The organism is Rhodovulum sp. YNF3179, from assembly GCF_050586465.1.
GTDB lineage: Bacteria > Pseudomonadota > Alphaproteobacteria > Rhodobacterales > Rhodobacteraceae > CAJXYS01.
This window is the reverse complement of record NZ_JBOCEG010000003.1, coordinates 264,264-319,304: the sequence shown is the minus strand read 5'-3', so window position 1 is coordinate 319,304 and position 55,041 is coordinate 264,264. Positions and strand designations below refer to the sequence as shown.

General features: G+C 67.6%; 52 protein-coding genes (1 of these 52 cut by a window edge). 27 read left to right on the top strand and 25 right to left on the bottom strand.

All coding sequences use genetic code 11. The features are described 5' to 3' along the window. The 5 genes from gyrA to gluQRS all read left to right on the top strand — a co-directional run. Positions 1-2,450, top strand: partial view of a DNA gyrase subunit A gene (gene gyrA / locus ACQ5SP_RS06915; protein ID WP_430937617.1) — the 3' portion only. 292 nt of this gene lie to the left of the window's left edge; the window shows 2,450 of its 2,742 coding nt (coding positions 293-2,742); its start codon lies off the left edge, out of view; it ends in the stop codon at positions 2,448-2,450. 214 nt (positions 2,451-2,664) lie between these two features. After that, entirely contained in the window at positions 2,665-3,180 is a 516-nt protein-coding gene (locus ACQ5SP_RS06910; protein ID WP_430937616.1) for a DoxX family protein, read from the top strand. A 45-nt stretch (positions 3,181-3,225) separates the two neighbouring features. Next, positions 3,226-4,587 (top strand): methylenetetrahydrofolate--tRNA-(uracil(54)-C(5))-methyltransferase (FADH(2)-oxidizing) TrmFO, encoded by a 1,362-nt coding sequence (gene trmFO, locus ACQ5SP_RS06905; RefSeq protein WP_430937615.1) that lies wholly within the window; start codon positions 3,226-3,228, stop codon positions 4,585-4,587. A 37-nt stretch (positions 4,588-4,624) separates the two neighbouring features. Next, positions 4,625-5,245 carry a class I SAM-dependent DNA methyltransferase gene (locus tag ACQ5SP_RS06900; protein ID WP_430937614.1) on the top strand — a complete coding sequence of 207 codons (621 nt, stop codon included), beginning with the start codon at positions 4,625-4,627 and terminating at the stop codon, positions 5,243-5,245. Positions 5,246-5,250: 5 nt separating this feature from the next. Then, on the top strand, positions 5,251-6,108 hold the full coding sequence (gene gluQRS, locus ACQ5SP_RS06895; RefSeq protein ID WP_430937613.1) for a tRNA glutamyl-Q(34) synthetase GluQRS: 858 nt from the start codon (positions 5,251-5,253) through the stop codon (positions 6,106-6,108). A 3-nt stretch (positions 6,109-6,111) separates the two neighbouring features. On the opposite strand, the gene hisI is transcribed toward gluQRS, so the two are convergent. Next, on the bottom strand, positions 6,112-6,474 hold the full coding sequence (hisI, locus tag ACQ5SP_RS06890; protein ID WP_430937612.1) for a phosphoribosyl-AMP cyclohydrolase: 363 nt from the start codon (positions 6,472-6,474) through the stop codon (positions 6,112-6,114). Positions 6,475-6,545: 71 nt separating this feature from the next. Here hisI and ACQ5SP_RS06885 point away from each other — a divergent pair, with 71 nt between their 5' ends. Continuing rightward, complete coding sequence (locus ACQ5SP_RS06885) at positions 6,546-6,998, top strand: iron-sulfur cluster assembly scaffold protein (protein WP_430937611.1); 453 nt, start codon at positions 6,546-6,548, stop codon at positions 6,996-6,998. 218 nt (positions 6,999-7,216) lie between these two features. On the opposite strand, the gene ACQ5SP_RS06880 is transcribed toward ACQ5SP_RS06885, so the two are convergent. From ACQ5SP_RS06880 to ACQ5SP_RS06860, 5 genes are all read right to left on the bottom strand, one after another. Beyond that, positions 7,217-7,339, bottom strand: coding sequence for a hypothetical protein (locus ACQ5SP_RS06880; protein WP_430937610.1), 123 nt, complete (start codon positions 7,337-7,339; stop codon positions 7,217-7,219). A 108-nt stretch (positions 7,340-7,447) separates the two neighbouring features. Further along, on the bottom strand, positions 7,448-9,538 hold the full coding sequence (gene recG / locus ACQ5SP_RS06875; protein ID WP_430937609.1) for an ATP-dependent DNA helicase RecG: 2,091 nt from the start codon (positions 9,536-9,538) through the stop codon (positions 7,448-7,450). A 2-nt stretch (positions 9,539-9,540) separates the two neighbouring features. After that, a complete protein-coding gene (gene ligA / locus ACQ5SP_RS06870) occupies positions 9,541-11,664 on the bottom strand; it encodes an NAD-dependent DNA ligase LigA (RefSeq protein WP_430937608.1) in 2,124 nt (707 codons plus the stop codon). A 99-nt stretch (positions 11,665-11,763) separates the two neighbouring features. Next, a complete protein-coding gene (ctrA, locus tag ACQ5SP_RS06865) occupies positions 11,764-12,477 on the bottom strand; it encodes a response regulator transcription factor CtrA (RefSeq protein ID WP_430937607.1) in 714 nt (237 codons plus the stop codon). A gap of 69 nt (positions 12,478-12,546) precedes the next feature. After that, the gene (locus ACQ5SP_RS06860) at positions 12,547-12,846 is read right to left on the bottom strand and encodes a DUF1153 domain-containing protein (protein WP_430937606.1); all 300 of its coding nucleotides are present in this window, start codon (positions 12,844-12,846) and stop codon (positions 12,547-12,549) included. A gap of 118 nt (positions 12,847-12,964) precedes the next feature. Between ACQ5SP_RS06860 and mnmA the strand changes: the two genes are divergently transcribed. Then, positions 12,965-14,113: a tRNA 2-thiouridine(34) synthase MnmA gene (gene mnmA / locus ACQ5SP_RS06855; protein WP_430937605.1), complete on the top strand. Its 1,149-nt coding sequence runs from the start codon at positions 12,965-12,967 to the stop codon at positions 14,111-14,113. A gap of 95 nt (positions 14,114-14,208) precedes the next feature. After that, positions 14,209-15,585: a dipeptidase gene (locus ACQ5SP_RS06850; protein WP_430937604.1), complete on the top strand. Its 1,377-nt coding sequence runs from the start codon at positions 14,209-14,211 to the stop codon at positions 15,583-15,585. Positions 15,586-15,588: 3 nt separating this feature from the next. Here the strand turns inward: ACQ5SP_RS06850 and ACQ5SP_RS06845 are convergent, their stop codons facing one another. The 3 genes from ACQ5SP_RS06845 to ppk2 form a co-directional block, all read right to left on the bottom strand. Continuing rightward, positions 15,589-16,986: an MATE family efflux transporter gene (locus ACQ5SP_RS06845; RefSeq protein ID WP_430937603.1), complete on the bottom strand. Its 1,398-nt coding sequence runs from the start codon at positions 16,984-16,986 to the stop codon at positions 15,589-15,591. A gap of 60 nt (positions 16,987-17,046) precedes the next feature. Further along, positions 17,047-17,646 carry an SAM-dependent methyltransferase gene (locus tag ACQ5SP_RS06840; protein WP_430937602.1) on the bottom strand — a complete coding sequence of 200 codons (600 nt, stop codon included), beginning with the start codon at positions 17,644-17,646 and terminating at the stop codon, positions 17,047-17,049. A gap of 64 nt (positions 17,647-17,710) precedes the next feature. Beyond that, positions 17,711-18,598, bottom strand: a complete 888-nt coding sequence (gene ppk2 / locus ACQ5SP_RS06835) for a polyphosphate kinase 2 (protein ID WP_430937776.1) — start codon at positions 18,596-18,598, stop codon at positions 17,711-17,713. Positions 18,599-18,828: 230 nt separating this feature from the next. On the opposite strand from ppk2, the gene parE reads away from it, so the two are divergent. Next, positions 18,829-20,793, top strand: a complete 1,965-nt coding sequence (parE, locus tag ACQ5SP_RS06830; RefSeq protein ID WP_430937601.1) for a DNA topoisomerase IV subunit B — start codon at positions 18,829-18,831, stop codon at positions 20,791-20,793. 115 nt (positions 20,794-20,908) lie between these two features. Here the strand turns inward: parE and ACQ5SP_RS06825 are convergent, their stop codons facing one another. From ACQ5SP_RS06825 to ACQ5SP_RS06800, 6 genes are all read right to left on the bottom strand, one after another. Continuing rightward, positions 20,909-21,307: a c-type cytochrome gene (locus tag ACQ5SP_RS06825; protein ID WP_430937600.1), complete on the bottom strand. Its 399-nt coding sequence runs from the start codon at positions 21,305-21,307 to the stop codon at positions 20,909-20,911. An 11-nt stretch (positions 21,308-21,318) separates the two neighbouring features. Further along, positions 21,319-21,720, bottom strand: a complete 402-nt coding sequence (locus ACQ5SP_RS06820; RefSeq protein WP_430937599.1) for a c-type cytochrome — start codon at positions 21,718-21,720, stop codon at positions 21,319-21,321. Between the two features lie 97 nt (positions 21,721-21,817). After that, entirely contained in the window at positions 21,818-22,261 is a 444-nt protein-coding gene (locus tag ACQ5SP_RS06815) for a L,D-transpeptidase (protein WP_430937598.1), read from the bottom strand. After that, positions 22,258-22,668, bottom strand: a complete 411-nt coding sequence (locus ACQ5SP_RS06810; RefSeq protein ID WP_430937597.1) for a c-type cytochrome — start codon at positions 22,666-22,668, stop codon at positions 22,258-22,260. Before ACQ5SP_RS06810 ends, ACQ5SP_RS06815 begins: the two co-directional genes overlap by 4 nt. 69 nt (positions 22,669-22,737) lie before the next feature. Further along, on the bottom strand, positions 22,738-24,576 hold the full coding sequence (locus ACQ5SP_RS06805; RefSeq protein WP_430937596.1) for an ABC-F family ATP-binding cassette domain-containing protein: 1,839 nt from the start codon (positions 24,574-24,576) through the stop codon (positions 22,738-22,740). Positions 24,577-24,607: 31 nt separating this feature from the next. Then, the gene (locus ACQ5SP_RS06800) at positions 24,608-25,774 is read right to left on the bottom strand and encodes a M20 aminoacylase family protein (RefSeq protein ID WP_430937595.1); all 1,167 of its coding nucleotides are present in this window, start codon (positions 25,772-25,774) and stop codon (positions 24,608-24,610) included. 325 nt (positions 25,775-26,099) lie between these two features. Between ACQ5SP_RS06800 and ACQ5SP_RS06795 the strand changes: the two genes are divergently transcribed. Next, a complete protein-coding gene (locus tag ACQ5SP_RS06795) occupies positions 26,100-27,155 on the top strand; it encodes a YeeE/YedE family protein (protein ID WP_430937594.1) in 1,056 nt (351 codons plus the stop codon). A gap of 25 nt (positions 27,156-27,180) precedes the next feature. On the opposite strand, the gene ACQ5SP_RS06790 is transcribed toward ACQ5SP_RS06795, so the two are convergent. From ACQ5SP_RS06790 to ACQ5SP_RS06770, 5 genes are all read right to left on the bottom strand, one after another. Beyond that, positions 27,181-28,467 (bottom strand): DUF3422 family protein, encoded by a 1,287-nt coding sequence (locus ACQ5SP_RS06790; protein WP_430937593.1) that lies wholly within the window; start codon positions 28,465-28,467, stop codon positions 27,181-27,183. A 330-nt stretch (positions 28,468-28,797) separates the two neighbouring features. Then, positions 28,798-30,231 (bottom strand): NAD(P)(+) transhydrogenase (Re/Si-specific) subunit beta, encoded by a 1,434-nt coding sequence (locus tag ACQ5SP_RS06785; protein ID WP_430937592.1) that lies wholly within the window; start codon positions 30,229-30,231, stop codon positions 28,798-28,800. A gap of 18 nt (positions 30,232-30,249) precedes the next feature. Next, on the bottom strand, positions 30,250-31,815 hold the full coding sequence (locus ACQ5SP_RS06780) for a Re/Si-specific NAD(P)(+) transhydrogenase subunit alpha (protein WP_430937591.1): 1,566 nt from the start codon (positions 31,813-31,815) through the stop codon (positions 30,250-30,252). 116 nt (positions 31,816-31,931) lie between these two features. Continuing rightward, positions 31,932-32,384 carry a methyltransferase family protein gene (locus ACQ5SP_RS06775; RefSeq protein ID WP_430937590.1) on the bottom strand — a complete coding sequence of 151 codons (453 nt, stop codon included), beginning with the start codon at positions 32,382-32,384 and terminating at the stop codon, positions 31,932-31,934. Between the two features lie 7 nt (positions 32,385-32,391). After that, positions 32,392-33,351, bottom strand: coding sequence for an MBL fold metallo-hydrolase (locus ACQ5SP_RS06770; protein WP_430937589.1), 960 nt, complete (start codon positions 33,349-33,351; stop codon positions 32,392-32,394). Positions 33,352-33,481: 130 nt separating this feature from the next. On the opposite strand from ACQ5SP_RS06770, the gene ACQ5SP_RS06765 reads away from it, so the two are divergent. The 4 genes from ACQ5SP_RS06765 to ACQ5SP_RS06750 all read left to right on the top strand — a co-directional run bounded on the left by ACQ5SP_RS06765 (position 33,482) and on the right by ACQ5SP_RS06750 (position 37,445). Further along, a complete protein-coding gene (locus ACQ5SP_RS06765; RefSeq protein ID WP_430937588.1) occupies positions 33,482-34,246 on the top strand; it encodes an SDR family NAD(P)-dependent oxidoreductase in 765 nt (254 codons plus the stop codon). A gap of 3 nt (positions 34,247-34,249) precedes the next feature. After that, on the top strand, positions 34,250-34,729 hold the full coding sequence (locus ACQ5SP_RS06760) for a GNAT family N-acetyltransferase (protein WP_430937587.1): 480 nt from the start codon (positions 34,250-34,252) through the stop codon (positions 34,727-34,729). A 76-nt stretch (positions 34,730-34,805) separates the two neighbouring features. Next, positions 34,806-35,270: a (2Fe-2S)-binding protein gene (locus tag ACQ5SP_RS06755; protein WP_430937586.1), complete on the top strand. Its 465-nt coding sequence runs from the start codon at positions 34,806-34,808 to the stop codon at positions 35,268-35,270. Between the two features lie 3 nt (positions 35,271-35,273). After that, complete coding sequence (locus tag ACQ5SP_RS06750) at positions 35,274-37,445, top strand: molybdopterin cofactor-binding domain-containing protein (RefSeq protein ID WP_430937585.1); 2,172 nt, start codon at positions 35,274-35,276, stop codon at positions 37,443-37,445. Here ACQ5SP_RS06750 and ACQ5SP_RS06745 read toward each other — a convergent pair. Beyond that, on the bottom strand, positions 37,442-38,134 hold the full coding sequence (locus ACQ5SP_RS06745; protein ID WP_430937584.1) for a D-lyxose/D-mannose family sugar isomerase: 693 nt from the start codon (positions 38,132-38,134) through the stop codon (positions 37,442-37,444). The two genes, ACQ5SP_RS06750 and ACQ5SP_RS06745, sit on opposite strands and share 4 nt — an antisense overlap. Positions 38,135-38,561: 427 nt before the next feature. Between ACQ5SP_RS06745 and ACQ5SP_RS06740 the strand changes: the two genes are divergently transcribed. After that, positions 38,562-39,071, top strand: a complete 510-nt coding sequence (locus tag ACQ5SP_RS06740; protein WP_430937583.1) for a Hint domain-containing protein — start codon at positions 38,562-38,564, stop codon at positions 39,069-39,071. 159 nt (positions 39,072-39,230) lie between these two features. Beyond that, on the top strand, positions 39,231-40,088 hold the full coding sequence (locus ACQ5SP_RS06735) for a polysaccharide deacetylase family protein (RefSeq protein ID WP_430937582.1): 858 nt from the start codon (positions 39,231-39,233) through the stop codon (positions 40,086-40,088). 63 nt (positions 40,089-40,151) lie between these two features. Here the strand turns inward: ACQ5SP_RS06735 and ACQ5SP_RS06730 are convergent, their stop codons facing one another. Then, positions 40,152-40,628 carry a hypothetical protein gene (locus ACQ5SP_RS06730; protein WP_430937581.1) on the bottom strand — a complete coding sequence of 159 codons (477 nt, stop codon included), beginning with the start codon at positions 40,626-40,628 and terminating at the stop codon, positions 40,152-40,154. Between the two features lie 675 nt (positions 40,629-41,303). On the opposite strand from ACQ5SP_RS06730, the gene ACQ5SP_RS06725 reads away from it, so the two are divergent. The 7 genes from ACQ5SP_RS06725 (at position 41,304) to ACQ5SP_RS06695 (ending at position 47,917) form a co-directional block, all read left to right on the top strand. After that, complete coding sequence (locus ACQ5SP_RS06725) at positions 41,304-42,602, top strand: tyrosine-type recombinase/integrase (protein WP_430937580.1); 1,299 nt, start codon at positions 41,304-41,306, stop codon at positions 42,600-42,602. Beyond that, positions 42,599-43,939, top strand: coding sequence for a hypothetical protein (locus ACQ5SP_RS06720; RefSeq protein WP_430937579.1), 1,341 nt, complete (start codon positions 42,599-42,601; stop codon positions 43,937-43,939). Before ACQ5SP_RS06725 ends, ACQ5SP_RS06720 begins: the two co-directional genes overlap by 4 nt. Positions 43,940-44,017: 78 nt before the next feature. Further along, complete coding sequence (locus ACQ5SP_RS06715; protein ID WP_430937578.1) at positions 44,018-44,716, top strand: hypothetical protein; 699 nt, start codon at positions 44,018-44,020, stop codon at positions 44,714-44,716. Next, on the top strand, positions 44,713-44,928 hold the full coding sequence (locus ACQ5SP_RS06710) for a helix-turn-helix transcriptional regulator (protein ID WP_430937577.1): 216 nt from the start codon (positions 44,713-44,715) through the stop codon (positions 44,926-44,928). The genes ACQ5SP_RS06715 and ACQ5SP_RS06710 overlap by 4 nt, the downstream gene beginning before the upstream one ends. Positions 44,929-45,194: 266 nt before the next feature. After that, positions 45,195-45,635 carry a hypothetical protein gene (locus tag ACQ5SP_RS06705; RefSeq protein WP_430937576.1) on the top strand — a complete coding sequence of 147 codons (441 nt, stop codon included), beginning with the start codon at positions 45,195-45,197 and terminating at the stop codon, positions 45,633-45,635. Between the two features lie 522 nt (positions 45,636-46,157). Continuing rightward, positions 46,158-47,273 (top strand): DUF262 domain-containing protein, encoded by a 1,116-nt coding sequence (locus ACQ5SP_RS06700; RefSeq protein WP_430937575.1) that lies wholly within the window; start codon positions 46,158-46,160, stop codon positions 47,271-47,273. Then, complete coding sequence (locus tag ACQ5SP_RS06695; protein ID WP_430937574.1) at positions 47,270-47,917, top strand: MAE_28990/MAE_18760 family HEPN-like nuclease; 648 nt, start codon at positions 47,270-47,272, stop codon at positions 47,915-47,917. Before ACQ5SP_RS06700 ends, ACQ5SP_RS06695 begins: the two co-directional genes overlap by 4 nt. Before the next feature lie 87 nt (positions 47,918-48,004). On the opposite strand, the gene ACQ5SP_RS06690 is transcribed toward ACQ5SP_RS06695, so the two are convergent. Then, positions 48,005-48,682, bottom strand: a complete 678-nt coding sequence (locus tag ACQ5SP_RS06690) for a LexA family transcriptional regulator (protein ID WP_430937573.1) — start codon at positions 48,680-48,682, stop codon at positions 48,005-48,007. Positions 48,683-50,678: 1,996 nt separating this feature from the next. Between ACQ5SP_RS06690 and ACQ5SP_RS06685 the strand changes: the two genes are divergently transcribed. Genes ACQ5SP_RS06685 through ACQ5SP_RS06670 form a run of 4 tightly spaced genes read left to right on the top strand, consistent with a single transcriptional unit; the run spans position 50,679 to position 53,949 of the window. Beyond that, positions 50,679-50,936, top strand: a complete 258-nt coding sequence (locus ACQ5SP_RS06685) for a helix-turn-helix transcriptional regulator (RefSeq protein WP_430937572.1) — start codon at positions 50,679-50,681, stop codon at positions 50,934-50,936. Beyond that, positions 50,933-51,166, top strand: a complete 234-nt coding sequence (locus tag ACQ5SP_RS06680; RefSeq protein WP_430937571.1) for a hypothetical protein — start codon at positions 50,933-50,935, stop codon at positions 51,164-51,166. The genes ACQ5SP_RS06685 and ACQ5SP_RS06680 overlap by 4 nt, the downstream gene beginning before the upstream one ends. Before the next feature lie 6 nt (positions 51,167-51,172). Continuing rightward, on the top strand, positions 51,173-52,066 hold the full coding sequence (locus ACQ5SP_RS06675) for a DUF7146 domain-containing protein (RefSeq protein WP_430937570.1): 894 nt from the start codon (positions 51,173-51,175) through the stop codon (positions 52,064-52,066). Then, positions 52,063-53,949 carry a DUF927 domain-containing protein gene (locus ACQ5SP_RS06670; protein WP_430937569.1) on the top strand — a complete coding sequence of 629 codons (1,887 nt, stop codon included), beginning with the start codon at positions 52,063-52,065 and terminating at the stop codon, positions 53,947-53,949. The genes ACQ5SP_RS06675 and ACQ5SP_RS06670 overlap by 4 nt, the downstream gene beginning before the upstream one ends. Here the strand turns inward: ACQ5SP_RS06670 and ACQ5SP_RS06665 are convergent. Together ACQ5SP_RS06665 and ACQ5SP_RS06660 are read right to left on the bottom strand one after the other, a co-directional pair. After that, complete coding sequence (locus ACQ5SP_RS06665) at positions 53,946-54,128, bottom strand: hypothetical protein (protein ID WP_430937568.1); 183 nt, start codon at positions 54,126-54,128, stop codon at positions 53,946-53,948. The two genes, ACQ5SP_RS06670 and ACQ5SP_RS06665, sit on opposite strands and share 4 nt — an antisense overlap. A gap of 93 nt (positions 54,129-54,221) precedes the next feature. Continuing rightward, positions 54,222-54,350 (bottom strand): hypothetical protein, encoded by a 129-nt coding sequence (locus tag ACQ5SP_RS06660; protein ID WP_430937567.1) that lies wholly within the window; start codon positions 54,348-54,350, stop codon positions 54,222-54,224. Between the last annotated feature and the right edge of the window lie 691 nt (positions 54,351-55,041).

Below are 55,041 nucleotides of genomic sequence, written 5' to 3'. Positions count from 1 at the left end.
CGGCGATCTACGACGCGCTGGTGCGCATGGCGCAGGATTTCTCGATGTCGCTGCCGCTGCTGGACGGCCAGGGCAATTTCGGCTCGATGGACGGCGATAACCCGGCGGCCATGCGCTATACCGAGGTTCGCATGGACAAGGCCGCGCAGTCGCTGCTGGCCGACATCGAGAAGGAGACCGTCGACTGGCAGGACAATTACGACGGCAAGGACCTGGAGCCCACCGTCCTGCCCGCGCGGTTCCCGAACATGCTGGTCAACGGCGCCGGCGGCATCGCCGTCGGCATGGCCACCAACATCCCGCCCCATAACCTGGGCGAGGTGGTGGACGCCACGCTGGCGCTGATAGAGAGCCCCGATCTCTCCTCGGAACAGCTGATCGACTTTATCCCGGCCCCCGATTTCCCGACCGGCGGCCTGATCCTCGGCCGGTCCGGGGCACGCAAGGCCTATCTCGAGGGCCGCGGCAGCGTCATCATCCGCGCCAAGAGCCGGATCGAGGAGATCCGCAAGGATCGCTACGCCATCGTGCTCGACGAGATCCCCTACCAGGTGAACAAGGCGGCGATGATCGAGCGCATCGCCGAGATGGTCCGCGACAAGAAGATCGAGGGCATCGCCCATGTCCAGGACGAGTCCGACCGCGTCGGCATCCGGGTCGTGATCGAGCTCAAGCGCGACGCCACGCCCGAGGTGGTTCTGAACCAGCTCTACCGCTTCACCCCGATGCAGACGAGTTTCGGCTGCAACATGCTGGCGCTGAACGGCGGCAAGCCCGAACAGCTGGACCTGCGCAAGTTCCTCACCGCCTTCGTGTCGTTCCGCGAAGAGGTCGTCGCGCGGCGCACCGCCTTCGAATTGCGCAAGGCTCGCGAACGCAGCCACGTGCTCTGCGGGCTGGCGGTGGCGGTCACCAATGTGGACGAGGTGGTCGCGACCATCCGCGCCTCGGCCGACGCCGCGGAAGCCCGCGAGAAGCTGATGACCCGGCGCTGGCCCGCGGCCGACATCGCCGACTACATCCGCCTGATCGACGATCCGACCCACACCATGAACGAGGACGGCACCTACAACCTGTCCGAGGCGCAGGCGCGCGCGATCCTGGAGCTTCGGCTTCAGCGCCTGACCCAGCTCGGCGTCAAGGAGGTGACCGACGAGCTCGAGGCGCTGGCCGCGAAGATCAAGGATTACCTCGACATCCTCCGCTCGCGCGAGCGGATCATGGCGATCATCTCCGACGAGCTGCGCGAGGTGAAGGAACAGTTCGCCGTCCCGCGCCGGACCGAGATCGTCGAGCATGTCGCGGACATGGACGACGAGGACCTGATCGAGCGCGAGGACATGGTCGTCACCGTCACCCAGTCCGGCTACATCAAGCGCACGCCGCTGATGGACTACCGCGCCCAGAAACGCGGCGGCAAGGGGCTCTCGGGGATGGCCACCAAGGAAGACGACGTCGTCACGACGCTCTTCGTGGCCAATACCCACACGCCGCTGTTGTTCTTCACCACCGACGGGATGGTCTACAAGCTCAAGACCTGGCGCCTGCCGCCAGGCGGGCGCAACGCCCGCGGCAAGGCGATCGTGAACATCCTGCCCATCTCGCAGGAGGTCTCGATCGCGGCGATCATGCCGGTCGAAGCCGCCGAAGAGGACTGGGACGACCTGCAGATCGTCTTCGCCACCTCGGAAGGCACGGTCCGGCGCAACGCGCTTTCGGATTTCACCAACGTGAAATCCAACGGCAAGATCGCGATGAAGCTGCCCGAGGGGGTCAGCCTCGTGAACGCGCGCATCTGCACCCAGACCGATGACATGCTGCTGACGACGGAACTCGGCAAGGCGATCCGCTTCCCCGTGACCGATGTGCGGGTCTTCAAGGGCCGCGACTCGACCGGGGTGCGCGGCATCCGCCTGGCCACGGGCGACAGCGTTGTGTCGATGGCGGTGATCCGTCACGTCGAGGTCAGCCCCGAGGAACGGGCCGCCTATTTCAAGATGCGGCGCGCGGTCACCGGCGACGAGGCCGGCAGCGAGGAAGAGAGCGCCGCAGACGTCGCGCTCTCGCCCGAGCGATACGCCGAGCTTTCGGCGCTGGAACAATGGATTCTCACCATCACCTCCAGCGGCTACGGCAAGCGCTCCTCGGCCTACGAGTACCGCATCACCGGGCGCGGCGGCCAGGGCGTGACCGCGGCCAATCTGGGCCGGCGCGGCGATCGCATCGTCGCCGCCTTCACGGTCGAGGACGAGGACCAGATCATGCTGGCGACCTCCAACGGCCAGTCGATCCGGTGCCCGGTCGAGGACATCTCGCGCCAGGGGCGCGGCTCGTCGGGCGTGCGGGTCTTCAACACCGCCAAGGGCGAGGAGGTCGTCTCGGTCGCGTGGATCGCCGAACGCGGCGAGGACGACGACGAGGATACCGCGGAGCCCCCGGAAGAGGGCTGAGCGCCGGCCACGAGCCTGCCGAAAGGCCCCCGCCGCCGTTGCGGCCGGGGGCCTTTTTCCTGGCCGCGGCGCAGGACCACAACCCAAGCGATAATAGTGCACCCCTTCAAACTACCATGGGAATTTCAAATTCTGGCCAGAATTCACGGCTGGAATAAAACCCTGGGCGGCAGGGACTCCCGCTGCCACCACCTTGACGGGAAAGGGGACACCCATGAGTCGGACATTCGCAAAGGCCCTGTCGGCCGAGATCCTGTTTTCGGCCCTCGGCCGAATCGTGATCGGGTCCTACTTCGTGGCCAAGTCCTGCGGCCTGATCGTCGATCCGAACGGCGTGGCCGAGGCCTTCAGCGCGGGCATGGTGCCCGGGTTCTTCGTCATCGCCAGCGTGATCTTCGAATTCACCGCCGCCTTCATGGTGATGGTCGGCTTCCAGACGCGGATCGCGGCCTCCGTCCTTGCGCTGCACGTCTTCTGGACGGCCTTCATCTTCACCTACGTCCCCGGCGACGCGGCGGCCATCAGCCATTTCTGGCGCGATCTGGCCATGGTGGGCGGGCTGCTGATGGTGGCGACCTGCGAGCGGACGCTGCTGATGATCGACGGCCTGCTGTCCGAACGCGAGGCCGCGGCCCCCATGCCGCGCAAACCGGAGCGGGGCGACGCGTTCAGCCGGTTGCGCCGGGCGCGCAAGCGCGACGCCGCCGCCGAGACCCGTGCCAGCGCCTGACGTCGCACCCTTTTCTTTTGCCCGCGGCTGGCCTAAATCGCGGGCATGGTCAAACCCGTTCACATCATCGGCGGCGGCATGGCAGGCGCGGAAGCCGCCTGGCAGGCCGTGCATATGGGCGTTCCCGTGATCATTCACGAGATGCGCCCCGAGCAGGGCACCTTCGCCCACAAGACCGGCGACCTGGCGGAAATGGTGTGTTCCAACTCCTTCCGCTCGGACGACGACGAGTCGAACGCGGTCGGGCTCCTGCACTGGGAGATGCGGCAAGCGGGCGGGCTGATCATGGAAATGGCCGACCGCCACGCATTGCCCGCGGGCGGCGCGCTGGCCGTGGATCGGGACAGGTTCTCCGCCGGCGTGACCGAACGGCTTCGCGCGCACCCGCTGGTCACCGTCGAGACCGGCGAGATCACGGCGTTGCCGCCGGCGGACTGGGGCCCCACCATCATCGCCACCGGCCCGCTGACCTCCTCGGCGCTCGGCCAGGCGATCCGCGCCGAGACCGGCGAGGACGCGCTGGCCTTCTTCGACGCCATCGCGCCGATCGTCTATGCCGAGAGCATCGATCTCGAGAAGGCGTGGTTCCAGTCGCGCTACGACAAGGGCGACACCGAGGAAGAGCGCACCGCCTATCTCAACTGCCCGATGGACCGCGACACCTACGAGGCCTTCATCGACGCGCTGATCGCCGCGCCCAAGACCACGTTCCACGAGGGCGAGACGGCCGGCTATTTCGACGGCTGCCTGCCGATCGAGGTCATGGCCGAGCGCGGCCGCGAGACCCTGCGCCACGGCCCGATGAAGCCGGTCGGGCTGACGAACCCGCACCAGCCCGAGGTCAAGCCCTGGGCGGTGGTGCAGCTGCGCCGCGACAACAAACTGGGCACGCTCTTCAACATCGTCGGCTTCCAGACGAAGATGAAATACGGCGCGCAAGCGGATGTTTTTCGGATGATTCCCGGCCTGGAAGAGGCGCGTTTCGCACGGCTGGGCGGCATCCACCGCAACACCTTCATCAACGCGCCGCGCTTGCTGGATGCACAGATGCGCCTGAAATCGCAGCCGCATATCCGCTTCGCCGGCCAGATCACCGGCGTCGAGGGCTACGTGGAATCGGCGGCGATGGGGCTTCTCGCCGGCCGCCTCGCCGCGGCCGAGATCCTGGGAGAGACCGTCGCCACCCCGCCGCCCGAGACCGCCATCGGCGCGCTGCTCAACCACATCACCGGCGGCGCCGAGGCCAGGACCTTCCAGCCCATGAACGTCAATTTCGGCCTCTTCCCGCCGGTGGACGCCAAGGGCGGCCGGCGCAACCGCCGGGACCGCTACCGCGCCTACACGGATCGGGCCAAGGCCGCCTGGAGCGGCTGGCTCGGCCAGCCGGCCGCACTGGACCTTGCCTGACGGCTGTTGTTACCCTGTGCGCAGCAAAGGGGACAAGATGCCGGAACAGAAAGACTACCTGAAAGACGTGTATAGCGTCGAATCGCCCGAGGCGATGGAAGAACTTTATGACGCGTGGGCAGACAGTTACGACGCGGAGCTGGAGTCGCAGGGTTACGCGACACCGGCCCGCTGCGCGGCCGCGCTGGCCGAGTTCAGCGAAAACCGGGACGCGCCGCTGCTCGATTTCGGCTGCGGCACAGGGGCCTCCGGCGCGGCCTTCGCCGCCGCCGGTTTCACCGCGATCGACGGGATCGACATGTCCGGCGGCATGCTCGAGAAGGCCCGCGCCCGCGGCGTCTACCGCGACCTGCGCGAAACCGCGCCCGGCGACCCGCTGCCCGTCCCCGCGGAGTTCTACGACCACGCCGCCGCCGTCGGCGTGATCGGGGCCGGGGCGGCCCCGGCCACCGTGATCGACACCTTGATGGAGGTCCTGAAGCCCGGCGGGCTTTTCGTTTTCTCCTTCAACGATCACACGCTCGAGGATCCGGGATTCGAGGGCCGGATCGCCGAATACGTCGATACCGGCGCCGCCGAGGTGCTCTTTCGCGAGCATGGGGCGCATATCCCCGGGATCGACCTGGGCGCCGTGGTCTACGTTCTGCGCAAACGCTGAGCCGAATGCGCACGCGCTTTGCCCCCTCGCCCACGGGGCTGCTGCATCTCGGACATGCCTTCTCGGCGCTGACGGCCTGGGACCGCGCCCAGGCCGCGGGTGGCACGTTCCTGCTGCGGATCGAGGATATCGATCGCCCGCGCTGCCGGGCCGCGTTCGAGACGGCGATCTACGAAGACCTCGGCTGGCTCGGGCTCGCATGGCCGGATCCCGTGATGCGCCAGTCCGAACGGATGCCGGCCTATCGCGCGGCGCTCGACCGGCTGGCGGCGGCGGGGCTTCTCTATCCCTGCCGCTGCACCCGGCGCGACATCCGCGCGGCGCTGGCCGCGCCGCAGGAAACGGCCGGACCCGCCCCCGCCGAGGCCGTCTATCCCGGCACCTGCCGGGGACGATCCCTGGCCGAGGCCGGGCCGGACGACGCGTTGCGCCTCGACATGCACGCCGCGATCGGCCGGCTTGGCGGGCGCGACGGGCTGGCGGGGCTGACATGGATCGAGACCGGCGCGGCACGGCAGGGCGCCCATGCGCTCGACGCGGACATCCTGACCGCGCAGATCGGGGACATCGTGCTGGCGCGCAGGGATATCGGCACCTCCTACCACCTGGCCGTGGTGGTCGACGACGCCGAACAGGGCATCACCGAGGTGGTGCGCGGGATGGACCTCGTCGATGCGACGCCGATCCACCGGCTGCTGCAGGCGCTGCTGGCCCTGCCCGTGCCTGCCTGGCACCATCACCGGCTGATCCGGGACGAGGCCGGGCGGCGGCTGGCCAAGCGCGACGACGCCCGCGCGATCCGCGCCTACCGCGCGGCCGGCGAGACGCCGGGCGCGCTCCGCCGGCGCGTCGGCCTCGGTTGAGGCTCAGCCGGCCATGGGCGGCATCAGCTCCACTTCCGTGCCCGCGCGCACGGCGGTGTAGAAACAGCTGCGGCGATTGGTATGGCAGGCCGGACCCGCCTGCTCGACCAGCACCAGCAGGCAGTCCCGGTCGCAGTCGAGGCGGAAATCCACGAGCGTCTGGACATGGCCGCTCGTCTCGCCCTTGACCCAGTAAGCCTGGCGCGACCGCGACCAGTAGGTGACGCGCCCGGTCTCGAGCGTGCGCGCCACCGCGCCCGCGGTCATCCAGGCCATCATCAGCACCTCGCCCGTCGTCGCATCCTGGGCGATGGCCGGGATCAGCCCGGCGGCGTCGTAGTTCAGCGAGGCGGGATCGAATGCCATATCCTGTCCTTTTCTTCGGCCACGTCCCGGCTTATCTATTGCAACCAGGGACGAGACGAAAGCCGGAGCCCATGAGCGCCGAAACCGATCTGATCAAGCTCTACTCGCAGCGCATCCTCGCGCTGGCCGCGGACATCCCCCTGACCGACCGGCTGGAGGCCCCGGCCGCCACCGTCAAGAAGCGCTCGCCGCTCTGCGGATCCACCGTGACGGTCGATCTCGACGTGGCCGACGGGCGCGTGGCCCGCTTCGGCCAGGACGTCAAGGCCTGCGCGCTTGGCCAGGCCGCCGCGGCGGTCGTCGGCGCCCATGTCATCGGCCGGACCCGCGACGAAATCGCGGCCGCGCGCGACGGGCTCAGGGCCATGCTGAAAGACGGCGCCCCGCCCCCGGGGCCACCTTTCCAGGATCTCGCCGTCCTGGAACCCGCGCGCGACTACAAGAACCGGCATGCCTCGATCATGCTGGCGCTCGAGGCGACGCTCGAGGCCTTCGACAAGGCCCAGGAAGCGGCCTGCGCCTGAGCGCCCGGGCCGGCCAAGGCGCAGGATCCATGCCTCCGGCGGGGATATTTCCACCACTTGGAGGGGGGCGTCGCGCGGCCCGTCCAAGTGGTCCAAATATCCAAAAAAACCGCCGCGGGCCAAGGCGCGCGGCGGTCAGGTAAGGGTCCGTCCGATGAGGAAAGGGCGCCGGCACGGGTTGGGGGAAGCGCGGGCGCCCGACAGACCGCAGGCAGGTCTCAGACGAGTCCGGGCAGGTACAGCCCCAGCATCACCAGCACGGCAAGGGCCGCACAGCCGGCGGCATCTTCCATGACGGCGCCGGGGGACCGCGTGAGGATCTTGCGAATATCTCCGATCATGACGACATCTCCGTTCCGTTGGACTCGTGTTGCTCGTTTGTTCTCAAAAATCGCGCGTCCTGTAAAGAACTTTTTAGGAACATTCGTGAACGGAACGTGATTTTCGGCCTATCCCACGGAAATCAGGCGGATCGCGCGATCGCGCTCCATCAGCCAGAGCAGCAGCCGCGCGGCGCGTCCGCGGTCGCCCTCGAGCGCGGGATCCGCGGCCAGCAGCGCGCGGGCGTCGGACTGCGCCAGCGCCATGAGCCCGGACTGGCGCTCGAGATCGGCGACGCGGAAACGCGGCAGCCCGGATTGCGCTACGCCCAGCACGTCGCCCGCCCCGCGCAGCCGCAGGTCTTCCTCGGCGATGCGGAAGCCGTCCTCGGTCTCGCGCATGATCGCGAGGCGTTTCTCGCCACCCTCGGTCAGGGGCGGCGTGTACATCAGCAGGCAGGTCGATTCGGCCGCGCCCCGCCCCACCCGGCCGCGCAGCTGGTGGAGCTGGGCCAGCCCAAAATGCTCCGCCCCCTCGATCACCATGATCGAGGCGTTGGGCACGTCGACGCCCACCTCGATCACCGTGGTCGCGACCAGGACCCGCGTCTCGCCGCGCTGGAAGGCGGCCATGGCGGCGTCCTTCTCGGCCGGCGGCATCTGGCCGTGCACCAGCCCGACCGCACCCTCGCCGAGCGCCGCGCGCAGCGCCTGGAAGCGGGCCTCCGCGGCGGCGAGGTCGACGCTCTCGCTCTCGTCGACAAGGGGACAGACCCAGTAGGCCTGGCGCCCGGCCCCCGTCGCCCCGGCGAGATGGGCGACCACCTCGTCCAGGCGGCCCGCGGAGACCAGCGCCGTTTTCACGGGTTTGCGCCCCGGCGGCTTCTCGTCCAGGACCGAGACATCCATGTCGCCGTATTGCGCCAGCGCGAGGCTGCGCGGGATCGGCGTGGCCGTCATCACTAGGATGTCCACCGCCTGCCCCTTGGCGCCCAGTTCCATCCGCTGCGAGACGCCGAAGCGGTGCTGCTCGTCGATGACGGCGAGGCGCAGGTCCCGGAACGCCACGTCCTTCTGGAACACGGCGTGGGTGCCGATCAGCACCTGTATGCGCCCCTCGGCCAGCGCGGCCAGCTTCGCGGCGCGCTCGCGCCCCTTGTCGCGGCCGGTGAGGATCTCCACCACGATGCCGGCGGCCTCGGCCAGCGGGCGGATGCTGCCGAGGTGCTGGCGCGCGAGGATCTCGGTCGGCGCCATCATCACCCCCTGCCCGCCGGCCTCCACCGCCGTGGCGAGCGCCATCAACGCAACCAGCGTCTTGCCGGCCCCGACATCGCCCTGCAGCAGCCGGTTCATGCGCAGCGGCGCGGCCATGTCGGCGGCGATCTCCTGCATGGCGCGCTGCTGGGCGCCGGTCGGCGTGTAGGGCAGCGCGGCGCGGATCAGGGCCTGAAGCGCGCCCGTGCCCTCGGTCACCTGTCCCTTGGCACGCCGCAGCCGGGCGCGCGCAACGGCCAGCGTCAGCTGATGCGAGAACAGCTCGTCATAGGCGAGCCGCATCCGCGCCGGCGCGGCCGGCTCGAGATCGGCCTGGCGCACGGGGCCGTGCGCCGCGGTCACCGCCTCGGACCAGCCCGGCCAGCCCTCGCGCGCCTTCAGCGCGGGATCGATCCATTCGCCCATCTCGGGCAGCAGCGCCAGCGCGGCGCGGGTGGCCTTCCACATCGTGCGCTGGGTGATCCCGGCCGTCAGCGGGTAGACCGGCTCGAAGGGCGGGATATCGTCCGCCTCCTCGGGTGGCAGGATATGGTCGGGGTGGATCATCTCGGCGATGCCGTCGAAAAGCTCGACCTTGCCCGAGACGACCCGGCGCGCGCCCTCGGGCAGCTGGCGGCGCAGCCAGTCGCCGCGGGCGTGGAAAAAGACCAGCCGGAAGCTCGTCTCGGCATCGGTGACGGTCACGCGCCAGGGGCCGCCCTTGCGCCGCGGCGGCTGGTGGGCGCCGACCTCGACCTCGACGGTGACGGTGGCCGGTGGCGTGACCGCACGGATCGACCCGCGGCGCGCGCGATCGACGCCGGAATGGGGCAGCGTGAACAGCAGGTCGCGGGGCGTGTCGACATCGAGCCCCGCCATCAGCTTGGCCAGCTTCGGCCCGATCCCCTCCAGCGTCTCCAGCGACCCGAAGAGCGGAAAGAGGATCTCGGGCCGGCCGGCCATGCTCAGGCGTCCCCGATCAGGCGGAGCCAGCCATCCTCGTCGATGGTCTCGACGCCCAGCTCGGCGGCCTTCGTCGCCTTCGATCCCGCCCCCGGCCCCGCCACGACGAGATCGGTGCGCGCCGAGACCGAGCCGGACACCTTGGCGCCGAGCGACTCGGCGCGGGCCTTGGCCTCGGCGCGGGTCATCTTCTCGAGCGTGCCGGTGAAGACGATGGTCTGGCCCGCAACCGGGCTGTCCTCGGTCTTGGGCATCTCTACCGGCTGGATGTCGAGATGCGCGGCCAGCCGATCGATCGAGGCGCGCTCGGCCTCTTGCTGAAAGGTGGTGACAAGCGCCCGCGCCATGACCGGGCCGACCCCGTCGATATTGTTGAGATAGTCCCAGTCGGTCCCCGTGAAATCCGCTGCGCGATCCATCGCGGTGAGAAAGCTGTCCCAGTCGCCGTAGCGCCGGGCGAGCAGCGCCGAGGCGCTCTCGCCGACATGGCGGATGCCCAGCGCGAAGATCAGCCGGTCGAGCGGGATGCGCCGCCGCTCGGCGATGGCGTCGAAGAGGTTGCGCGCGCTTTTCTCGCCCCAGCCCTCGCGGTTCTTGAGCTGGCGCGGGCCGGTGGCGAAACGATCCTCCAGGGTGAAGATATCGGCCGGTTCACGGATCCAGCCGTCCTTGTAGAAGGCCTCGACTTGCTTGGCGCCGAGACCCTCGATGTCGAAAGCCGCCCGCGAGACGAAATGCTTGAGCTTTTCCACCGCCTGGGCGGGGCAGATCAGCCCGCCGGTGCAGCGGCGCACCGCGTCGCCCTCCTCGCGGATGGCATCGGAGCCGCATTCCGGGCAGGTCTCGGGAAAGCGATAGGGCGAGGCCTCCGCGGGCCGCCGCGCGAGGTCCACGTCGGCGACCTTGGGGATCACGTCGCCGGCGCGGTAGACCTGCACCCAGTCGCCCACCCGGATATCCTTGCCGTCGCGGATCTCGTTGCCCTGCGCGTCGCGCCCGGCGATGTAATCCTCGTTGTGCAGCGTCGCGTTGGACACGACGACGCCGCCCACCGTCACCGGCGTCAGCCGCGCCACCGGAGAGAGCGCGCCGGTGCGGCCCACCTGGATGTCGATCGCCTCGAGCCGGGTCCAGGCGGTCTCGGCGGGGAACTTGTGCGCCATCGCCCAGCGCGGCGTGGTGGACCGGAAGCCGAGCCGGCGCTGCAGGTCGAGATCGTTGACCTTGTAGACCACCCCGTCGATGTCATAGCCGAGCGTGGCGCGCCGCGATTCGATCTCGCGGTAATGGGCGAGCATCTCGTCCGGTCCGTCGCAGAGCGCGGTGAGCGGGTTGGTCGGGCAGCCCAGCGCGGCGAGCCGCGCGATCGCCTCCATCTGCGTGCCGGCCAGCGGCGCCGAGAGCTCCCCCCAGCCATAGGCGAAGAAACGCAGCGGCCGGCGCGCGGTCACCCGGCTGTCGAGCTGGCGGAGCGATCCTGCGGCGGCGTTGCGGGGATTGGCGAAGGTCTTGTCGCCGCGCGCGGCCTGGCGGTCGTTCAGCGCCGCGAAATCCTCGTGGCTCATATAGACCTCGCCGCGCAGCTCCAGCACGGCGGGCGCGTCCCCCTGCAGGCGTGCGGGGATGTCCCCGATGGTGCGGGCGTTGGCGGTGACGTTCTCGCCCGTCTCGCCGTCGCCGCGGGTGGCGGCCTGCACGAGCACCCCGTCCTCGTAGCGCAGGCTCAGCGACAGGCCGTCGATCTTGGGCTCGGCGGTGTAGGTCAGCCGCGCGTCGGCGGCCAGGCCCAGGTAACGCCGGACGCGCGCGTCGAACTCCGCCACCTCCCCGGTCTCGAACGCGTTGGACAGCGACAGCATCCGCACCGCGTGGGTGACCTTGGCAAAGTCGTCGGCGACGGGGCCGCCGACCTGCTCGGACGGGCTGTCGGACCGTTTGAGATGCGGGAAACGTGCCTCGATCGCGGCGTTGCGGGCTTTCAGCCGGTCATATTCCGCGTCGCTGATCTCGGGGGCGTCCCGGGTGTGGTAGGCCCGGTTCGCCGCCGCCAGGACGTCGGCCAGCCGCGCGAGTTCCGCGCGGGCCGCGTCCTCGGTCAGCTTGTCGACGGCGGTGTCGGATGTCATGCGGGAACCTCCTCGGGACGTCACCCCAAGTGATAGGGTGCGGTCCCGGGGAGGTCCAGACGCATCGCGCCGCCAGGGCGCCCGGCCCTTGGGTCGCCGTCAGGCGGAGACGGCGACCGGGGTGTCCCCCTGGGCCTGTTCGGGCTCGCGCAGGACATAGCCGCGGCCCCAGACCGTTTCGATGTGGTTCTCGCCGCCGGTGGCCTGGCTGAGTTTCTTGCGCAGCTTGCAGATGAAGACGTCGATGATCTTCAGCTCGGGCTCGTCCATGCCGCCATAGAGATGGTTGAGGAACATCTCCTTGGTCAGCGTCGTGCCCTTGCGCAGCGAGAGCAGTTCCAGCATCTGGTATTCCTTGCCCGTCAGATGCACCGGCTGGCCATCGACCTCCACCGTCTTGGCGTCGAGGTTCACCGCGATCTTGCCGGTGTGGATGATCGACTGCGCATGCCCCTTGGACCGGCGGATGATCGCGTGAATGCGCGCGACCAGTTCCTCGCGGTGGAAGGGCTTGGTCAGGTAGTCGTCGGCCCCGAAACCGAAGCCCTTGAGCTTGTTGTCGGTGTCGTCATGGCCCGTCAGGATCAGGATCGGCGTCTCCACCCGCGCGAGCCGCAGCTGGCGCAGCACCTCGTGGCCGTTCATGTCCGGCAGGTTCAGGTCCAGCAGGATCAGGTCGTAGTCATAGAGCTTGGCAAGATCGATGCCCTCTTCGCCCAGGTCCGTGCTGTAGACATTGAGGTTGGCGTTGGTCAGCATCATCTCGATGCTCTTGGCCGTGGTGGGATCGTCTTCCACCAAAAGAACTCGCATCACTCATCTCCGTCGCCAGGTCTGTTTACCCTACAGAACCTCGCAATGGTTAACCACACGTTATCGTCGCTAAAATTTATTCATCTCTCCCTCTGGTTGTCTATAGGTTTTCAGCGCCGTGGTCCTCAGCGCCTTCTCGCCATGCGCGGCCATCGCCCGGCACCAACCGTTGAACTCTTCTTCCGAGAGGCCGTAGCGCTTGCATGCCTCGCCCGGGGTGATGAGCCCGTGGGCGACCGCGCGCACCACGGCCGCCTTGCGGCTGGCGACCCAGCGCCGGGTATCGGGCGGCGGCAGATCGGCGCGGGTCATGCGGCTTCCGTCGGACAGGATGACGGACACGGGCCCGTCGGTACGTCGTATGAACATGGATACCCCTCCTCATTCGCGCCGGCAGACTGCGCGGACTGGCTTAATGGCCGGTGAAACCCCATCTTGAGAGTGCGTGGGATTTTCCTATATTCCGCGGCATTGCACAGGAGACCCCATGGCGCTCGACAACACGGATCACCCGGTCAATTCCCTTGGTTTCGCCCGCCCCCCGGCCGAGACCCGCGTCGTCGTGGCGATGTCGGGCGGCGTCGACAGTTCCGTGGTGGCCGCGATGCTGGCCGAGGAGGGCTACGACGTGGTGGGGGTGACGCTGCAGCTCTACGATCACGGGGCGGCGCTGGCCAAGAAGGGCGCCTGCTGCGCCGGGCGTGATATCCACGACGCGCGGCGCGTGGCCGAGGAGATGGGCTTCCCGCATTACGTGCTCGACTACGAGAGCGTCTTCAAGGACGCGGTGATCGACGAGTTCGCCGACAGCTATCTCGCCGGCGCGACGCCCGTGCCCTGCATCCGCTGCAACGAGAAGGTGAAGTTCAAGGACCTGCTGGAAACCGCCAGGGATCTCGACGCCGACTGCATGGCGACGGGCCATTACATCCAGCGCAGGGACGGCGCCGCCGGGCCCGAACTGCACCGCGCGGCCGACGCCAACCGCGACCAGTCCTATTTCCTGTTCTCCACCACGCCCGAGCAGCTGGCCTATCTGCGCTTCCCGCTCGGCCACCTGGAAAGCAAGGACGCCACCCGCGCGCTGGCCGCGCGCTACGGGCTGGGCGTGGCCGACAAGCCCGACAGCCAGGACATCTGCTTTGTCCCCGACGGCGATTATGCCCGCGTGATCGAGAAACTGCGCCCCGGCGCGGCCGAACCCGGCGAGATCGTGGACATGGCCGGCACCGTGCTGGGCCGGCATGACGGCGTGATCCACTACACCATCGGCCAGCGCCGCGGGCTTGGCATCGGCGGCCTGTCGGAGCCGCTCTACGTGGTCAAGCTCGACCCCGACTCGCGCCGGGTGATCGTCGGCCCGAAAGAGGCGCTCTCGACCCGGCACGTGCCGGTGGCCGAGGTGAACTGGCTCGGCGACGCGCCCTTCGAGAGCCGCGATGCATGGCATGTCTCGGTCAAGGTGCGGTCCACCCGCCCCCCGCGCGAGGCGGTGGTGCGTCCCGACGGCCCGACCGGCGCCGTGGTGGAACTGCTGAACCCCGAGGAAGGCGTCGCGCCCGGGCAGGCCTGCGTCTTCTACGAGACCGGCACCAGCCGCGTGCTCGGCGGCGGCTGGATCACCCGGCGCGCCTGAGACCGGCCCGGCCGATGGCGGCCGGGTCCCCTTCGGCTGGACAGCGCCGCGGCGCCTGATAGGCTCGCGCCCGACTTCCAGAAAAAGGGATGCCCATGTCGCTCGAGAAAACGCTCGCCCATATCGATGCGGAGCTGCCCGCGGCCACCGAACGGCTGATGGAGCTTCTGCGGATCCAGTCCATTTCCACCGACCCGGCCTATGCCGAGGCCTGTGACGCCGCCGCCGACTGGCTGGTGGCGGATCTTGCCACGCTCGGGCTGGAGGCGGCCAAGCGGCCGACGCCCGGGCACCCGATCGTCACGGCCCATGGCGCAGGCGACGGCCCGCACCTGCTGTTCTACGGCCATTACGACGTGCAGCCCGTCGACCCGCTGGAGCTGTGGAACCGCGACCCGTTCGACCCGGCGATCGAGGACACCCCGGCCGGCAAGGTGATCCGCGGGCGCGGGGCCTCGGACGACAAGGGCCAGCTTATGACCTTCGTCGAGGCCTGCCGGGCCTGGATCGCCGTGAATGGCAGCCTGCCGGCACGGATCAGCTTTTTCCTCGAGGGCGAGGAGGAGTCGGGCTCGCCCTCGCTGGTGCCCTTCATGAAGGATCACGCCGACGAGCTGACCGCCGATCTCGCGCTGATCTGCGACACGGCCATGGTGGCGCCGGGCGTGCCCTCGATCGCGTCGCAGCTGCGCGGCATGGTCAAGGACGAGTTCACGCTCCACGGGCCGAAGATGGACCTGCATTCGGGCCATTACGGCGGACCCGCGCTGAACCCCCTGCGCGAGATCGCCAGGATCGTCGCCTCCTTCCACGACGAGACCGGCCGCGTGACGGTGCCGCATTTCTACGACGGCGTCCAAGAGGTGCCCGACGCGCTGCTGCGCCAATGGGAAACCTGCGGCTTCGACGAGCGCGAATACCTCGAAAGCGTCGGCATGACACGTCCCCATGGCGAAGCGGGCTACTCGGCGCTGGTCCAGCAATGGGCACGTCCGACGCTGGAGATCAACGGCCTCTGGGGCGGCTACCAGGGCGCGGGCACAAAGACCGTGATCCCGGCCGAGGCGCATTGCAAGATCACCTGCCGGCTGGTGGGCGACATGGATCCGGACGCGGTGCGCCGGAACCTGCGCGCCCATGTCGAGGCGCAGCTGCCCCCCGATGCCAGCGTGACCTGGGACCAGGATATCGACGGCGCCAAGGCGGTCGTGATGAACACCGACCGGCCCGAGTTCGAGACCGCGCGCCGGGCACTGTCGGACGAGTGGCACCGCGAGGCGGTTCTCGTCGGCATGGGCGGGTCGATCCCCATAGCGGGGCTCTTCAAGGACATGCTGGGCATGGACGCGATGATGATCGGCTTCGCCAGGGAAGACGACCGCATTCACAGCCCGAACGAGAAATACGATCTCGAAAGCTTCCACAAGGGCATCCGCAGCTGGGCGCGCGTGCTCGACGCGCTGTCGCGCTGAGCCCTAGGCACCCCCTGGCGCCGTCCCGTCCGACGGGGCGGCGTCCAGCCGCTGCAGGCGGCGCCAGAATCGGTGCGACAGCGTCACCGCCGCCAGCGCCAGCCCGATCACCAGCCCCAGCCAGACGCCGATCCCGCCCCAGCCCGCGACGAAGCCCAGCAGGTAGGCCACCGGCATGCCGACGGCCCAGTAGCTGATCGCCGCCAGCACCATCGGCACCCGCGTGTCGCGCAGGCCGCGCAACAGCCCCAGCGTGACCACCTGCGCGCCGTCGGCGAACTGGAAGAGCGCCGCCACCGCCAGCAGCCCCACGCCGGCGGCCACGATGGCCGGGGCCTGCGGATCGCCCGGATCGAGGAATAGCCCCATCAGCGGCGCCGGCAGGCCAAGGAACAGCGCCATGGTCAGCGCCGCGAAGATCATGGAGCAGCCCAGCACCACCACCGCCCCCAGCCGGAGCGCGGCGATGTCGCGCCGGCCGAGCGCCCGCCCCGCCCGGACGGTGGCGACCTGGCTCAGGCCCATATGCACCATGAAGGTCGCCGAGCTGATCTCGATGGCGATGCCGTGGGCGGCCAGCGGCACCGTGCCGAGCCAGCCCATCATCACCGCCGTCGCGGCGAAGAGGCCGACCTCGGCCAGCGTGGTGATCCCGATGGGCCAGCCAAGCCGGAACACCTGCAGGAACCCCGGCCAGTCGGGCCGCCAGAACCGCTGGAAGAGCGCGTGATCGCGCGTGGCCCGCGCGGTGACCACGTGGACGGCCAGCACGGCGAGCGGCGCGAGATGCGAGATGATCGAGGCGATGGCCGCGCCGCGCAGGCCAAGTTCCGGCGCGCCCCAGTGCCCGAAGATCAGCATCCAGTTCAGCCCCGCGTTCAGGATCGCCGCCAGGATCGTCGACCAGAGCACCATCCGCGTGCGCTCGAGCGCCGAGAGATAGCCCTTGAGCACCATCACCAAAAGCGCCGGCACCATGCCCCACCCGGCGATCCGCAGGTAATCCTCGGCCATCCCCGACAACAGCGGCGTCTGCCCCAGCGCCAGGAGGATCGGGCCGGCCAGCAGCATCGGCACCAGCACCGCCGCGCCGTAAAGGATCGAGAGCCACATCCCCATCCGCGTCGCGCGCCGCACCTGGGTCTGATCACCCTCGGCGGCCGCGCTCGCCACCATCGGCATCACCGCCCAGGCAAACCCCGACCCGACGAGAAACAGCACCATGAACATCGAGGCCGCCAGCACCACGGCGGCCAGCGCCTCGACGTCGTACCAGCCCAGCATGAGCGTGTCGGTCAGGTGGATCGCGAACTGCGCCAGGTGGCTGCCGACGAGCGGCAGCCCCAGCACCAGAACGGCGCGCAAATGCGCGCCCGGGGCATTGGTCTCGGCGCGGTCCATGCCCTGCCCTTAGGCGCTTCGCGCGGGCGGGGCAATGCCCGGCGGCACGCGGGCAGGCGCCTAGGAGGCGGGCTTCCGCGCCACGAGGTCGATCAGCGCCGACATGCCCGAATGGCCCTCGCCTTCCTGCACCTCGCGGTCATAGGACTCGAGCCGCAGGATCTCGAGATCGGCGAAGGCCACGCGCAGCATCTCCTCGGTGTACATGTTCTCGCGCAGCGGCGGGCCGCCGGTGCCGTAATCGACCTGTTCCGGCCTGTAGCCGTGCAGAAGCAGCACGCCGCCGGGCGCCAGCGCGCGCGTCATGCCCTCGAAGATACGCGCGCGCAGGGCCGGGTCGGCGAACTGGATGAAGATGGCGACGACGAGATCATAGGGCGCCGCGTCCCAGTCCCAGCTCTCGATATCCGACAGGCGGAAATCCACCGTCACGCCGCGCGCGGCCGCGAGGCGGCGGGCCTTGTCCAGCCCCACCTCCGCGGCGTCGAAGGCCACGACGTCGAGCCCCTGCCCGGCCATGTAGACGGAATTGCGCCCCTCGCCGTCGGCCACGGCCAGCGCCCGCAGCCCGGGCCGCAGCCATTCGGCCTGTTCCGTCAGGAAAACGGCCGGCGCCGTGCCGAAGAGGTAATCCGGCCTGTCGTAGCGGTCGTTCCACATGCGCGCGTCCCCTCGCCCGTTTCCCGCCGGAGCCTAGGCGCCCGGCGGGACGCAGACAAGCGGATCAGGCGTGCACGTGCCGGGTGTCCGGATGCAGCGACGACCCGAGAATGTGGTCGGCCCTGTGGATGACGTGATCGGCGCGCCCCACGATCAGCGGGTCCGGACCCCGCACGACCTTGCGGTCCTTGTCCGGGTAATCCAGCGAATCGAGGAAATGCTGCATGCAATTGAGCCGCGCGCGTTTCTTGTCGTCGGATTTCACGATCGTCCAGGGCGCATCCGCGGTGTCGGTGTAGAAGAACATCGCCTCTTTCGCCTCGGTGTAGTCGCCCCACTTGTCGAGGCTCGCCTGGTCGATGGGCGACAGCTTCCAGCGCTTGAGCGGATCGGTCTTGCGCGCCTCGAAACGCCGCGCCTGCTCTTCCTGGGTGACGGAGAACCAGTACTTGTAGAGCCGGATGCCCGAGCGAACGAGCATCCGTTCCAGTTCCGGCGTCTGGCGCATGAATTCGAGATACTCGTTGGGCTGGCAGAAGCCCATCACCCGCTCGACCCCGGCGCGGTTGTACCAGGAGCGGTCGTAGAAGACCATTTCGCCCACCGTCGGCAGATGCTCGATATAGCGCTGGAAGAACCACTGGCCCTTCTCTTCCCAGGTGGGCTTGTTCAGCGCGACCACCCGTGCCGCACGCGGGTTCAGATGCTCCATGAAGCGCTTGATCGTGCCGCCCTTGCCGGCGGCGTCGCGCCCCTCGAAGATCAGCACGAAGCGCTGGTCGGTCTCCTGCGCCCATTTCTGCACCTTGAGCAACTCGGCCTGGAGCCTGGCCTTCCCGGCCTCGTAGCTGCGGCGCGAGAGCTTGGTCTCGTAGGGATACTTGCCGGTCTCGAACGCGTGGCGGATCGCGTCCGGCGAGACCACTGGAAAGGACTTCGCGTCCAGCTTCATCGTCGCCTCGACCGGCGCCTCCGTCGTGTTCATCTGCTCATCTTGCATGCGCACCCCTCCTTGGAATTGAAGGGCCGGGGTTGCACGGATTTTCCCCCTGCGCCCTGATCTCTGTCAAAAAACCGTTACATTGACCCGGGCTGTTGCCGTCCTGCGCCGGCCGCGCTCCCTTCCCCCGGCGTGCGACACCTGCCATAATGCGGGCCAATCACGAAAACGGGCAGTGCTACATGGCAGACGATCTTCTCACCGCGGGGTCAGACGGCACCTACGACGCTTCCTCCATCGAGGTGCTGGAAGGGCTGGAACCCGTCCGCAAGCGCCCCGGCATGTATATCGGCGGCACCGACGAGCGGGCGCTGCACCACCTTGTGGCCGAGGTGCTCGACAACGCGATGGACGAGGCCGTGGCAGGGCACGCAAACCGCATCGAGGTGGAGCTGCATGCCGATCACTCGATCACGATCCGCGACAACGGCCGCGGCATCCCGATCGACCCGCACCCGAAATTTCCCGAGAAATCCGCGCTCGAGGTGATCCTCTGCACGCTGCATGCGGGCGGCAAGTTCTCGGGCAAGGCCTACCAGACCTCCGGCGGCCTGCACGGCGTGGGCGTCAGCGTGGTCAACGCGCTGTCGGACCGGTTGCGGGTCGAGGTGGCCCGCGACCGCCAGCTCTACGCGCAGGAATTCTCGCGCGGGCTGCCGCAGGGACCCATCCGCCCCGAGGGCGCCGCGCCCAACCGGCGCGGCACCAGCGTGACCTTCCACGCCGATCCCGAGATCTTCGGCACCCTGCAGTTCAAGCCGGCGCGGCTTTTCAAGATGGCCCGGTCCAAGGCCTATCTCTTCTCGGGCGTCGAGATCCGCTGGAAATCCGAGGTCTCGGACGGCGACACGCCGACCGAGGCGAGCTTCCGCTTTCCGGGCGGGCTGGCCGACTACCTGACCGAGCAGCTCAAGGGGGCCGCGTCCTATGCCGACCGGCCCTTCGCGGGCAAGGTCCAGTTCGCCGAGAAGTTCGGCGCCGACACGCCCGGATCGGTCGAATGGGCGATCAACTGGACGCCGTCGCGCGACGGTTTCGTGCAGAGCTACTGCAACACCGTGCCCACGCCCGAGGGCGGCACCCACGAGGCCGGCTTCTGGGCGGCGATCCTCAAGGGCATCCGCGCCTATGGCGAGCTAGCCGGCAACAAGAAGGCGCAGCAGATCACCCGCGAGGACGTGATGGCCGGGGGCTGCGCGCTGGTCTCCTGCTTCATCCGGGAGCCGGAATTCGTCGGCCAGACCAAGGATCGGCTGGCCACCTCGGCGGCGCAGAAACTGGTCGAGAACTCGGTCCGCGACCATTTCGACAACTGGCTGGCCTCGGACACGAAATCGGCCGGCGCGATCCTCGACTACCTCGTGCTCAAGGCCGAGGAACGGCTGCGCCGCCGCCAGGAGAAGGAGACGGCGCGCAAATCCGCCACCAAGAAGCTGCGCCTGCCGGGCAAGCTGGTGGACTGCACCTCGAACGCGCGCGAGGGCACCGAGCTCTTCATCGTCGAGGGCGACTCGGCCGGCGGCTCGGCCAAGATGGCGCGCGACCGCACGACCCAGGCGCTGCTGCCGCTGCGCGGCAAGATCCTGAACGTGCTCGGCGCGGCCTCGTCGAAGCTGGGCTCCAACGCCGAGATCAACGACCTGACCCAGGCGCTGGGCGTGGGGCTGGGCAGCAAGTTCAACATCGACGACCTGCGCTACGACAAGATCATCATCATGACCGACGCGGACGTGGACGGGGCGCATATCGCCGCGCTGTTGATGACCTTCTTCTTCACGCAGATGCGGCCGATGATCGACCAGGGGCATCTCTACCTCGCCTGCCCGCCGCTCTACCGGCTGACACAGGGCGCCAGGCGCGTCTACGCGCTGGACCAGGCGGAAAAGGACCGGCTGATGGCGACCGGGATCGGCGGCAAGGGCAAGGTCGAGGTCTCGCGCTTCAAGGGCCTGGGCGAGATGGACGCCAAGGACCTGAAAGAGACCACGATGAACCCCGCGACCCGCAAGCTGATCCGGGTCTCCATCGACGAGGACGAGCCAGGCGAGACCGGCGAACTGGTCGAACGGCTGATGGGCAAGAAGCCCGAGAAGCGGTTCGAGTACATCCAGGAAAACGCGCGGTTCGTGGAAGAGGTGGATGTGTGACCGGACCGCGCGGAACCAAGGGCCGCAGGCCCGCCGTGCGATCGCCAGAGGGACCTGCCGCCCTGCCATCCCGGCTGGGCAGGTCCTGCCGCCCCCGGCCCGGCCTGAACCGTCCCTATTCCTGCACGCTGCGCAGCCAGACGATCAGCTCGGCCACCGGGCGGCTCATCAGGATCAGCTCGCCCCCCTCGGTCTCGATCACCGTCGGCTTGCCGTCGAAGAGATCGCCGTAGACCGGCATCTCGCCGCCATGGCCCAGAACCGGGTCGCGCCCGTCGATGCGGCGCGCCACGCGCTTGGTGGGGAAGACCCCGCCATTGGTCTCGGCCAGCAGGGTCAGGTCGGGCGTCTCGATCGTCAGCATCTCGGCCATCGGCCCGTCGCCGCGGGCCTCCAGCCCGTGGCAGGCCACGCACCAGGACTTGTAGCGCGACTCGCCCTCTTCGGCGGTCTGCGCCATGGCCGGCAGCGCCACGCAGGCCGCCAGCGCGGCCAGGATGATCGGTCGTCGCATCCGTCCCTCCCTCATTGCTGGATACTCTCGAGATAGCCTGCCAGGTCGACCAGCACCTCCGGCGTCGGCACCAGCGCGCCGTCGGGCGCCTGCCAGAGCACCTGGCGCCCCCCGGCCATCGATTCGCCGAATTCCGGCATCTCGCCGGGATAGTGCTTTTCGCGGGTGTAGCCGTCGATCACCGACATCACCTCGGCCTCGGGAAAGACGCCGCCGTTGCGCGCCGCGATCCGGGTCAGGTCCGACGGCGCCACCGGCAGCCCCGCCGCGGCCGGGCCGTCGCCCTGCCCGTCGGCGCCGTGGCAACTGGCGCAGTTGGCGTCAAAAGCGCGGCGCCCGACATCCACCGGCGTCGTGCAGGCCGCGACAAGCGCCAGCGCGGCGCCCCCGGCGGTCAAACCCGTTCTCAGCATCGCTTTGTTTTCTCCCTCGCTCGGCCCGCGGGACGCGGGCGCGGTGTCTTGCCCGCCTCCACTTTGCCGAAAGCCGGGCGCCGCGCCAAGCCCCGGCTCACGGCCGGATGCGAATGACCGTCCGCGCGGGCCCGGCCCGCGACACCAGCGCGAAGAGCGTGCGGGCATTCTCGGGGTGCAGCCGCACGCAGCCGGCCGAGGCCGGGCAGCCCAGCCGCGCCTCCTCGGTCGTGCCGTGGATCGCGTAATTGCCGGCGAAGAAGATCGACCAGGGCATCGGCGCACCGTCATAGAGGGTCGAGTAATGCACCCGCGCCAGCCGCTCGGGCCGGAAATCGCCCACCGGCGTGGTCTTGCCGGCGCGGGCCGTCGAGACCGGCCAGACGCCCAGGCGCACGCCGTCGCGGCGCACCGTCATCGCCTGGTCCGACAGGTCGATCGCCACGACCACGCCGGTCTCCGCCGGGGGGGCCGCGCCCGGCGGCGGCCCGGCGCAGGCCGCAAGCCCCAGCGCCAGCGCCAGCACCGCCCAGCGGATCACGGCGCGACCTGCAGGCTTTCCAGGTAGTCGGCGATCGAAAGGATCCGGCCGTTGGTCAGCAGCGGATCGCCCCCCTCGGCGTCCAGCGCCCCGCCCGGCCCGTCGAAAAGCGCGCCGAAAACCGGCATCGGCCCGCCATGCCCGGCCCGGGCATCGCGCCCGTCGATGACGCGCACGACCCGAAGCATCGGGAAGGCCCCGCCCGCGCGCACCGCCAGCCGCGTCAGGTCCGGCACCCGCATCGTCAGGATTTCGGCCATCGGCCCGTCGCCCTGCGCCGCGCGCCCGTGGCAGGCGGCGCAATACCTCTCGAAGGCCGCGCGGCCCGCTGCCGGGTCGGGTCCGGCGGCCGGGGCCGGCGCGGCGGCGGCAGCGGTCAGGACGAACGTCAGGATCAAGGCGCGCATGGGGCCTCCGTGCGTACTGGGCAGAGATTGCCACGCGGCCGCGTCGCAGGCAATCGCCCGCGCGGGCGGTCAGGCCTCGCCCTCGGCGCGGGCGGCCAGGTCGAGCCACGCCTCCTCGGCGCTGGACAGCGCGTCCTGCCGGGCGGCCAGGGCCTCTGTCGCCTTGCGGAACTTCACCGGTTCGCGGCTGTAGAGATCGGGATCGGCGAGAAGCTGTTCGAGCTTGCCGATCTCGGCCTCGAGGCGCGCGATCTCGCCGGGCAGTGCCTCGAGGCGGTGGCGCTCGGTAAAGCTGAGCTTGCCGCCCGGCGCGCCGGCCGCCCGGCGATCCGCCCCGCCAGGTTTCGCCGCCCTGGCGGGCTTGGCGGGTTTCGCGGGTTTTGCCGTCGCCGCCCCCCGGTCGCCCCGCTGCGCGCGGTAATCGGACCAGCCGCCGGCATAGACCGTGGCCTGCCCGTCGCCTTCCATGGCCACGGTCGTGGTGGCCACGCGATCCAGGAAGTCGCGGTCGTGGCTGACCAGCAGCACCGTGCCCGCGTAATCGTCCAGGAGTTCCTGCAGCAGGTCCAGCGTCTCGATGTCGAGATCGTTGGTCGGCTCGTCCAGCACCAGCAGGTTCGATTCCTGCGCCATCAGCCGGGCCAGCAGAAGCCGCGCCTTCTCGCCGCCCGAGAGCGCGCGCACCGGGGCGCGGGCCTGGGCCTCGTCGAAGAGGAAATCCTTGAGATAGCCCACCACGTGGCGCGGCTGGCCGCGCACCATCACCTGGTCGGAGCTGCCCTGCACCCGCATCGCCGGGTCCAGCGTCAGGCTCTCCCAGAGCGTCGCGTCGGGCTCCAGCGCGGCGCGGTTCTGGTCGAAGATCGCCGGCACGAGATTGGTGCCGAGCCGCACGGTGCCGCTGTCGGGCGCCACCTCGCCCATGAGGATCTTCAGAAGCGTCGTCTTGCCCACGCCGTTGGGACCCACGAAAGCCACCCGCTCGCCGCGCTGGATGCGGATCGAGAAGTCGCGCAGGATCGGCCGCCCGTCATAGCTCTTGGCGATGTCCTTGGCCTCGACCACCAGCTTGCCGCTCCTGGGGCCGGACTCCAGCGCCATCGCGGCGGTGCCCTGGCGCCTGATCTGTGCCGCGCGCTCGGCGCGCAACTTCTGCAGCTCGCGCAGGCGGCCCTGGTTGCGCTTGCGCCGCGCGCTGATGCCCTCGACCGCCCAACGGGCCTCGGCCTTGATCCGGCGATCCATCTTGTGGCGCGCCTGGTCCTCTTCCTCCCAGAGCTTGTCGCGCCATTCCTCGAACCCCTCGAAGCCTTGCTCGCGGCGGCGCACCTGCCCCCGGTCGATCCAGAGCGTCGCACGCGTCAGGTGGCGCAGGAAGGCCCGGTCGTGCGAGATCAGCACGAAGGCCGCGCGGGTGTCGGTCAACTGGCGTTCGAGCCAGGCGATGGCCTCGATGTCGAGATGGTTCGTGGGCTCGTCGAGCAGCATCAGCGCCGGCGCCTCGGCGAGCAGCTTGGCCAGCGCCGCCCGTCGGCGTTCGCCGCCCGAGGCGGTCGCGACCGGCGTCGCCGGGTCGAACTTGAGCCCCTCGGCGGCCATCTCGACGCGATAGGCCTCGGCCGGGTCGAGCGCCGAGGCGGCGAAGTCGCCCAGCGTCTCGAAGCGCGACAGGTCCGGGTGCTGTTCCATGTAGCCGACGCTGGCGCCCGGCGGCAGGATGCGCGCGCCGGTGTCGGGTTCCACCAGCCCGGCCATGACCTTCATCAGGGTCGATTTCCCGGACCCGTTGCGCCCGACCAGCGCGACCCGGTCGCCCGGCTGCACGACGAGATCGAGCCCCGAGAAGAGCGGATCGCCCCCGAAGCCCAGCGAGATATCGGTCAGTTGCAGAAGCGGTGGCGCGGCCATGCCCGCTCGCTATCCGGGGCCGGCGGCGGGGTCAAGCCGCCGGCATGCGCCTCTCGACGATCTCCGCCCACCAGGAGGCGCCCGCCGGGATCGCGTCGTCGTTGAAGTTGTATTCGGGGTGGTGAACCATCGCCGAGTCGCCGTTGCCCACCAGGATATAGGCCCCCGGCCGCGCGTTCAGCATGAAGGCGAAATCCTCGCCCCCCATGACGAGCGGCGCCTCCATCGTCTCCTGCCCCGAGACGCGCTCTGCGACCTCCGCCGCGAACGTGGTCTGCTCGTCTGAATTGACCATGACCGGGTAGCCCCGCTGGTAGTCGACCTCGGCCCGCGCGCCAAAAGCGGCGGCCGTCGTCTCGGCCAGCGCGATCAGCCGTTCCTCGACCTGGGCGCGCACATCGGCGTCCAGCGTGCGCACCGTGCCGCGCATCCGCACCGTTTGCGGGATGACGTTGAAGGCGTGCGAGCCGGTCTCGAAACTGGTGACCGAGACCACCGCCTGCAGCGTTGGATCCACGTTGCGGCTGACGATGGACTGGAGCGCCAGCACGATATGGCTGGAGACCACGGTCGGATCGATCGTGTCGTGGGGCTTGGCGGCGTGCCCGCCCCTGCCCGCGACATCGATCACGAACTGGTCGGTCGCGGCGAAGAAGGGCCCCGGCCGGATCGCGAAGCGGCCCGTCTCGACGCCGGGCCAGTTGTGCATGCCGTAGACCTCCTGGATGGCGAAACGCTCCATCAGCCCGTCGTCGACCATCTCCTTGCCGCCGCCGCCACCTTCCTCGGCCGGCTGGAAGATCACCACGCAGGTGCCGTCGAAATTGCGGGTCTCCGCCAGGTATTTCGCCGCGCCGAGCAGCATCGCCGTGTGCCCGTCATGGCCGCAGGCATGCATCAGCCCCTCGTTTTCCGAGGCATAGTCGAGCCCGGTCGCCTCGGTGATCGGCAACGCATCCATGTCCGCGCGCAGCCCGATCACCCGTCCGGCGGCGTCGCTCTTGCCCCTGATGACGCCGACGACACCGGTGCGGCCGATCCCGGTGACAACCTCGTCGCAGCCGAAGGCGCGCAGCTTCTCGGCCACGATGCCCGCGGTGCGATGGGTCTCGAACAGCAATTCCGGATGCGCGTGCAGGTCGCGGCGCCATTCGGTGATCTCGTCATGCAGTTCGGCCAGGCGGTTCTTGATCGGCATGGGGGCTCCTCGGGATTTCGGGGCCGGCGGGGGTGGAACATCCCCCGCACGGGCGCATCTGCGCGGAAGAGTGGTGCGCCCCGCCCGGAAGGTCAAGGCGCCCCGACCGGGCGCCGAAGCTGAAAAAAGAACGCGCGCGTTGCGCCGGCCATCCCCGTGGGCGGCCGGTTGCCCGCGCCCGGCCCCGATGGTCCGGTGTTTCGCCGATCGGTGCCGGTGGAGAACACCGTTCCCAGCGGAGCCGGCCGATACCCCGATCCCCCCCTTGAGACAGGGGCAAATCCGCGCCAGATCGGGACGACTTCCCAGCGACGGAGAGCGATCCATGTTTGCCAGCTTCGGCTTCACCGATTTCACCGCACCCCAGGCGGCGATCCTGCTCGGCGCGATGCTCGGCCTGGCCTTCGGCGTGCTCGCGCAGCGCAGCCGATTCTGCCTGCGCCGCGGGCTCGTGGGGGCACCGTCCGAGCGGCGCCCGGCGCTCGGCCTCTGGCTGACCGCGCTCGGCGTGGCGGTCCTGGGCACACAGGGCGCCGTGGCGGCAGGCTGGGTCGATTTTACCGGCCATCGCTACACCGCCAGCGCGCTGCCGCTCGCCGCGATCCTGATCGGCGGCGCGGCGTTCGGGGCCGGCATGGTGCTGACGCGCGGATGCGTCTCGCGGCTGACCGTGCTGACCGGCAGCGGCAACCTGCGGGCGCTGACGGTTCTGGCGATCTTCGCCATCACCGCCCATGCGACGCTCAAGGGGGCGCTGGCGCCGCTGCGCACGACGCTCGGCAGCGTCACGGTCGATCCCGGCCTCGCCTCGCTCGCGGCGCTTCCGGGCGGCGCACCGGTCTGGGCCGGCCTGCTGGGGCTCGCGGCGCTCGGCTACGGGCTGCGGTCCGGCAACGGCGCGGGCCAGCTGGTCATGGCTGCCGCCATCGGGCTGCTGGTGCCGCTCGGCTGGGCGGGCACCGGCTACGTGCTCTACGACGATTTCGACCCGGTGGCGTTGCAATCGCTGAGCTTCACCGCGCCGATGGCCGACAGCCTGTTCTGGACGATCGCCGGCACCGCCGTCCCGGCCAATTTCGGCGTGGGGCTGGTTGGCGGTGTGCTGGCCGGCAGCGCCGGCGCGGCGCTGCTCACGCGCGAGTTCCGCTGGCAAAGCTTCGAGACCCCGCGCCAAACGGGCCGCTACCTTGCCGGCGCGGTCCTGATGGGCGCGGGCGGGGTGCTGGCCGGCGGCTGCACCGTCGGCGCCGGTCTTGCCGGCGTGCCGACGCTGGGCATCGCCGCGCTGCTCGCGCTGGGCGCGATCGCGCTCGGCGCCTGGGCCGCGGACGCGGCGATCGGCACCCGGCGCATCCCCGCCGCCGGCGTCGCGGCCGAATGACACGGGCCGGCGCCGGGCCCCGGCGTCAATGCATGGATTTCCGGACGCGCTGGACGATCCACCAGACCGCGGCCACGACCGGCAGCACCAGGAGGCCGGTCAGCACGGCCTTGTCGATCCCGAGGGCGCGCCCGGCCAGCGGCGCCAGCGCGTAGCTCGCCAGGCTGACCCCGTAATAGCTGATCGCCACGACCGAGAGACCCTCCACCGTGCGCTGCAGCCGCAGTTGCAGGTCGGCGCGGCGGTCCATGCTCTCGAGCAGTTTCTGGTTCTGCGCCGATCGCTCCACGTCGACCCGCGTCCGCAGGAGATTGCCCGCGCGTTCCGCCCGCGCCGTCAGCCCCTCGAGCCGCAGCCGGGTCGCGGTGCAGGTCCGCATGGCCGGATCGAAGCGGCGCATCATGAACTCGCGCAGCGTCTGGCGGCCCCGGAAGCGGCTTTCGCGCAGCACGTCGATGCGCTGGTCGACGATGGTCGCATAGGCCTCGGTGGCGCCGAAACGGTAGCCGTTGCGGGCCAGCATGTGTTCGAGCTCTGCCGAGACCTCCAGCAGCTCGTGCAGCGCCTGCTCGGCCTCCGCCTCGCGCGCGGTCAGCGCCGAGACGAGGCCGGCGAGCTGGGTCTCCAGCCCGTTCATCCGCTGGCCCAGCTCGCGCGCGACGGGCAGGCCCAGCATGGACATCGTCTTGTAGGTCTCGATCTCGAGCAGGCGCTGGACCACGCGGCCGAGCCGCCGTCGCCCGGTGCCCGGGTCGGTGAAGACCGCGATCCGCGTGTGCCCCGTCGCGTCGATCCGGAAATCCGTGGCCACGATGGCCGAGTCGTCGAGCACCCGGCTGATCGCCACGCTGTCGGCCTCGAACCATGCCGCGCAGCGATGCCCCACCTCGGCCTCGTCGGACGGCGTCTCCTCCACCCGTACCAGCGCCGATGTGAGCCGCCGGCCCGGCGCCTCGGCCAGCCAGTCCTCGGGAAACACCTCGTAGGCCGCGCCGTCGAAAGGCCGCTCCATCGTGCCCTCGACGAAAACCGTGTAGGTCACGAACTCGGTATGGCATTCCCACTTGATCCGGTGGCGCCCGAGCTGGCCGAAGAAATGGGTCGCGCCCTCTTTCGGATGCGTCGTGCCGAACCGGTCCAGCAGCCGGACCAGATGCGCCCGGTCCAGGCCCTTGTCCCGCCCGGCGGCGTTCTCCGGACGCTTGATCGCCAGGAAGACCGCGTGGCAGGGCGCGGCCAGCACGGGAAAGGGCCTGGCATGCAGCTCGTTCGACAGCTCGTAGCGCAGCGGGTGATCTTCGGGCAGCGTCATGGTCCGGTTCCTCGGGCTTTGCGCCGAGCCTAGCCGGAACCGCGCCGGGCCGAAACAGGAAAAACGCGCGAATCCGGGCACTTGTCTGTGCACCGCCGTATGCGGAGGCGCCCCTGCGGGGCGCCGTTCCCTGTCTCTCGCGCCCCCTGACAGGGGGCGCTCGGGGCCTCCGGCGGGGATATTTCCGCCACTTGGAAACCCGGCCTCTCCAAGTGGTGCAAATATCCTCGCCGAAGGCAAACGCCCCGCGCGGGCGACCGCGCGGGGCGAGAAAGGCTTGGCGCCGCAGGCGCCGCGACCGGGCCGCCCCGCGGCGCGGGGCGGCCTGTCTCAGTCGATGAGCGCCAGGAGCTTGTCGACGGACTGCTTGGCGTCGCCGTAGAACATCCGCGTGTTCTCCTTGAAGAAGAGCGGGTTCTCGATGCCCGAATAACCCGCGCCCTGCCCGCGCTTGGAGACGAAGACCTGCTTGGCCTTCCACACCTCCAGCACCGGCATCCCGGCGATGGGCGAGTTCGGGTCGTCCTGAGCGGCCGGGTTCACGATATCGTTCGAGCCGATCACGATCACCACGTCCGTCTCGGGGAAGTCCTCGTTGATCTCGTCCATCTCGAGCACGATGTCGTAGGGCACCCGGGCCTCCGCCAGCAGCACGTTCATGTGCCCCGGCAGGCGCCCGGCCACGGGGTGAATGGCGAAGCGCACCTCCTTGCCCTGGCCGCGCAGCTTCTTGGTCAGCTCGCTGACCGCGTTCTGCGCCTGCGCCACCGCCATGCCGTAGCCCGGCACGATGATCACGCTGTCGGCCTCGTTCAGCGCCGCCGCCACGCCCTCGGCGTCGATGGCGATCTGCTCGCCCTCGATCTCGGCCGCGGGGCCCTGCGCGCCGCCGAAGCCGCCGAGGATCACGCTGACGAAGGAGCGGTTCATCGCCTTGCACATGATGTAGCTCAGGATCGCCCCCGAGGAGCCCACCAGCGCGCCGACCACGATCAGCAGGTCGTTGCCGAGCGAGAAGCCGATCGCGGCCGCGGCCCAGCCGGAGTAGCTGTTCAGCATCGAGACCACCACCGGCATGTCGGCGCCGCCGATCCCCATGATCAGGTGATAGCCGATGAAGAAGGCCAGCAGCGCCATCACGAAGAGCGTCCAGCTGCCGGCGCCGCCGAGATAGAGCGCCAGCATCAGGATCGAGCCGATCGCGGCGGCGGCGTTCAGCATGTGCCCGCCCGGCAGTTTCCTGGCGGCGCTGTCGACCTTGCCCGCCAGCTTGCCATAAGCGATCACCGAGCCGGTGAAGGTCACCGCGCCGATGAAGATGCCGAGGCTGAGTTCCACCTTCAGGATGTTGATCTCCACCGGCGTCTTCTTGGCGACCAGCGCCGCGAAGCCCTCGAGCGCGGCCTTCGCCGTGTCGTCCATCGCGGCCACGCGCAGGATCTCGAAATCGGCGTTGAAGCCGACGAAGACCGCCGCGAGGCCGACGAGGCTGTGCATCGCCGCCACCAGTTCCGGCATCTGCGTCATCTGCACCCGGACCGCCGCCTGCCAGCCGATCACGCCGCCCAGCGCGATCAGCACCAGCGAGAGCCCCCAGAGCCCCGCGCCCGGCCCGATCAGCGTCGCGACGATCGCGAGCGCCATGCCCACGATCCCGTACCAGACCGCGCGCTTGGCGCTTTCCTGCCCCGAGAGCCCGCCCAGCGACAGGATGAAGAGGACGGCCGCGACCACGTAGGCCGCCGTGGTGAATCCGTATTCCATGATCCCCTACTCCTGTCTTTACGATTTCTGGAACATGGCGAGCATGCGCCGTGTCACGAGGAAGCCGCCGAAGATGTTGATCCCGGCCATGAAGACCGAGACCGCGGCGAGAATGGTCACCAGCAGGCTGGTCGAGCCGATCTGCATCAGCGCGCCCAGGATGATGATCGACGAGATCGCGTTGGTGATCGCCATCAGCGGCGTATGCAGGCTGTGGCTGACGTTCCAGATCACCTGGAAGCCGACGAAGACAGACAGCACGAAGACGATGAAATGCTGCATGAAGCTTGCCGGCGCCACCAGCCCGGCGGCGAGGATCGCCGCCGCGCCGATCGCGAGCAGCCCCACCTGGCGCTTGGTCTGGGCCTTGAAGGCGGCGAGTTCCTCGGCGCGCTTCTCCTCGGGCGTCAGCTCCTTCGGCGCTTCCTTCCTGGGGGCCTTGGCGATGGCCTGCACCTTGGGCGGCGGCGGCGGATAGGTGATCTCGCCCGCGTGGGTCACCGTCGCGCCCCGGATCACGTCGTCCTCCATGTCGTGGACCGGCGTGCCGTCCTTCTCGGGCGTCAGGTCCGTCATCATGTGACGGATATTGGTGGCGTAGAGTGTCGAGGACTGCGTCGCCATCCGCGAGGGGAAGTCGGTGTAGCCGACGATGGTGACGCCGTTCTCGGTCTCGATCTTCTCGTCGGGCACGGTCAGGTCGCAGTTGCCGCCCTTCTCGGCGGCGAGGTCGACGATCACCGAGCCGCGCTTCATCAGCCTGACCATCTCCTCGGGCCAGAGCTTCGGCGCGGGCTTGCCCGGGATCAGCGCGGTGGTGATGACGATGTCCACCTCCGGCGCCTGCGCGCGGAAGAGTTCCATCTCCTTCTCGATGAACTCCGGGCTCGCGGGCTTGGCGTAGCCGCCCTCGCCCGACATGTCGTCGGAGAAGTCGAGCATCAGGAACTCGGCGCCCATCGACTCGATCTGCTCGGCCACCTCGGGGCGCACGTCGAAGGCCCGCACAACCGCGCCGAGCGAGGTCGCCGTCCCGATGGCGGCCAGCCCCGCGACGCCGGCGCCGATCACCAGCACCTTGGCCGGCGGCACCTTGCCCGCCGCCGTCACCTGGCCGGTGAAGAAGCGGCCAAAATTGTTCCCCGCCTCGATCACCGCGCGGTAGCCGGCGATGTTGGCCATCGAGCTCAGCGCGTCCATCTTCTGGGCGCGCGAGATCCGCGGCACCATGTCCATCGCGATGACGCTCGCGCCCTTGGACCGGCAGAGTTCCAGCAGCTCCTCGTTCTGGGCCGGCCAGAAGAAGGAGATCAGCGTCTTGCCCTTGGTCAGGCGCTTGGCCTCGGTCTCGGTCGGCGGCTGGACCTTGGCGACGATGTCGGCCGCCTTCCAGAGCGCCGCGGGCGTCTTGACGATCTCGACGCCGGCCTCTTCATAGGCGGCGTCCGAGAAGCCCGCCGCCGTGCCCGCGCCCGTCTCGATCGCGCAGTCATAGCCCAGCTTCTGAAGCTGAAGCGCCGAGTCCGGCGTCAGCGCGACGCGCGCCTCGCCCTTGGCGACTTCCTTGGGTGCCCCGATTTTCACGTTCCCACTCTCCCGTTCTTCGCGTTGTCGTCGTTTTTCGCCCCGAAAACGCCGGGTCGGGGCCACTTAACATTCGTTTCGCCCCGGCCACAAGCGACAGGGCGGCGCAGCGGCGGTCAGATCCAGCGGCGCACCCGGCGCATGTAGGCCGCGGCCCGGTCGCCGAAGGTCTCGCGCAGCCGCGCCTCTTCCCAGCGGATGAACCGCCGGGCGATGATCGCCATGAAGACCGGCACCAGGATCAGCGACGGCCACGCGCCCCAGAGCAGGATCGCCCCGGCCAGGATCGCCGCGTCGCCCAGGTAGATCGGGTTCCGGGTCAGCCGGTAGATTCCCGTATCGATCAGGTCGCGCGGCGTCTCGTAGGGAACGATGGTGGTGCGATGGCGCAGGAATTCTAGTCCGGCCGCCGCGATCAGCAGCATGCCGACGGCCACCAGGGCCAGGCCGAGCGTCCCGGCCCAGTCCGGCAGGCCGCCCGCCGGCGCGAACCGCGACTGGGCCCAGGCCAGCGCGCCGAAGCCCGCCAGCCAGACCGGCGGAAGGTCCAGCGCCCTCAGCGCGCGCATGCCGGCGTTACTCCCATTCCATCTCCTCGTAGACCCGGCCGGCGTTCTTGGTCGCCAGTTCCTCGAAGGTATCGAGATGCGCATAGGGCGACTGGTCGACGTAGTAAGCATCGGTCAGATCGCCGCCGGCGTCGAGATATTCGCCGATCTTTCCGCGGATATAGACGAGATAATCGCGGGTATAGCGCCGCACCTGGTCCATGTTGGTCGGGTGCCCGTGCCCGGGGATCACGTAAACGGCCCCGAGCGACTCGAACGCGTTTTCCCAGGTATCGATCCAGTCGGAGGTGTCGGTCTCGGCGAATATGGGCAGCATCCGCTCGTGGAAGGCCATGTCGCCGGCGATCACCAGCTTTTCATCCGGCAGCCAGACCTGGATGTCGCCAGGGCTGTGGGCGGGACCGAGATGCAGCACCTCGACGCGCATGTCGCCCATCTCGATCACCTTGCGATCCTCGAAGGTCTCGGTCGGGCCGACCACGCTGGTGCCGGCGGCCTTGTCGCGGTTGTAGCGCTTCATCCCCTCCAGGATCGTGCCGCCATAGGCCTCGATCTCGTGGGCCGCGTCCACATGGGCCAGGATCGGGACGCCCTGCTCGGCCCAGTAGGAATTGCCGAGCATCGCGTGCCCCTGGCCGTTCTCGTTGATGACCAGCTTCACCGGCTGGTCGGTGATCGCCCTGATCTCCTGGTGCAGCGCCTCGGCCAGCACATAGGCCGCCCCGCCATTGATGACGATCACCCCGTCGCCGGTGACGAGGAAGGACAGGTTGTTGTTGTGGCCGGTGTTCTCGTAGGTGGGCGGCGCGGTGGCGCCGATGGCCGACCAGACATTGGGGATGAACTCCACCGGTTTCGCGTAGAGCGGGCTTTGCGGGTACTGGTCGGCGATATCCTCGCTGGCCAGCGCGGCGACCGGCAGCAGCGCCGCCAGCGCCGCCGCGGCGGCTGTCGTCTTGAACGTCATCGGGTCTGTCCTCCTCCGGTTTTGGCGGCATCTTCATATTCGCTATCGTGAATGTAAAGACCCGGCTTTCCGTCTTGCCCGCCCGGTCCGGCTGCGCGACCATGCGCGCGTCTGGAAAACGGAGGCGCGGATGACCGACACGCTCGATGGCAAGCATGCGCTGGTCACCGGCGGGGGCAGCGGGATCGGCCGGGCCGTCGCGCTCGCGCTGGCCGGCGAGGGCGCGATCGTCACGGTGACGGGCCGCCGGGCCGAGGCGCTGGAAGAGACCTGCGCCGCCGGCCCCTGCATCCACGCGCAGGTCATGGACGTCACCGACGAGGACAGCGTGGTCGCCGCCACCGCGGCCGCGGTCGCCGCGCGCGGCCCCGTGGACATCCATGTCGCGAATGCCGGGCGCGCCGAAGGCAATGCGCTGCACAAGACCGACCTGGCGTTCTGGCGCCGGCTCATGGCGACCAATCTCGACGGCGCCTTCCTGACCATCCGCGAGTCCCTGCGCAGCATGCGCGGGCGCAGCTGGGGACGGGTCATCGCCGTGTCGTCGATGGCGGGGATCCGCGGGCTGCGGGGGGCCAGCGCCTATACCGCGTCCAAGCACGGGATGCTCGGGCTGGTGCGCGGGCTCAGCGAGGACTATCTCGGCACCGGGCTGACCTTCAACGCGCTCTGCCCCGGCTATGTCGACACCCCCATCGTGACCCGCAACGTCGAGACCATCGCCGCGCGCACCGGCATGAGCCCGACCGAGGCCGCGGCGGTGATGACCGACTCCAACCGCCATGGCCGGCTGGTCGCGCCCGGCGAGGTCGCGGCGGCGGCGCTCTGGCTCTGCGGGCCGGGCTCGGGATCGGTCAACGGGCAGGCGATCGAGATCGCCGGCGGACAGGTCTGAGCCATGCGCGCGATCGGGCGCCCCCGGCTGCGGCGCTATCGCGCCGGGGATGCCGCCGCGACCCATGACGTCTTCTTCCGCGCGGTCCACGAGGGCGCCGGCCACCATTATTCCACCGCCGAACGCGCGGCCTGGGCCCCCGGCCCCGGGATGCCGCGGGACTGGCCGCAGCGGCTCGGGGCGCACCTGACCTGGGTCGCGCTGAAGCGGCGCCGGGTCGTCGGTTTCGCCACGCTCGGCCGCGACGGGCATCTCGATCTCTTCTACGTGCTGCCCGAGGCCATGGGCGGCCGCGTCGCCCCGGCGCTCTATGACCGGCTCGAAGCCGAGGCCCGCGCGCGCGCCCTGCCCCGCATGGACACGGCCGCCAGCCACCTGGCGCGGTCCTTCCTCGCGCGGCGCGGCTGGGCGGTGCTCGCCCGCCAGAGCGTGATCCGCGACGGCGTGCCGATCACCAATTTCCGGATGGAGAAGCTTCTCTGACCCCTTCCGGGGATGGTCAGGCCCGAAGCCGCACCTATAGTCTGGCCGTGACGGCGCGAACCGCGGAGGCATGGCCATGGCGATCACCCTGACGGTCAACGGCACCTTGCACCGGCTCGACCTGCCCGGCGAGGTGCCGCTCCTCTGGGCGCTGCGCGACGCGCTGGGGCTGACCGGAACGAAATTCGGCTGCGGCATCGCCGCCTGCGGCGCCTGCACAGTGCATGTCGACGGGCAGGCCGTGCGATCCTGCCAACTGCCCGTCGCCGATGTCTGGGGGCCGGTCACGACGATCGAGGGGCTCGGCACGCCCGGGGCGCCGGCCGCGATCCAGCAAGCCTGGATCGATCACCAGGTCGCGCAATGCGGCTATTGCCAGTCGGGCCAGATCATGCAGGCGGCCGACCTTCTCGCGCGCAGCCCCGACCCGAGCGATGCCGAGATCGACGCCGCCATGGCCGGCAATCTCTGCCGCTGCGGCACCTACGGGCGCATCCGCGCCGCGATCCGCGACGCCGCCGGCCGTATGCAGGAGGGCTGAGCCATGTCGCGTCTCGGCACCATCACCCGCCGAAGCTTCCTTGTCGGCAGCGCCGCCGTCGCGGGCGGCGTCGCCTTCATGGTCTGGCAGGACCGCCGGCCCGTCGCCAACCCGCTCGATCCGGACGGCGACGCCGTCACGCTGAACCCCTGGCTGGTTCTCGACGGCACGGGCGCCACCGTGGTCGTGCCGCGCGCCGAGATGGGCCAGGGCGTGCAGACCACGCTGGCCGCGCTGGTGGCCGAGGAGCTGGATGTCGCCTGGGAAGACGTCCGGGTGATCCACGGCCCGGCCTCGGCCAGCTACTATAACGGGGCGCTGCTCCGGGCCGGCCTGCCCTTCAAGGACTATGCCATGACCGGCTGGCAGGAAACGCTGGCCGACCAGACCGGCGTGATGGCGAAGATGCTGGGGCTGCAGGTGACCGGCGGCTCGACCTCGACGGTCGATGCCTTCGAGAAGATGCGCCATGCCGGGGCCGCCGCCCGGATCACGCTGACCCGCGCCGCCGCCGACCGGCTCGGCGTGGCCGAGGAGGCGCTCGGGACGGCCGACGGCGCGGTCATCGCGCCGGACGGCACGCGCCTGCCCTATGCCGAGCTGGCCGAGGCCGCCGCCCGCCTCGACCCGCCGCGCCGCCCGCCGCTGCGCCCGGCCTCGGAATGGCGGTATCTCGGGCGGTCGCTGCCGCGGCTCGACATGGCCGCGAAGGCGACCGGCACGGCGGTGTTCGGCATCGACGTGCAGCTGCCCGACATGCTCTATGCCACGGTCAGGCGGGTGCCGCGGCTCGGTGCGGCGATGACGGGCTACGACGCGGGCACCGCCGCCGAGATGCCTGGCGTCACCCGCATCGTCGAGCTGCCCGACGGCGTCGCGGTCGTCGCCATCGCCGCCGCCTTCGACGGGACGGCCAACTCGACGCTGCGCGATACGGGCGACGTCGAGGCCGCGCTTTCCGGCGCGACCGGCGACGACGCGCCCCCGGGCGCGACGATCGAGGCCGAGTATCGCGTGCCCTGGCTCGCCCATGCGACGATGGAACCGATGAACGCGACCGCGCGCTTTTCGGGCGAGACGCTGGAGGTCTGGTGCGGCAACCAGGCCCCGGTGCTCACCCGGCAGAAATGTGCCGAGGCCCTGGCGCTGCCCGAGGCGGCCGTCACGGTGCATACGACCTTCCTGGGCGGCGGGTTCGGACGCCGCGCGGAGGTGGATTTCTCGACGCTGGCCGCGCGCGTGGCGCGCGCGGTGCCCGGGCGCCCGGTCAAGCTGACCTGGACGCGCGAGGAGGACATGCGCCACGATTTCTACCGCCCCGCCGCCATCGCCCGTTTCCGCGGCGCGGTCGCCGACGGCCGGGCCACCGCGCTCGAGGGCCGGATCGCCGCGCCCTCGGTCACGCGCCAGTCCGGCGAGCGCATGGCGGGATTCGCCGCGCCGGGGCCGGACAAGGGCCACGTCGAAGGTGCCTTCGACCAGCCCTACGCGATCCCGAACTACCGGATCGCGGGCTACCTGGCCGATCTGGCCGTCCCGGTCGGCTTCTGGCGGTCGGTGGGGAATTCCTTCAACGGCTTCTTCCACGAGAGCTTCGTCGACGAGCTGGCCCATGCCGCCGGCCGCGACCCGCTTGCCTTCCGGCTCGATCACGTGCGCCCGGCCCATGCGCCCTCGGCACGGTTGCTGGAAGACGTGGCCGAGATGTCGGGCTGGTCCGGCACCACGCCCGCGGGCACCGGGCGCGGCGTGGCGCTGACCTATTCCTTCGGCACGCCGGTCGCCCAGGTCATCGAGGTCACCGCGACCGATGCCGGGATCCGCATCCCCCGCGCCTGGATCGCCTGCGACGTGGGCACCGCGCTCGACCCGCGCAACATCGAGGCGCAGATGGTCTCGGGCCTGGTCTACGGGCTGTCGGCGGCGGTGCATGGCAAGATCACCTTCGCCGACGGCGCCGTCGAGCAGGGCAATTTCCCGGATTACGACGCGCTGCGCATGTCGACCGCGCCGGCGGTCGAGGTTCGTATCCGCGAAGACAACGCCCATATGGGCGGCGTCGGCGAGCCGGGCACCCCGCCCTCCATGCCGGCGCTGGCCAACGCGCTTTTCGACCTGACCGGGGAACGCGCGCGCGAGCTGCCGCTGGCCGCGCGTTTCGATTTCATGCTCTAGGGGGTGCCGAGCCAGGCGTCGTAATCCGAGACCAGCAGGTGATCGGGCGCGGTATCCTCCGCCACCGCGGCGAACCGCGCGACGGGGTCGCGGAAGACGTTGTCGGTCACATCGTCGTTGACCGTCGAGACCTCGCCGATCAGGACGTCGCCCCCCTCGCCCCAGAAGGCATGCCAGTCGCCCGGCATCAGCGTGACGCTCTCGCCCGGGGCAAGGTGCAGCACCTCGCCCGGCGCGAACGCCCGCGCGATGCCGTCGCACTGCACCGTGCCGCCGGCCCCGAGGTCGAAATTCCCCGCCGCGTCGGAGCCGAAAAGCTCCACCGCCAGGGTCGCCCCGCCCCGGTTGATGATGTCCTCGGCCTTGAGTCGGTGCCGGTGCATCGGGCTCAGCTGGCCGGCGCGCGAGACCAGCAGCTTCTCGGCATAGCACATGCCCCGGCCCCGGCGGAGATCGGCCAGCCGCCCGTTGCGCAGAGTGAAAAGCACCAGCCCCATTTCCGCGAAGCGCCCCGCGCCGTAATCGGTCACGTCCCAGCCGAGCCGGCGCTCGACGATCCCGCCGATCTCTGCGCGGCGCGCCTGCATCCCGGCCGGCGACCACCGGGCAAAGGGCGGCAGCCGGACCCCGAATCCCCCGATGAAATCGGCCGCCTCCGCCAGGATCGTGTTGATCTCGCTCCGCTTCATGGGGCCGAGGATGTCAGCCCCCCGCCAGGGCGGCAAGTCTCCGCCGACCGCTTGTGTCGCAAAGATGGCGGCCCGCGTCAGGCGGATTGTTCGCCCCGGGGGAACAAACCCGGGCGGGCAGCGGCGTCTCCGCAGGCCCGGCGGCGGCCGCCCTGCCCCGATTGTCGCCGTGGCGGCAATAGTCGAGCCGGGGCGGCGCCCGCGGCGCGGCCGGGGCATCCAGAAATGGTCATACCGGGGAAGATCGGCTTCCTGATTTCGCCGTATTTGCCCGGCATCAAGACCGGGTAACACCGCGTCGCCCGGCGACCGGGCCGCCCTACCGGGGCAGCGCCCGGCGGCAGATCCGGCGGCGCGCAGGCAGGACAGGACAGGGACCGGTTGCGGCCGGGCCAGGCGCCGCGACGCGGCAGGCAAGGAGGACCAGATGACGGCAGCGGAACACCAGCAAGGCGCGGCGCGGCAGATCCCGGCAGACGACGGCGCACACCGGGCGGCGGCCCCGCGGCCCTGGACCGTGCCGGGGCTGGCCGCGCGCACGCCGGTGGCGACCGCCTGCGGCGACATCCCGGCCCACCTGCTGCGCGAACGCGACCTGGTGCTGACGGCCGGGGGGCAGTATGCGCGGATCGCCTGGCTCGACCGGATCCGCCTCGACACCGATTTCCTGAGCCGCCACCCGGGCGCGCGCCCGGTCCTCGTGCGCGCCGGCGCCTTCGCGCCGGGCGTGCCCGCCACGGATCTCATGGTGTCGCCGGGACAGACAATCGGCCCGGCGGACCGGCTCTCGGGGGGCGCGCTGACGCCGGCCGCACAGCTGGTCGCGCCGCCCGACATCGCCCCGGCGACGGTCACGGACGTGACCTACACCGTCTTTCATTGCGGCGAGCCGGTCAGCGTGGCCATGGGCGGCCTCTGGGCGCACCTGGCGCCCTGACGCCGCCTTCCGCGCGGCCCCCGTCACGCGCGGATCCAAGCGCGGGGTGCGGCACAGGCGGCACCGGGCGCATATCCGCTTTGTCGCCGGCCCCGAACCGTGTCATCCTCGTACCCCGGAGGGAGTCTTGCGAATGATCGCGCGATCGAGGGAACGGACATGACGGCGCGCGGCCGGAAAACACGCGGGGCGGCGGGTTTGCTGTCCGCCGCGATGTCCTGCCTGCCGGGTGTCGCCTGGCCGGATGCCGGGCTCGTGAGCTTCACATTCGATGACGCGTCGCGCACCCAGTACGAGCTGGGCTTTCCCGTGACGCAGGCCCACGGGGTCCGCGGCACGCTCTTCGTCGTGACGGAGGATGCCGACGCGGCCACGCGCGAGGTGGCGCGGGGCAAGGCGGCGGCGGAGGACAGCGCCGAAGGCGATGCCGCGGCCTACGTCCCCACCAGCTGGGCCATGACCTGGGACGAGATCCGGCAGCTCCGCGATGCCGGCTGGGAGATCGGGTCACACACGCATACCCACCCCCACCTGCCGGAGCTCGACCACGCGCAGGTCGTCCACGAGATGGAAACCGCCCTGGCGCGGATCGAGGCCGAGACCGGGGTGACCGCGGTGTCCTTTGCCCCGCCCTACGGGGATTTCAGCGAGGAAACGCTGGACCTCGCCATGGACCGGCATGCGTATCACCTTCTCGCGCTGGGGCAGGAAAACAAGGGCCACAACCCGGTCGCCTCCGTCGATCCCACGCGGATCGACAGGTTCGGCGTCTATAACTGGACCGCGCCCGGGTCGGTCTGCCGCGAGATGGCCCGCACCGAGGCGCGCAAGACATGGCTGGTGGTGATGTTTCACGGCTTTTCCGAGGACGCGCCCGGCGACTACGAGATCCGCGTCGACGCGCTGCGCGACATCATGGCCTGTGCGCGCGCGCTCGAGGACGGCGGCCATATCCGCGTCGCACCCGTTGCCGAGGCGATGAACCTGATCCGCGGGACCGCGGCCGCGCCGGACTAGCCCCCGGCGGCGGGCGCAGGTCCCGGACCCGGGCCGGATCGGCCGCGCCCCGGACGGGGCGGGTCAGCCGCAGACCTGGAACTGCACCACGCCGGAGCCGGAGCCGAACCGCTGCATGGTGTGTTTCTCGATGTCGATCAGGTAACCGTCGCCGCCGAGGTTGTTCGAGCAGCAGCCATTGCAGTCGGAATCCGAGCACAGGTCGAGCACTTCCACGACGATCTCGCGGCTGCCCTGGCGAAGCCGCAGGGACTTTCCGCCGAACTTGCGCCAATGCTTCTGATGGACCGCGGCGATGTTTCTGCGCGCGACCCAGTCCTGGGATTTCTTGCCGCGCACGCCGTAGAACTGACCGGCCCACTTGCAGCCGTTATACTGGACGCATTCCACGCTGCCGGGATCCGGGTAGCTTTCGTAATTCGTCAGCGCCGCGCTCTGCCACTCGCCCTTGCAGACCACGTCCGCCGCTGCCGCGGGGGCGAAAAACAGCAGGGTCAGGAACAGGATGGACCGGGCCGCGCCCGGGATCGTCTTGGTCATACCGATCTCCTCAATCCGGAAGATGACACGCGTCTTTACATGCACTTCTTGGCCAAAGTTTGTCGGTGCGCCTGGACAGCGTCCGACGAACGATCGGGCAGAGATGCAAAATGGACGGTGAGTATTACGAAACGCTGCATGTCCTGTCATGCCGCGTGCCGGACCCTCGGCGTATTCTTGCCAGTTTCACGGGAGTCCACGGCCCCGCGCGCGGGGCCTGGCCGGCGTGGCGCGGCCTGCAAGCGGGCCGGGGCACGCCAACGCCTTCCCCTTCCTGACGGCCGAGGTCGGCGGCATCGGCAAGATGGTGCGCAGGATTACGGAAGCATCCGCAGTCTCGCGGTGCCGCCGCCCTGTGGTCGCATGCGCTGAAACCCCTGGTTTTTTGGTGCCCCCAGAGAGACTCGAACTCCCGACCCTCTGATTACAAATCACTGTCACACATCCAACTACCAACTTGATATCCCACCTATCTTTTCCGGCACCCAAAACACAAGCCATTGTTTTAATGTTGCTTTATGTGGCGCAGTGTGGCTCAGTGAAAAAGGCGACATGACAAATCGTGAAAGATGATGCAATTTAAATCAGTGACAAATCAGGTGACAGGGATTGATAGGCGGGCAGACCTCGGACCCGCTGAGAAATCATAAGTAGACCGTTGGCGGGAGCCTCGAAATGGTAAAATTGACGGACGGCAAGGCGGGAAACATCGCAAAGGCAGAGCCCCCCGCGAAGGGGCAAAGGCTAATATTCGACCAGCACAGGGATGCACCGCGCGGCTTCGCCCTGCGGATCACGGCCGCAGGCGGGAAGGCCTTCATCCTTCGCTATCGCATCGACGGCAGGGAGCGGCGAAAGACGATCGGGCAATGGCCAACATGGGGACTTGAGGCCGCCCGCGAGGAGGCCCGGAAACTGCTGGTGGAAATTGATAGAGGCCGCGACCCCCTCGAGGAGGCGCGGCGCCGGAAAGCCGAATTGCTGGTCAAGGATCTGGCGGCAGAATGGCTTGAGAAGCATGCTTCCGGCCTCGCAAGTGAGGGCGACATTCGCGCATACGTAAATAACGACATTATCCCCGCGCTCGGCCATAAGAAAATTACAGACGTGCGCCGCAGGGACATTATCGAGCTTGTAGAGGGCAAGGCCGAGGCCGCGCCTCGCGGCGCGGCGGTGTTGCTGATCTACGCCCGCCGGCTTTTTGAATACGCAGCCAACCGCGATCTTATCCCCGCGAACCCTGCGGCCGGCCTCAAGCCCTCGGCGATCACTGTTAAGGGGCGGCGCAATCCGCTTGTCCCGAAAGTTCGCAGCCGAGTCTTGGATCATTCCGAAATCCGGAATTTCTGGCGGCACGTCGAAGCCAGCGGCATGCGCAAGCTTACCGCGCTCACGCTTAAAATGGTGCTCTTGACCGGGCAGCGCCCCGGAGAAGTCGCGGGAATGCTCGAGGAGGAGATTGACGGGCGCTGGTGGACAATCCCTGCGGCCCGGCGCGGCAAGACCGGAGACGCCCACACCGTTTACCTGACCGACACCGCGCTCGAGGTGTTGAGCGCGGCGCGCGCGGAAAGGGATCGCCTAGCCAGGCGGCGCACCGACCCGCCGCGGCAATTCATTTTCGAGGCGGTCGCGGGCTCAGCCGTCACCGCCAACGCCCTCGCCCGCGCGGTCCGGCGGGCGCGCGCCGCATTGAAGGCCAAGATGGACCCTCAATGGGGCGCCTGGACGCCGCACGATCTACGCCGCACGATGCGCACAGGCCTCTCCGCGTGCCGTGTTCGCCCGGATATTGCCGAGCTGGCCATTGGGCACGTAAAGCGCGGAATCGTTGCCACATATGATCTGCACGGCTTCGAGTCCGAGCGGCGTGCCGCCCTCGAGGCGTGGGAGTCTCGCCTGCTTCGCATCATTTCAGGCCAGGACCCCGACGCCCAAGGCGATAACGTGGTGCAATTGGAGGCTCGGCCATGAGCGCATTTCAAGAGCGCATCAAGGCGATGGCCGGCGATTATATCGAGATCCTCGAGAAAGCCGGCCTGCCCACCGAAGGCCGGACTCTCGCATACAGATCGCCGGAAGATCGCGGATTGGTGGAGGTCGAGCCGCCGCTGCGACTTCGCCAAGATAACCCTCATGAGCGACCTCGGGTTCGAGTCTCCAAACGGCGCAGCGGTGAAGCGCAAGACATTGCTCCACCTGACTCCCCGGGTGGGATGGGGCACAATAGCCGGCATTACGCAGATCATGCGAACCAGCCTGAGCCCCTGTCCGGTCGCGTGAGTGAGCCTAAGCCGTTCTCAGACCCCTGGTTTGCGCAAAGGGCTCTACGCTATTGCGCGTTGATCTGGAAAGACCTTGAAGAGTCCAAAATCTCAAGCCGGACGGTCGCCAACACCGCGCTCTTATTCAGCCTTCAACAGAATTGGCGGATTCGCAGGGATAAAAGCAATATTGAACTTGTGAAATTAGCAGAGCTTTTTGGGTCAAAAAAATCATCCGAAATTTCCGCCAAAAAGCATAACCCCAACCGCGCACCAACCCACGTTATTCTCGAATTTATGAGAAAAAGAATTCTAGAACATAAAGAAAATGGAAAGAATGACAGGGGCGCGCTACGCGAAGCAAAGAAGGATACTGCTAAAGAAGGGCTTGTTTCTAGCGTGAGGGCGGCGGGCGAGCTTTGGCGCAATCATGTCGAAAAAGCCGGCGCCACACTAAAGGGCGATTTTCTAAAGGCTGATCCGCCGGATGGCTGGGGCGCGATTGATACTGCTGAGGATCATGTAAATTATGTGCGCCGGCTTACATACAAAAATTGGATTGATCTGAGAACGCAATACGTAAAACCTGGCACATACTCCGTTTCACACCCTGATGGTGATTTCTGGGGTTACCTCGAGGTTTTGCTCGATGACTGCGAAGGCGCCGAAGAAAGGTACCTATGTTCTGCGATTTTGAATGATCGCGCAAACCCCACTGAGTTGACACTTGAGCGCGCCGCGGAGCTTTTCATAATTTTCGAAAAGCGAGCTTTTAAGGAGGCCTACGGGCACCTCTACGATAGAGCTGCGGCTGAGCTTGATAAGAAAAAAGTTGGTAGCCAACCTCATAACGAAGCCATGAAAAAGGGGGGACACGAAATCGCGACCGCGATGCGCGAATACATTTTTGGCCCAGAAGAACACAGCATCAAAAAAGCTGCTGACTTTGTTTTTTGGCATAACGGTTTAGGCGAAAGCGAAGAAGCAAACCGCAGGCGTTATTATCGCTGGTGCAGAGATAACGGCTTCAAGACCAAGCCAAACTGATCTGTGTCACCCCACGCCATGTGCGTTTCCGGGTATGGCAGATTCCCTTTATCGGCAATCGAAATAGGGAATCTTCCGATGACACGAAAGACTAATGAACTCCCCGAGCACATTGCAGCTGCACTCTCTGATGCAGCCACCCCGTCCGCAAAACTGGCAGATCTTATTGCGCAGACAGAAAAGGCCGCAGCAGAGACGGACGCGGCGGCCGATGAGGCCAAGCGCAGTTCGCTTGACCCGACACTCAGCCAGAGAAGCGCCGAGAAGGCCAAGCTAGAGGCCGATAAAGCCTTGTGGGCTGCCGAGCGTATGCGTACCGCCTTGGCCAGCCTGCAACAGCGTAAGGATGAAAGAGAGGCCGAGGAGGCCGAGGAAGCTCGCCGCAAACGCTATGAAGCCGCTAAGGCCAAGCGCGATGCAGCTGCCAAGCTTATTCGCTCCGAATACCCGGCCGCACAAGAGGCTTTGACTAAGTTGATTTCAGCGATCGCGGTGGCGCGCGTCGAGGTTGGCCAGGTCAATCGCGACCTGCCCGATGGCGCGGCCGAACTCGATGCCCCGGAAGGCCATGCATTCGGGTATCCGCAGGCACCCCATAATCGGAACCCGTCTCATCTCGAGCCGCCACAGATCCTCGAAATGCTGGTGCCCGATTTTAAGAACCCCACTCAGCCGGTTTGGCCGCCTCGGTGGAACGGCGGCGCCCAAGGCCGCAAGTTCGAGCAAGAGCTCGACCAGCTCGCGGCCTCATTTGTGAAGAATGGGGGTGTAGCATGACCAACCCCCTCTCTAACCTGTTCACCGAACAGCAATACGCCGATCTTCGCCGGGTGTCTCGCCGCACGGTCCAGCGCGACCGCGCCCTGCGGAAGGGCCCCCCTTTCATCAAGATTGGCCGGCGGATCTACTACCGGCCTGAGGCCATCGAGGCCTGGCTTCTCGCGAATGAAGAGATCCCGGTCCGGTCCGGGATCACCGTGAAGGCATGACGCGGAGAAATTTGTCGGGTCAGAGCCGCCCCCACGGCCCGGCTCGAGGGTGCGGGCGCACCATTCCCCAGCGGCGGTTTACGTCGCTGGGGTTTGGCGTGAGCAGGCGCCGGCAGCCCTATTCCGACTGCCACCTCAATACTGAATAGCCCCCCTGCCGGCGAAGCGGCGGGGGTCCGGGAAGCGTGTAACCTGGCGGGATCACGTTATTCGTATCACACCCCTACCGCCTCGCTTCGCTGGCGACAAGACAGCGAGCAGCGACAATGATTTTCAAGGACCTACCGCGCCAAACCCGGCGCAAGATAAAACAGCAAGCGGACTCGATTGGCTTGTGGGTAGCCAAAACAACTGTTTCCCGAGATCAATCGGGGCAGTTGGCCGCGATCGAGGACCCAAACGCCTTACGGGCCCTGCAGCGCGGTTTTGCGGCCTTGGTCCGAAACGATTTTGAACCCGTCGCGCTTCGGCTTACAGAGTCCGAGGCGGCCGCGCTCGATGCCGAAGGGCACGCCATTCCCGGCGCCGACTGCTGGGCCGGTTTCGGCCTTGATGTTGACGGCCGGGCTTCATGGGTAACGCTCTACGCGTGCGGAGTTGGCATGTCGGTAGAGGACGAGGCCGTGAACGCAGAGACCCTGACACTCGAGCGCCTCGCAGCCCATTGCAACACCTCCGGGCTCCCGGATGGGGGATTCACGGCATGACCCGGCTGCAAATCCTCTATCTTATGCGTCGCTTTGATGTGACCGAGGCGCAAGCGCAGGCCTTGGCCGCACTAATTTGGGCCTAAGCAACGCGGCAGGCCGCGGGGGCAGAGGGCAGCGCCAGAGGACGCGGACATCCTGCCCCAGGGCGCGCGCGATGGCGGTGGCGAGGATGTTGGATAGCTCCACCAACCGCTCATCCGCGGTGAGCGTGTCGGCGGGCGGTGCGAAGGAGATGTCGTTCGGCATGGGGAGCGAACCTCCTGAGGCGGTTTGCTCCGTGTTCGCTGCTTGCGGTACACGAATTCAAGCCAAAACAAGGGGTTGCCGTATATGTGAGAGCCCCCGAGTATTTGATAGTGCGCGCTTGTGCGATTCCGTGGCCACCAGCAGAGCGGTAGCCGTACACCGCAGCGACGCTGTCTTTGGGGGGGGCACCCTACGGAAGCTTGCACAGACCAGTCGCCAATTACCGTGCGAGAATGCTACTAGTGGAGAAGAAGCTTGGAGGGCAGACAGCGTATGTTGGCAGAAGAAATCGAAAACGCACAGCGGCTTGTGCGCACAGACGCCTATCAGATGTCCATAGGCGAAATTGTAAGTATGTACGAAAATGAAGAGGTAGTTGTTGATCCTGAGTTCCAACGCCTCTTCCGCTGGGATATTGGACAGAAATCTAAGCTAATTGAATCCCTGCTACTTGGAATTCCCTTGCCATCAATCTTTGTGTTTGAAAGAGATGACGGCACTTGGGAGCTTATTGACGGACTCCAGAGGATCTCAACCATCCTTGAGTTCATGGGTCGCCTTCGAAATCCTGACGGAGGCTTGCTTCCGCCCTCAGCACTTGAGGCCACAAAGTATCTTCCCTCTCTTCACAATGCGGTTTGGGAGGTGTCCGAGCGAATTCAGGACGTGCCTACAGATGACCAATCACCTCTGGAGAAGGTCCAGCAACTTGCAATACGTAGAGGTCGACTTGGCGTTGAAATCCTCAAGCGACCGAGTGACGATCAAACCAAATATGACCTATTTCAGAGATTGAATGCAGGCGGAACTCTGGCCAACGCGCAGGAGCTTCGCAACTGCATCATGCTCATGATTAACGCGGACTATTTCCGGGCAGTCAAGGCCGCCGCAGAGGAAGCAAATTTTCGAAGCGTCATCTCTGTTTCTGAAGAGCAAGCTGAAAGGCAGCGTCACATGGAGATGGCCGTCCGATTTCTCGTCCATACCAACGTGCCCTACGACGGTCGGCTTGATGTGGAAGAATACATTGATGAAGGGATTGTACAGCTCGCACAGGCCGGCGATCACGCAAAAGCAGTTCTTCAAATCAACCGAACGTTCCGTTTGTTGCTTGCTGCCGCTGGCCAGGGCGCGTTGCGTCGATTCCAAGGCGGTCGGCACACAGGGAAAGTTGGGCTCGTTGGGCTTGAAGCTATTGCCGTAGGCGTTGCAAAGAACATCGACCAGATATTGGCTCTGGGGGATGACGGCGCAAAGAAATTCGTCAAAGAAAAGATTCAGACGTTTTGGACTCAGCCAGAAGCGGAAAGCTCCACATCTCCCGGCCTTCGTGGGACGTCCCGCATTCAGCGCACAGTGCCGTTTGGCGAGAACTGGTTTCGCCCATGACGAAGCCGTACTCTGAAACCGACTTCTCGACACAAATTACCGAAGATCGAAACTGGCGTATCAAGGAGATATCGGATCTGAAGTCTGCGATAAAAACGGGTGATGAAGCACTTAGAAGAGTGCTACTTCGCGCATTGGTTGCGATCTGCTATGCCCATTGGGAGGGGTATGTACGCTTCACGGCTCGAAAATATCTAGAGCATGTTGCTTTGAGGAAGTATCAGTATGCAGAATTAGATGCACAGTTTTTTCGGAACTACTTTTTGCCGCGACTAGCAGCTCTGTCTTCATCAAGATCGAGTATCGCCGAGCGGTGCGCACTAGTGGACGAGATTCTTAATTCCTCAGATCGTAGGTTTAGCCGTGTGAATGAAGACCTTGTTAACACAAAGGCGAACCTCAACTCCGAAGTTTTGGCAGACATCTGCTTGGTGTGCGGGATCCAAGCGGAGGAATTTTCTGATCGTTCCACCTTCGTTGACGTTATACTTCTTAAGCGTCGAAACTCTATCGCGCATGGTGAAGATACACTGATTGATATGTCGGAGCTCGAGGAGATCACGACAGGAACTATCGCCTTGATGCGAGGATTTGGTGACGCATTGGAAAATCGTGTAGTGCTAAAGGGTTATAAGGCGGCATGAAACTGAAGTTCCATCTCGCCGAATAAATCATGGCCATGCGGTGTTTGAAGTTGTGCCGAAGTCGGCAACTCGCTCTGCTGAGTATTGTCAGATATCCCGCGCGAACCAACGGATGCGGCCGACTATGTGAATCTCGTCAGCCGTTCGCTCGTAGGGGCTGTAGAAGCCGTTGTCCGAGATGACGCGCACTGCCGGCGGGTCGCTGTTCGGGATGTGTTCGAGGCGCTTGGCGACCAGTCCCATGCCGTCGTGCAACACGAAGATCCCCGGCGGGTTTGGGGCGCGCCGCGCCATGTCGTCCAGCACCGTGTCGCCGTCGAGCAGTGTGGGCGCCATGCTGTCGCCCTCGACATGCATGATCCGCAGCTGGGACGGGCTGGCCTTCAGGCTCTGCCGGATCCAGGACCGGCGGAAATGGTAGGCGCGGTCGGCGGGATCCTCATGCTCCTCGACCACTGCGCCGCCGCCCATCGACGGGCGGGGGCTTGCATGCGCGATCGAGACGAAGGCTTCGTCCGGGTTCTCGATGAACGGCGGCCTTCCTTCCACATCGCCGATCCCGTGGATCAGCAAATCACGGTCGACCTTGAGCACCCGGGCAACCTCGGCCAGCCGGTCGATACCGGGGCGGGATGATCGTCCGCTCAGGATTCCGTAGACAAAGGAGCGGTTTACCCCGGCCATTTCGGCGACGTGGGTGGGGCTGAGGCCGAGCTGGTTGGCCCGGGCCCTGAGACGGTCGGCAAGCGTGTGATGCTCGTTCATGTTTCTCCACTCATTTTTGGGTGAAATAGGATAAAGTCAGATTGATCGGCGGCCGCCGCCCCCCGCGCCGAGGTACCTGGCCCGATCGCCGCGGCTGCCGGCGCCCGGCGCTCTATCGAGGCCGCGCGGTCAGGGGCCGGATCCTCGCGCTCCCCTTTGCCTGCTTCGGCCCTGCGGCCTACCGTGCCGCCGGAGTGTTGGGGCGCGCTTCGCTTTCGAAGTGCTGCGCTCAAAGGGCGCCTGTAAACGGTATCAGTTTTCTCCGGAGATCGCGGGTCCTTCTGAGCGGATTCCTATACGGGGCGGCGGAGCGCAATAGTTTAACGATTGAACATTTTTGAAAGGCTGCAACCCGGTACATGGCGCATCATTGCGGCGCATGGTGAGGCATTGCGACACGCTAGCGGCTCTTGGTGTAGGTCACGCGGTTACCGAAAAAAGGGGCCTGTGTAACCTGCAATGTAACCTTGTGAGAGGGTAAAAACCTTTATTAATCAATAATATAATATATTAGGTTACACGGTTACACGGGTTACACGGATTTAGAACGTTCCCGTTCGTTTTTTCCAGATCCCAGGCCACACCGCCGCGCTCGCCGGTGCCGATTATTGAATCAATATCTTGTGGTCGAGTGATAGGCTGATTGGGGTGTTTGCATTCACATACATAGCCAAAATCCGGGTAACCCGTGTAACCGTGTAACTTAATACATAAGTTATTGCTTTAATTACTGCTTTTCGGTTACAGAATAAAATCTCCCGGTTACACGATTTCCTGACGGGTAACCTTCAAGCTTCATTTATGAGGCTTGGCGGTACATCATGTGGCTCAATGCAAAACATCGATCTGGACTCCCAGGCGCTCTGATAGCGCAAAAACGGGCTAAAAATGGCAGTGCCTAACGAGTCCGCACCTACTACATCTTGTATCCGGCTATTCCGAGATGGCTGGGCTGCCTTAGCGCGGCCTCGGCGATCCCCGGCCGGGTAGAGCGCGCTCGATGCCGTGGCGCGCGTCGGTGCCTGCCTGACCGCCGCCCCGCGCGGTTCGCCCGCTGATGCCGATCCCTCGCCTCGATCGCCAGCGCACCGCCACCGCGCCGCGCGCCGGCGGGGTGCCGCCCTGACCTAGCAGCGCCGGCGCGCGCGCCCGGCACATCGGCTGACTTCCCGCCCTCGGCCACCGGATCACCGCCCTGGTGCCGGGCCACGCCCGGCCGCCTCCGGGATCCGCGCGGTTCATCCGCCACGCCGGGCCGATCCGTGCCCCTCCGCCCAGGCTTTCGAGCCGAGGCGGTCACGGGCGCAGCACCCGCACCCACCGCCGCCGGGGCGCCTGCCGAGCGCCTCGCGCTCGCAAGGCAGGGCCGCGCCGCCCGGAAAGGCGCCCCCGCTCACCTTCGATCGCCGGCCCCGCCGGTCACCTGCGCCTCGATCGCCAGCGCACCGCCACCGCGCCGCGCGCCGGCGGGGTGCCGCCCTGACCTAGCAGCGCCGCCCCGCGCGCCCGGCACATCGGCTGACTTCCCGCCCTCGGCCACCGGATCACCGCCCTGGTGCCGGGCCACGCCCGGCCGCCTCCGGGATCCGCGCGGTTCATCCGCCACGCCGGGCCGATCCGTGCTCCTCCGCCCAGGCTTTCGAGCCGAGGCGGTCACGGGCGCAGCACCCGCACCCACCGCCGCCGGGGCGCCTGCCGAGCGCCTCGCGCTCGCAAGGCAGAGCCGCACCGCCCGGAACGGCGCCCGGCTCATCCTCGAGCGCCGACCCGGCCCGTCACGTTCGCTTCGGTCGTGGGATCTCGCCGCCGGGCGCCGCCCTGACCTAGCAGCGCCTCGCAGCGGGCTTGTGGCCCGGCATTCTGTGCCGGCCCTCCAAATGCCATTTTAGCGCATTGATGCGGTGCGTTGCGTGAAGCCTCAGTGTGTCACCCCACGCCCTGTGCGGTTTCGGCTGTGGCAGCTTCCGACTCGCATCGAGCGTGAAAGGAACCCGATATGCACCACAACCGCACTACCCCTCCGATTTGCAGCGGCACGAACGCGGCAGAGCTCTTTGAAGATCGGCTTTTATCGAGATCCGAGGTTCAAGCTTACTTCGGGCTTAAAAAGCGATTCCTGGAAGTTGCCGCCAGCCGCGGCGACGGCCCCCCTATGCTCCGCATCGGGCGGAGCGTGCGCTATCGCGTCGGAGATCTCCGCGACTGGATCGAGGCGCGCCGGGTCACTTGTTCCGCCGGTGAGGTGCAGCAATGACCCAGGGCAACGTATCTCGCCAGAGCTATGATGAGCTCGCGGCCGCTTTCGAGATCGAAAAAGCGGAGCGCGCCAAGATGCGCGACGATCTCGAGGCGATGAAAGAGCACATCTCGGATCTGCGCCTCGAGTTGGAGGAGGTGCAGGGCGCGGCAGATAGCGCATACCGGAAGGCCAGCGAGGCGAAAGACGCCGCGGGCGAAGCCTGGCGCCGCGCCGGGACTCGGTGATCCGTCATGGGCGCCGAGGAAATCACGCGGGCGCTCGGCGGCGATTGGCTCGGTCGATCAGGTCGCGCCGCCTGTCCCGTTTGCCAGACCGAGGGCTGGCCGCGACAGCGTGCCTTGGTCGTTTCGGAATGCTTGGGCGGGTTGTCGCTCGACTGTGAAAAGGCAGGCTGCGACGCACTTGCAACCCTTCAAGAATGGGGGTGGGTTGAAGGCCGCAAGGCCTCGGCAACCCTGCCCTTGCCGATCGAGGCCGCGCGCCACCGCCAAGAGGAGCTGGTAAGACAGAGAGAGTGCCTGGACGCGGCGCATGATCTTTTTAAGGAAGGGGTCAGTTGCGACGGAACGCCGGCGGAAACCTACCTTGCCGCCGCGCACGGGATCTCCGGGCTTCGGCTCGCCCGAATGGGCCGAACCCTGCGCTTTCACCCTGCCGCATTCCATGCGCCGACCGGGCGCCGGCTGCCGGCGATCCTCGCGAGGATCCGCGCCTCGCGCGGCCGGGCCCTTGGCGTGCATCGCACATTCCTTTCGCCGGACGGGTCCAGCCGGGCCGATGTGCAGCCGTCTGAGATGATCCTTGGGCCGCATGCCGGCGGGGCTGTGCGCCTCGGCCCTGATGCGCGGATGATCGCCCTGGCAGAGGACCTATGGACCGCGCTTGCGATCAAATCGGCGGCGCGTCTCACCGTTTGGGCGATACCCTCAAAGATCGGATTCCGGGGGTTCGCGCCCCCGCCATTGCCCTCCGCCGAAGTCGTGTTGATCGCGGCCCACCCCGAGCGCCACGCCGCGGCTGAGGCGGCTGCAAGAAATATTCAAGCCGGTGGCCGGGCGGCCTCGATCATTCAGCCGCCCAGGGCGGCGGCCAACTTCAACGAAATACTGAGGCAATATTCATGAGCGAGAACGAGATAAAAAAGGCGTTCGAGTCTGCCGAGGATATCGACGCCACGCCGCACGCGGACCAGCAAGAGAGCCGGCCGAAGGGTGGCGGGTCCCGCAAGCGCCGTAAGAAATACTTCCCCTTCAAAGTGGAGAACGGCCGCGTATGGCGTCATATTCAGAGCGAAGACGACGACAGCGAGTCCCGCAAGAAATGGGTGCCGTTCGTCTCAGAGGTGAACGTCCTGGCCTCTACCAGGAGCGCGAACGGCGATAATTGGGGCCGACTCGTGGAGGTCGTCGATCGCGACGGAAACCGCCACCGCTGGGCGATGCCGCTGGAAATGCTCGCTGGATCGGGCGAGGAGCTGCGGCGGGAACTTTTGAGCCGCGGTCTCGAGCCGGTGCCTGGGGTGCAGAGCCGGAAATGGAAAGAGTGGCTTAACGAATACCTGACGAGCGCCGACCCGGCGGCTAGTGCCCGGTGTGTCTCGAATATCGGATGGCATGACGAGACTTTCGTTCTGCCCGATGAAACGATCGACGCCGGGGGGCAGTCAGAGGAGGTGTTGCTTCAAAGCGCGGAGCGCCTAGATCATGCGATGAACGCGGCCGGCGATCTTTCTGACTGGCGCCAATCGATCGCGGCCGAGGCGCTCGGAAACTCTCGCCTTGTGCTGGCAATTTCCGCGGCGTTTGCCGCCCCGCTTCTGGCGATCACAGGGCAGACTGGCGGTGGGTTTCACCTTCGCGGCGGCTCATCCATCGGCAAGTCAACTGCCTTGGCGGTGGCCGGATCGGTTTGGGGCGGCGGTGGCGTTCAAGGCTATGTGCGGAACTGGCGCACGACGGACAACGCGCTCGAGGCGCTCGCGGCGATGCATGATGACTCGTTGCTTTGCCTCGACGAGCTCTCCCAGATCGAGCCGCGGGCGGCCGCCGCCGCGGCCTACATGCTCGCGAACGGCCGCGGGAAATCTCGCGCCGGGAAGGACGGCCAAGCCCGCCGGGGGTATGAATGGCGGACCCTTTTCCTTTCCACAGGCGAAATATCCCTGGCCGACAAGATCCGTGAAGGCGGGGGGAATATGGCCGCCGGCATGGAGGTGCGCGTGGTCGATCTTCGCGCGGATACCGGATCGGGCTTGGGGATTTTCGAGAGGCTCCCCGATGGGCTCGATGCGCCGGGCTTCGCGGTCGAACTGAATAACCGGGCAAGCCGCTTTTACGGCACACCCATTCGCGAATTCCTGCACAATCTCGTTTCCGACATCCCCGCCTATCGTACCCGGCTCAATCACCTTCAATCTCTGTTCACGGACTCGACGCTTCCCAAGGGTGCTGATGGGCAGGTTGGCCGCGTTGCGGCCCGGTTCGCGATCGTCGCCGCCGCCGGGGAAATCGCTTCCGAAATGGGAATTACCGGATGGGGTAAGGCCGCGGCCACAACGGCCGTATCCCAGTGCTTCAGTGATTGGCTCAAAGATCGCGGCGGGACAGGATCGGGCGAAGTCACCGAAGCCTGTAGACGGCTTCGGCACGCGATAGAGACCGACGGGCAAAGCCGATTCCTTCCCTGGTATCACGATCCGCGCACCGTTGTGCGCATCAAGACCCTGGGCTATGTCCGGCGGCCCCGTGAAGAGGAAGATGCGGCGCCTACGCTTTATTTCTTCCACGGTTCCGGCTTGCGAGACCTTTTGAGCGGCCTCGATTTCCGGAGCGTGACCGCGGGCCTAGCAAAAATCGGGGTGATTATCCCTCCCGATTCCGAGTCTAGCGATGGAAAAGCCGGGCGGCTCAGCAAGGTTTGGAAAGTGCCATCTGAGGAACGTAGCGTGCGCCTCTATCAGGTTGACGCGGACCTAATCGCTGCGGGCGCTTCGGATGGCGATGCTTAGATGTGTGAGTCTGATTTTTCGGGGATAGCTTCCGGCACTGAAAGCGCCAGGCGCACATACTGCTCGAGCGCCTGCCGCGCCATTTCCTCGGCCGAAACCCCCTCTCGCCGGGCCCACTGGTTGATTTTCTTTCGGGCCATTGGCTCGAGATCCGATAGCTTCATCTCAATTTCCGGCATGTGGGCCTCCGAATGTCTGTAGCTTCGCAATCATAGCGAAAAGGCGCCGCGCGTACATGGGGACCCGCGGCGCGCACCGGTTCAACATTTGGTTTAGGTCTCGCCGCTATCTTTTTTTAAATGAAGAATCGCTTCGAGCTTGTCGCAAAAGGCGTGCAGCTCTTCTTCTGTGTAGTTGAGTGTGAGCCGGATGATCTCGTTAATCATTTGTTCGCGTTCCATTGTAGCGCCTCCTGAGCGTGGTTTCGATGCCTTGAGCAAAGCCCCGCGCCACCCAAGAAATCAAGATAAAAATGCTGTAACTACATATTTTTATTTGATTTTTTTACTGAATTTTGTTGCGCGAACAGTGCACCGTTATCGTCACCATTTATTGTTTCGCTAGGGATCGCCGAGTGCCCAACGGGTGGGTGCTCTCCCATTGTTCTGACCGGCGCGCGCAAGGCAGGGCCGCACCGCCCAGGCGCACCGCCCGGCTCACCTTCGATCGCCGGCACCGCCGCCGGTCACCTGCGCCTCGGTCCTGGGATCTCGCCGGCGGGGCGCCGCCCTGACCTAGCCGCGCCGTCCCGCGCGCCTGGCACATCGGCTGACTTCCCGCCCTCGGCCACCGGATCACCGCCCTGGCGCCGGCCAACGCCCGGCCCCGCCGGGATCCGCCCGGCTCACCCGCCACGCCGGGCCGATCCCGTGCCCCTCCGCGTAAGCTTTCGAGCCGAGGCGGTCACGTGCGCACCACCCGCGGCCACCGGCTCACCGCCCGGCGCCCGCGCAACGTGCTCGCAAGGTAGGGCCGCCCTACCCAGGCGCGCCGCCCGGCTCACCTTCGATCGCCGCCGCCGCCGGTCACCTGCGCCTCGGTCCTGGGATCTCGCCGGCGGGGCGCCGCCCTGACCTAGCCGCGCCGTCCCGC

Excerpts from the sequence above, each read along its gene's own strand:
- ACQ5SP_RS06740 (WP_430937583.1), top strand. The coding sequence starts at position 38,562 with ATGACGGCAGCGGAACACCAGCAAGGCGCGGCGCGGCAGATCCCGGCA.
- ACQ5SP_RS06845 (WP_430937603.1), bottom strand. The coding sequence starts at position 16,986 with ATGGACCGCGCCGAGACCAATGCCCCGGGCGCGCATTTGCGCGCCGTT.
- ctrA (WP_430937607.1), bottom strand. The coding sequence starts at position 12,477 with ATGCGAGTTCTTTTGGTGGAAGACGATCCCACCACGGCCAAGAGCATC.
- ACQ5SP_RS06850 (WP_430937604.1), top strand. The coding sequence starts at position 14,209 with ATGTCGCTCGAGAAAACGCTCGCCCATATCGATGCGGAGCTGCCCGCG.
- ACQ5SP_RS06860 (WP_430937606.1), bottom strand. The coding sequence starts at position 12,846 with ATGTTCATACGACGTACCGACGGGCCCGTGTCCGTCATCCTGTCCGAC.
- ACQ5SP_RS06700 (WP_430937575.1), top strand. The coding sequence starts at position 46,158 with ATGTTGGCAGAAGAAATCGAAAACGCACAGCGGCTTGTGCGCACAGAC.
- ACQ5SP_RS06770 (WP_430937589.1), bottom strand. The coding sequence starts at position 33,351 with ATGACGTTCAAGACGACAGCCGCCGCGGCGGCGCTGGCGGCGCTGCTG.
- ACQ5SP_RS06730 (WP_430937581.1), bottom strand. The coding sequence starts at position 40,628 with ATGACCAAGACGATCCCGGGCGCGGCCCGGTCCATCCTGTTCCTGACC.
- ACQ5SP_RS06880 (WP_430937610.1), bottom strand. The coding sequence starts at position 7,339 with ATGATCGGAGATATTCGCAAGATCCTCACGCGGTCCCCCGGCGCCGTC.
- ACQ5SP_RS06825 (WP_430937600.1), bottom strand. The coding sequence starts at position 21,307 with ATGCGACGACCGATCATCCTGGCCGCGCTGGCGGCCTGCGTGGCGCTG.
- ACQ5SP_RS06720 (WP_430937579.1), top strand. The coding sequence starts at position 42,599 with ATGAGCGCATTTCAAGAGCGCATCAAGGCGATGGCCGGCGATTATATC.
- ACQ5SP_RS06660 (WP_430937567.1), bottom strand. The coding sequence starts at position 54,350 with ATGGAACGCGAACAAATGATTAACGAGATCATCCGGCTCACACTCAAC.
- ACQ5SP_RS06755 (WP_430937586.1), top strand. The coding sequence starts at position 34,806 with ATGGCGATCACCCTGACGGTCAACGGCACCTTGCACCGGCTCGACCTG.
- ACQ5SP_RS06910 (WP_430937616.1), top strand. The coding sequence starts at position 2,665 with ATGAGTCGGACATTCGCAAAGGCCCTGTCGGCCGAGATCCTGTTTTCG.
- ACQ5SP_RS06800 (WP_430937595.1), bottom strand. The coding sequence starts at position 25,774 with ATGCCGATCAAGAACCGCCTGGCCGAACTGCATGACGAGATCACCGAA.
- ACQ5SP_RS06840 (WP_430937602.1), bottom strand. The coding sequence starts at position 17,646 with ATGTGGAACGACCGCTACGACAGGCCGGATTACCTCTTCGGCACGGCG.
- recG (WP_430937609.1), bottom strand. The coding sequence starts at position 9,538 with ATGGCCGGCCGGCCCGAGATCCTCTTTCCGCTCTTCGGGTCGCTGGAG.
- ACQ5SP_RS06710 (WP_430937577.1), top strand. The coding sequence starts at position 44,713 with ATGACCAACCCCCTCTCTAACCTGTTCACCGAACAGCAATACGCCGAT.
- mnmA (WP_430937605.1), top strand. The coding sequence starts at position 12,965 with ATGGCGCTCGACAACACGGATCACCCGGTCAATTCCCTTGGTTTCGCC.
- ligA (WP_430937608.1), bottom strand. The coding sequence starts at position 11,664 with ATGACATCCGACACCGCCGTCGACAAGCTGACCGAGGACGCGGCCCGC.
- ACQ5SP_RS06675 (WP_430937570.1), top strand. The coding sequence starts at position 51,173 with ATGGGCGCCGAGGAAATCACGCGGGCGCTCGGCGGCGATTGGCTCGGT.
- ACQ5SP_RS06790 (WP_430937593.1), bottom strand. The coding sequence starts at position 28,467 with ATGACGCTGCCCGAAGATCACCCGCTGCGCTACGAGCTGTCGAACGAG.
- ACQ5SP_RS06885 (WP_430937611.1), top strand. The coding sequence starts at position 6,546 with ATGAGCGCCGAAACCGATCTGATCAAGCTCTACTCGCAGCGCATCCTC.
- ACQ5SP_RS06795 (WP_430937594.1), top strand. The coding sequence starts at position 26,100 with ATGTTTGCCAGCTTCGGCTTCACCGATTTCACCGCACCCCAGGCGGCG.
- ACQ5SP_RS06820 (WP_430937599.1), bottom strand. The coding sequence starts at position 21,720 with ATGCTGAGAACGGGTTTGACCGCCGGGGGCGCCGCGCTGGCGCTTGTC.
- ACQ5SP_RS06715 (WP_430937578.1), top strand. The coding sequence starts at position 44,018 with ATGACACGAAAGACTAATGAACTCCCCGAGCACATTGCAGCTGCACTC.
- ACQ5SP_RS06735 (WP_430937582.1), top strand. The coding sequence starts at position 39,231 with ATGACGGCGCGCGGCCGGAAAACACGCGGGGCGGCGGGTTTGCTGTCC.
- ACQ5SP_RS06695 (WP_430937574.1), top strand. The coding sequence starts at position 47,270 with ATGACGAAGCCGTACTCTGAAACCGACTTCTCGACACAAATTACCGAA.
- ACQ5SP_RS06900 (WP_430937614.1), top strand. The coding sequence starts at position 4,625 with ATGCCGGAACAGAAAGACTACCTGAAAGACGTGTATAGCGTCGAATCG.
- ACQ5SP_RS06810 (WP_430937597.1), bottom strand. The coding sequence starts at position 22,668 with ATGCGCGCCTTGATCCTGACGTTCGTCCTGACCGCTGCCGCCGCCGCG.
- parE (WP_430937601.1), top strand. The coding sequence starts at position 18,829 with ATGGCAGACGATCTTCTCACCGCGGGGTCAGACGGCACCTACGACGCT.
- ACQ5SP_RS06680 (WP_430937571.1), top strand. The coding sequence starts at position 50,933 with ATGACCCAGGGCAACGTATCTCGCCAGAGCTATGATGAGCTCGCGGCC.
- hisI (WP_430937612.1), bottom strand. The coding sequence starts at position 6,474 with ATGGCATTCGATCCCGCCTCGCTGAACTACGACGCCGCCGGGCTGATC.
- ACQ5SP_RS06765 (WP_430937588.1), top strand. The coding sequence starts at position 33,482 with ATGACCGACACGCTCGATGGCAAGCATGCGCTGGTCACCGGCGGGGGC.
- ACQ5SP_RS06750 (WP_430937585.1), top strand. The coding sequence starts at position 35,274 with ATGTCGCGTCTCGGCACCATCACCCGCCGAAGCTTCCTTGTCGGCAGC.
- ACQ5SP_RS06775 (WP_430937590.1), bottom strand. The coding sequence starts at position 32,384 with ATGCGCGCGCTGAGGGCGCTGGACCTTCCGCCGGTCTGGCTGGCGGGC.
- ppk2 (WP_430937776.1), bottom strand. The coding sequence starts at position 18,598 with ATGAAGCTGGACGCGAAGTCCTTTCCAGTGGTCTCGCCGGACGCGATC.
- ACQ5SP_RS06665 (WP_430937568.1), bottom strand. The coding sequence starts at position 54,128 with ATGCCGGAAATTGAGATGAAGCTATCGGATCTCGAGCCAATGGCCCGA.
- ACQ5SP_RS06670 (WP_430937569.1), top strand. The coding sequence starts at position 52,063 with ATGAGCGAGAACGAGATAAAAAAGGCGTTCGAGTCTGCCGAGGATATC.
- ACQ5SP_RS06805 (WP_430937596.1), bottom strand. The coding sequence starts at position 24,576 with ATGGCCGCGCCACCGCTTCTGCAACTGACCGATATCTCGCTGGGCTTC.
- gluQRS (WP_430937613.1), top strand. The coding sequence starts at position 5,251 with ATGCGCACGCGCTTTGCCCCCTCGCCCACGGGGCTGCTGCATCTCGGA.
- ACQ5SP_RS06705 (WP_430937576.1), top strand. The coding sequence starts at position 45,195 with ATGATTTTCAAGGACCTACCGCGCCAAACCCGGCGCAAGATAAAACAG.
- ACQ5SP_RS06745 (WP_430937584.1), bottom strand. The coding sequence starts at position 38,134 with ATGAAGCGGAGCGAGATCAACACGATCCTGGCGGAGGCGGCCGATTTC.
- ACQ5SP_RS06685 (WP_430937572.1), top strand. The coding sequence starts at position 50,679 with ATGCACCACAACCGCACTACCCCTCCGATTTGCAGCGGCACGAACGCG.
- ACQ5SP_RS06690 (WP_430937573.1), bottom strand. The coding sequence starts at position 48,682 with ATGAACGAGCATCACACGCTTGCCGACCGTCTCAGGGCCCGGGCCAAC.
- ACQ5SP_RS06760 (WP_430937587.1), top strand. The coding sequence starts at position 34,250 with ATGCGCGCGATCGGGCGCCCCCGGCTGCGGCGCTATCGCGCCGGGGAT.
- ACQ5SP_RS06785 (WP_430937592.1), bottom strand. The coding sequence starts at position 30,231 with ATGGAATACGGATTCACCACGGCGGCCTACGTGGTCGCGGCCGTCCTC.
- ACQ5SP_RS06725 (WP_430937580.1), top strand. The coding sequence starts at position 41,304 with ATGGTAAAATTGACGGACGGCAAGGCGGGAAACATCGCAAAGGCAGAG.
- trmFO (WP_430937615.1), top strand. The coding sequence starts at position 3,226 with ATGGTCAAACCCGTTCACATCATCGGCGGCGGCATGGCAGGCGCGGAA.